The 57,671-nt window shown below is 37.8% G+C and carries 41 protein-coding genes and 2 tRNA genes (1 of these 43 cut by a window edge); 23 read left to right on the top strand and 20 right to left on the bottom strand.

Going from position 1 to position 57,671, the window contains the following annotated elements; translation table 11 throughout:
- Together FW778_RS05135 and FW778_RS05130 are read left to right on the top strand one after the other, a co-directional pair.
- Positions 1-75: the final stretch of a S66 peptidase family protein gene (locus FW778_RS05135; RefSeq protein ID WP_150413530.1), read on the top strand. It extends 834 nt beyond the left edge of the window; 75 of the gene's 909 nt are visible here — the last part of the coding sequence; its start codon lies off the left edge, out of view; it ends in the stop codon at positions 73-75.
- Between the two features lie 16 nt (positions 76-91).
- Complete coding sequence (locus tag FW778_RS05130) at positions 92-805, top strand: class I SAM-dependent methyltransferase (RefSeq protein ID WP_150413529.1); 714 nt, start codon at positions 92-94, stop codon at positions 803-805.
- A 2-nt stretch (positions 806-807) separates the two neighbouring features.
- On the opposite strand, the gene FW778_RS05125 is transcribed toward FW778_RS05130, so the two are convergent.
- From FW778_RS05125 to FW778_RS05110, 4 genes are all read right to left on the bottom strand, one after another.
- Complete coding sequence (locus FW778_RS05125; RefSeq protein WP_150413528.1) at positions 808-1,641, bottom strand: alpha/beta hydrolase; 834 nt, start codon at positions 1,639-1,641, stop codon at positions 808-810.
- A 32-nt stretch (positions 1,642-1,673) separates the two neighbouring features.
- Positions 1,674-2,462, bottom strand: coding sequence for an alpha/beta hydrolase (locus FW778_RS05120; protein ID WP_150413527.1), 789 nt, complete (start codon positions 2,460-2,462; stop codon positions 1,674-1,676).
- Positions 2,463-2,557: 95 nt separating this feature from the next.
- The gene (locus FW778_RS05115) at positions 2,558-4,543 is read right to left on the bottom strand and encodes a KUP/HAK/KT family potassium transporter (RefSeq protein ID WP_150413526.1); all 1,986 of its coding nucleotides are present in this window, start codon (positions 4,541-4,543) and stop codon (positions 2,558-2,560) included.
- 398 nt (positions 4,544-4,941) lie between these two features.
- Complete coding sequence (locus FW778_RS05110; RefSeq protein ID WP_449404184.1) at positions 4,942-5,514, bottom strand: RNA polymerase sigma factor; 573 nt, start codon at positions 5,512-5,514, stop codon at positions 4,942-4,944.
- 256 nt (positions 5,515-5,770) lie between these two features.
- Between FW778_RS05110 and uvrA the strand changes: the two genes are divergently transcribed.
- Positions 5,771-8,614 carry an excinuclease ABC subunit UvrA gene (gene uvrA, locus FW778_RS05105; RefSeq protein WP_150413524.1) on the top strand — a complete coding sequence of 948 codons (2,844 nt, stop codon included), beginning with the start codon at positions 5,771-5,773 and terminating at the stop codon, positions 8,612-8,614.
- A 27-nt stretch (positions 8,615-8,641) separates the two neighbouring features.
- On the opposite strand, the gene FW778_RS05100 is transcribed toward uvrA, so the two are convergent.
- Positions 8,642-9,052: a DUF4293 family protein gene (locus FW778_RS05100; protein ID WP_150413523.1), complete on the bottom strand. Its 411-nt coding sequence runs from the start codon at positions 9,050-9,052 to the stop codon at positions 8,642-8,644.
- 69 nt (positions 9,053-9,121) lie between these two features.
- Entirely contained in the window at positions 9,122-10,402 is a 1,281-nt protein-coding gene (locus FW778_RS05095) for a serine hydroxymethyltransferase (protein ID WP_150413522.1), read from the bottom strand.
- Positions 10,403-10,609: 207 nt separating this feature from the next.
- On the opposite strand from FW778_RS05095, the gene FW778_RS05090 reads away from it, so the two are divergent.
- Genes FW778_RS05090 through FW778_RS05075 form a run of 4 tightly spaced genes read left to right on the top strand, consistent with a single transcriptional unit; the run spans position 10,610 to position 16,092 of the window.
- Entirely contained in the window at positions 10,610-11,605 is a 996-nt protein-coding gene (locus FW778_RS05090) for a sugar nucleotidyltransferase (RefSeq protein WP_150413521.1), read from the top strand.
- A gap of 32 nt (positions 11,606-11,637) precedes the next feature.
- Positions 11,638-12,579, top strand: coding sequence for an NAD(P)H-dependent flavin oxidoreductase (locus FW778_RS05085; RefSeq protein WP_150413520.1), 942 nt, complete (start codon positions 11,638-11,640; stop codon positions 12,577-12,579).
- A gap of 51 nt (positions 12,580-12,630) precedes the next feature.
- Positions 12,631-15,033 (top strand): polysaccharide biosynthesis/export family protein, encoded by a 2,403-nt coding sequence (locus FW778_RS05080; RefSeq protein ID WP_150413519.1) that lies wholly within the window; start codon positions 12,631-12,633, stop codon positions 15,031-15,033.
- A gap of 9 nt (positions 15,034-15,042) precedes the next feature.
- Complete coding sequence (locus FW778_RS05075; protein WP_150413518.1) at positions 15,043-16,092, top strand: Wzz/FepE/Etk N-terminal domain-containing protein; 1,050 nt, start codon at positions 15,043-15,045, stop codon at positions 16,090-16,092.
- Here the strand turns inward: FW778_RS05075 and FW778_RS05070 are convergent.
- From FW778_RS05070 to FW778_RS05055, 4 genes are all read right to left on the bottom strand, one after another.
- Complete coding sequence (locus FW778_RS05070) at positions 16,087-17,403, bottom strand: ABC transporter permease (RefSeq protein WP_150413517.1); 1,317 nt, start codon at positions 17,401-17,403, stop codon at positions 16,087-16,089. The two genes, FW778_RS05075 and FW778_RS05070, sit on opposite strands and share 6 nt — an antisense overlap.
- A 59-nt stretch (positions 17,404-17,462) precedes the next feature.
- Positions 17,463-18,389 carry an ABC transporter ATP-binding protein gene (locus tag FW778_RS05065; RefSeq protein ID WP_150413516.1) on the bottom strand — a complete coding sequence of 309 codons (927 nt, stop codon included), beginning with the start codon at positions 18,387-18,389 and terminating at the stop codon, positions 17,463-17,465.
- 113 nt (positions 18,390-18,502) lie between these two features.
- Entirely contained in the window at positions 18,503-20,122 is a 1,620-nt protein-coding gene (locus FW778_RS05060) for an NAD(P)/FAD-dependent oxidoreductase (protein ID WP_150413515.1), read from the bottom strand.
- Positions 20,123-20,188: 66 nt separating this feature from the next.
- Positions 20,189-20,578, bottom strand: coding sequence for a DUF3127 domain-containing protein (locus FW778_RS05055; RefSeq protein WP_150413514.1), 390 nt, complete (start codon positions 20,576-20,578; stop codon positions 20,189-20,191).
- Positions 20,579-21,003: 425 nt separating this feature from the next.
- Here FW778_RS05055 and dnaA point away from each other — a divergent pair, with 425 nt between their 5' ends.
- From dnaA to FW778_RS05040, 3 genes are all read left to right on the top strand, one after another.
- Positions 21,004-22,437, top strand: a complete 1,434-nt coding sequence (gene dnaA, locus FW778_RS05050; RefSeq protein ID WP_150413513.1) for a chromosomal replication initiator protein DnaA — start codon at positions 21,004-21,006, stop codon at positions 22,435-22,437.
- A gap of 90 nt (positions 22,438-22,527) precedes the next feature.
- Positions 22,528-22,616: transfer RNA gene (locus FW778_RS05045), tRNA-Ser, on the top strand.
- 37 nt (positions 22,617-22,653) lie between these two features.
- Positions 22,654-22,728: transfer RNA gene (locus FW778_RS05040), tRNA-Pro, on the top strand.
- Between the two features lie 374 nt (positions 22,729-23,102).
- Here the strand turns inward: FW778_RS05040 and FW778_RS05035 are convergent.
- The 6 genes from FW778_RS05035 to FW778_RS05010 all read right to left on the bottom strand — a co-directional run bounded on the left by FW778_RS05035 (position 23,103) and on the right by FW778_RS05010 (position 33,233).
- On the bottom strand, positions 23,103-24,191 hold the full coding sequence (locus FW778_RS05035) for a LacI family DNA-binding transcriptional regulator (RefSeq protein ID WP_150413512.1): 1,089 nt from the start codon (positions 24,189-24,191) through the stop codon (positions 23,103-23,105).
- Between the two features lie 492 nt (positions 24,192-24,683).
- Positions 24,684-26,750: a right-handed parallel beta-helix repeat-containing protein gene (locus FW778_RS05030; protein ID WP_150413511.1), complete on the bottom strand. Its 2,067-nt coding sequence runs from the start codon at positions 26,748-26,750 to the stop codon at positions 24,684-24,686.
- Positions 26,751-26,777: 27 nt separating this feature from the next.
- Positions 26,778-27,779, bottom strand: coding sequence for a DUF4466 family protein (locus tag FW778_RS05025; RefSeq protein WP_202552077.1), 1,002 nt, complete (start codon positions 27,777-27,779; stop codon positions 26,778-26,780).
- Positions 27,780-27,808: 29 nt separating this feature from the next.
- Positions 27,809-28,213, bottom strand: coding sequence for a hypothetical protein (locus tag FW778_RS05020; protein ID WP_150413510.1), 405 nt, complete (start codon positions 28,211-28,213; stop codon positions 27,809-27,811).
- 36 nt (positions 28,214-28,249) lie between these two features.
- Positions 28,250-30,112 (bottom strand): RagB/SusD family nutrient uptake outer membrane protein, encoded by a 1,863-nt coding sequence (locus FW778_RS05015; RefSeq protein WP_150413509.1) that lies wholly within the window; start codon positions 30,110-30,112, stop codon positions 28,250-28,252.
- Positions 30,113-30,125: 13 nt separating this feature from the next.
- The gene (locus FW778_RS05010) at positions 30,126-33,233 is read right to left on the bottom strand and encodes a SusC/RagA family TonB-linked outer membrane protein (RefSeq protein ID WP_150413508.1); all 3,108 of its coding nucleotides are present in this window, start codon (positions 33,231-33,233) and stop codon (positions 30,126-30,128) included.
- A 298-nt stretch (positions 33,234-33,531) separates the two neighbouring features.
- Here FW778_RS05010 and FW778_RS05005 point away from each other — a divergent pair, with 298 nt between their 5' ends.
- The 7 genes from FW778_RS05005 (at position 33,532) to FW778_RS04975 (ending at position 45,215) form a co-directional block, all read left to right on the top strand.
- A complete protein-coding gene (locus FW778_RS05005) occupies positions 33,532-34,722 on the top strand; it encodes an alginate lyase family protein (protein ID WP_150413507.1) in 1,191 nt (396 codons plus the stop codon).
- Positions 34,723-35,194: 472 nt separating this feature from the next.
- Positions 35,195-37,150: a heparinase II/III domain-containing protein gene (locus tag FW778_RS05000; protein WP_150413506.1), complete on the top strand. Its 1,956-nt coding sequence runs from the start codon at positions 35,195-35,197 to the stop codon at positions 37,148-37,150.
- Positions 37,151-37,212: 62 nt separating this feature from the next.
- Entirely contained in the window at positions 37,213-39,093 is a 1,881-nt protein-coding gene (locus tag FW778_RS04995) for a heparinase II/III domain-containing protein (RefSeq protein WP_150413505.1), read from the top strand.
- A 313-nt stretch (positions 39,094-39,406) separates the two neighbouring features.
- Entirely contained in the window at positions 39,407-41,566 is a 2,160-nt protein-coding gene (locus FW778_RS04990; RefSeq protein ID WP_150413504.1) for a polysaccharide lyase family 8 super-sandwich domain-containing protein, read from the top strand.
- Positions 41,567-41,668: 102 nt separating this feature from the next.
- Positions 41,669-42,511 carry a 5-dehydro-4-deoxy-D-glucuronate isomerase gene (kduI, locus tag FW778_RS04985; protein WP_150413503.1) on the top strand — a complete coding sequence of 281 codons (843 nt, stop codon included), beginning with the start codon at positions 41,669-41,671 and terminating at the stop codon, positions 42,509-42,511.
- A gap of 22 nt (positions 42,512-42,533) precedes the next feature.
- Positions 42,534-44,720 (top strand): glycoside hydrolase family 88 protein, encoded by a 2,187-nt coding sequence (locus FW778_RS23020; protein WP_202552076.1) that lies wholly within the window; start codon positions 42,534-42,536, stop codon positions 44,718-44,720.
- Between the two features lie 144 nt (positions 44,721-44,864).
- Positions 44,865-45,215 (top strand): cupin domain-containing protein, encoded by a 351-nt coding sequence (locus FW778_RS04975; RefSeq protein WP_150413502.1) that lies wholly within the window; start codon positions 44,865-44,867, stop codon positions 45,213-45,215.
- Between the two features lie 300 nt (positions 45,216-45,515).
- Here the strand turns inward: FW778_RS04975 and FW778_RS04970 are convergent, their stop codons facing one another.
- From FW778_RS04970 to FW778_RS04960, 3 genes are all read right to left on the bottom strand, one after another.
- Positions 45,516-46,772: a homoserine dehydrogenase gene (locus FW778_RS04970; protein WP_150413501.1), complete on the bottom strand. Its 1,257-nt coding sequence runs from the start codon at positions 46,770-46,772 to the stop codon at positions 45,516-45,518.
- Positions 46,773-46,787: 15 nt separating this feature from the next.
- A complete protein-coding gene (locus FW778_RS04965) occupies positions 46,788-47,828 on the bottom strand; it encodes a homoserine O-acetyltransferase family protein (RefSeq protein WP_235906026.1) in 1,041 nt (346 codons plus the stop codon).
- 121 nt (positions 47,829-47,949) lie between these two features.
- Positions 47,950-49,248 carry an O-acetylhomoserine aminocarboxypropyltransferase/cysteine synthase family protein gene (locus tag FW778_RS04960; RefSeq protein ID WP_150413500.1) on the bottom strand — a complete coding sequence of 433 codons (1,299 nt, stop codon included), beginning with the start codon at positions 49,246-49,248 and terminating at the stop codon, positions 47,950-47,952.
- Positions 49,249-49,599: 351 nt separating this feature from the next.
- Here FW778_RS04960 and FW778_RS04955 point away from each other — a divergent pair, with 351 nt between their 5' ends.
- The 4 genes from FW778_RS04955 to FW778_RS04940 all read left to right on the top strand — a co-directional run bounded on the left by FW778_RS04955 (position 49,600) and on the right by FW778_RS04940 (position 52,767).
- Entirely contained in the window at positions 49,600-50,796 is a 1,197-nt protein-coding gene (locus FW778_RS04955; protein WP_150413499.1) for a phosphoglycerate kinase, read from the top strand.
- A gap of 99 nt (positions 50,797-50,895) precedes the next feature.
- Positions 50,896-51,486: a LemA family protein gene (locus FW778_RS04950; RefSeq protein WP_150413498.1), complete on the top strand. Its 591-nt coding sequence runs from the start codon at positions 50,896-50,898 to the stop codon at positions 51,484-51,486.
- Between the two features lie 12 nt (positions 51,487-51,498).
- Positions 51,499-51,954, top strand: coding sequence for a TPM domain-containing protein (locus tag FW778_RS04945; protein ID WP_150413497.1), 456 nt, complete (start codon positions 51,499-51,501; stop codon positions 51,952-51,954).
- Between the two features lie 18 nt (positions 51,955-51,972).
- Entirely contained in the window at positions 51,973-52,767 is a 795-nt protein-coding gene (locus tag FW778_RS04940) for a TPM domain-containing protein (RefSeq protein ID WP_150413496.1), read from the top strand.
- A 74-nt stretch (positions 52,768-52,841) separates the two neighbouring features.
- On the opposite strand, the gene FW778_RS04935 is transcribed toward FW778_RS04940, so the two are convergent.
- Positions 52,842-55,295 (bottom strand): M1 family metallopeptidase, encoded by a 2,454-nt coding sequence (locus FW778_RS04935; RefSeq protein WP_150413495.1) that lies wholly within the window; start codon positions 55,293-55,295, stop codon positions 52,842-52,844.
- A gap of 103 nt (positions 55,296-55,398) precedes the next feature.
- Between FW778_RS04935 and FW778_RS04930 the strand changes: the two genes are divergently transcribed.
- Positions 55,399-56,769 carry a DUF4476 domain-containing protein gene (locus FW778_RS04930; protein WP_150413494.1) on the top strand — a complete coding sequence of 457 codons (1,371 nt, stop codon included), beginning with the start codon at positions 55,399-55,401 and terminating at the stop codon, positions 56,767-56,769.
- Positions 56,770-56,782: 13 nt separating this feature from the next.
- Positions 56,783-57,547 carry a tRNA pseudouridine(38-40) synthase TruA gene (gene truA, locus FW778_RS04925; RefSeq protein ID WP_150413493.1) on the top strand — a complete coding sequence of 255 codons (765 nt, stop codon included), beginning with the start codon at positions 56,783-56,785 and terminating at the stop codon, positions 57,545-57,547.
- The last annotated feature ends 124 nt before the right edge of the window (positions 57,548-57,671 follow it).

The raw sequence follows: 57,671 nt of genomic DNA, 5'->3' as shown, positions 1-57,671 counted from the left end.
AATTATGCATTGAAAATTGGTAGCGAATATAAATTGTCGGTATCGGCAACAATGGCGGTACTAAAAGAAATATAGAATTTATATTTGCCGCATGAAGTTTACAATTATCCGCTTTCTAAAAACCACCTTTATCCGGTTAAGGCTTCACGTTTTATTTTCATGGGCTACAGGATTGTGGCAGCAACAGTTATGGATGACAAAGCTTTCCCAATGGGCAAGCGAAAATAAAAAAATTCCATTCAATGATTTTCCCTGCAAATGGGATTATAACAAGCGATACGAGCTTTATAAATACATTTTCAAAAACGAAATGTTAAGTCTTGACATCAATTATCTTGAATTTGGTGTTGCGGATGGGCATTCTTTCAACTGGTGGATGACAGAAAATAATCATCCCGGTTCCCGTTTTTATGGATTTGATACGTTTACCGGATTGCCGGAAGATTTTGGACCATATAAAAAAGGGACTTTCGCTAATAGCACTAATATACCAACGGTAAAGGATAAACGCGGAAAATTTCACCAGGGTTTATTTCAGCAGACGCTTCCTTCATTTTTGAAAAATTTTGATAATAGTAAGAAGAACGTTATAATGCTTGATGCAGATCTTTACACTGCTACATTATTTGTACTCACCAGCCTGGCGCCGTTTTTAAAGAAAGATGATATTATTTTCTTTGACGAATTTGTAGTTCCGACGCAAGAGTTTATGGCTTATCACCAGTTTATTAATTCTTATTATTTTAACCTTGAATTATTAGGCGCCGCCAATAATTATTATTTCGTAGCTTTTAAAGTGAAATAATTTTAAAGTGAGAAAAGAGAATCAAGTTTTTCATGGAAAAGCGGAAACTCGTTAAGGTCATTATGCGAGCCTTTATGAATTGTGATAAATTCATCTCCCGGTTTTAAAATCTTTTTAAGCTTTGCAGCATACCGGTAAGGGATTATCCAATCATCAGTTCCATGGAAAATTGTAATAGGGATCTTTACATCTTTAAGATACTCACCAGTGGGGAACTTAAATTTCGATAATGATTCAACCGGATAAATTGGAGCATAGTGGCTGAAAAGGTCAGGAATGCTGTAGTAAGGAGTTTCCAGTATAAGTCGCTTACAAGGCTTTCTTGAAGCAAGCCAGGAAGCAATACCTGAACCTAACGACTTGCCATAGACGATGATGCTATCTTTTCCAAATTTTGTATTGGCGAGTTTATAAACTTCCCTCGCCTGCATATACACATTAGGTTCTGTAAACTTTCCCGTGGTTTTTCCATAACCGGGATAATCAGTCATCCACACTTCATAGCCATGTTTTGTAAAATTGATGGCGTATTGGGCATAGTGATTTATATTTTCAAGGTTCCCGTGAAAATAAAGTACAACACCTTTACGTGTTGAATCATTTGGAAGAAATTGAACAAGATTGAGATTGTCCGTTGCGTTTAAAGGAATATTTACTTCTTTAAAGGGAACATTAAATTTAAACTGGTAGTCAAAAGAAAGAGGCGTTGGGTGAAGCAATAATTTTTCCTGAAAATAATACAATGCAATTCCTGTGACCCCATAAATAAAAATGCCGATTTTCGTCCATCGGATAATTTTTTGTTTTCGTGATCTTGTAACCTTATCTTTTTTCATCTTTAATAAATCAATTTAGAAATTTACATAAATCATGGTGCAAGAATATCTCTTATGAAATTATGATATTGAGGAAATGACGGAAGATTATTATGTCCGCCGCCTTCAATTCTTATCAATGTTATTTTATGCGGATTTAATTTTTGAAGTTGTTCACTTTGCTTTATTGGAATGAGCCAGTCTTTTGTGCCATGTAAAATATAAGTATGGCAATTTACTTTTCGTATCCATTTATTGGTTTGAAGTTGAAAGCGCAAAACATATTTCATCGGTAAAATTGGTAAAAAACGCTGTACCGCTCTTTCAAAGCTATAAAACGGTGCATCTAAAATTAAATACCTTGGCGAATTATCACTGGCAAGCTTCGATGCGAAACCACTGCCAAGACTTCTTCCATAAATGATCAACTGATTTTCATGATACAGATTAGAAAGATAATTGTAAACTACCTGCATATCTTTAAACATGGCTTTCTCCCCGCGTTTGCCTGTGCTTTTTCCAAAACCGCGATAATCGACCATCACTACATCATATTTATACCTGTAAAAATCTTTGGCATATTTGGCCCACCCCTTTATACTCCTGGTATTGCCATGAAAATATAGTATGAGACCGAGCGGATCGTTGACAAAAAAATGAAGTCCGTTAATTACTACGCCAGGCTCAACATCAATAAATAGTTCTTTAAACGGAACATCATATTTATAAAGAAAATCTTGCTTTAATTTTTCCGGCTTAAAAATAAATTTTTCCTGAACTAAATAAATGATGATTAAAACAATAGAATAACCGGCAATTATATAAACTAAAGTTGGAGACAAAATAAATTATTAGCAATGAATAATACACTTGGCAATGTACAGGAAAAATTAAAAAAGTTGAATAATACGAAGTGGATTAAAATATTGTCTATTGATTATTTTTCACTTTCATCACTAAAAATCCTGTTTAGTTTTACTTTATTTACGGGAGCTACAATGAGAGGAAATTTTTCCACCGTAACATTACTTTGTTCAAGCCCAAAACCCCTTTCTTCACTAAGGCTTATCCTTTTTAACCAGAAATATAATTTCATAATTATTTTTTCGAAGAACGGTAATTCATTGTCTTGCGAAAGGAATTTTTCCATTACAATAAACTGGAAATCGCCCACTACATTGTTACGCTGCAGGCTTTCATAGCGGCTGGTAATATTTACTTCTTTGTTAGAAACCATATCTTCCACAACTTTTCTGAACATTAAATTTATTCTTGGCTCCATGCGAAATCCAAGGCGGAATTCAACTCTTATTATTTCATTAGGAATGATGGTTTCCACGGTATATTCGCTGGTGTAAGGGTCATCCTGCGTATCAACGTGCACAAACCAATAGATATCTGCACGTTTTGGTTTCCTGTTGAGAATGGAATAGACGATTTTATGTTCAATTTCTTTTGGATTATTAGCGCTTGTTAAATAAACAAGGTGAGTGGCATACTTAGGAATAGTAAGATCATTACTAAGTTCCTGGATGGTTGGAAGGTATTGCTCAAGCCTTACAAATTCAACATAACGGTTTTTAATTTTTCGTGCCCTAAACCATACATACATTATTGAAAAAAGAGCACCGCCAACTATTAAAGTTACAAAGCCACCATGTGGAAATTTATTAAGATTGGCAAATAGAAAACCCAACTCAATGGTAAGGTAGACGATAAGATACAGGTAGATAAAAGGCTTGGAAGTTCTTCGTGAAACAAGAAAATTTGCAAATAACATAGAAGTTGCAAGCATACACAAAGTAATGGCCAACCCATAGGCGGCTTCCATATTGGAAGAAGTTCTAAAGTACAGCGTGATGCCAATACAACCAATAAGTAGCACGGTATTTATTCCGGGAATAAATAACTGACCTCTTTCTTCCGTAGGATAATTAATCTTCATTTTTGGCCAAAGATTCAGCCGCATGCTTTCGCTTATGAGCGTGAAAGAACCGCTTATTAACGCCTGGCTGGCAATAATTGCTGCAACGGTTGCGATAACAAGACCTATTATTTTAAAGTTTTCGGGCATAATTCCATAAAAAGGATTAAACCCATTATCAATTATTTCTTTAGTAAATATTTTACCGGAATGATTTGATAAAAGCCATGCGCCCTGCCCCAGGTAATTAATAATTAATGCTGATTTTACATAGATCCACGAAAAACGAATATTACCTCTTCCACAATGTCCAAGATCGCTATATAAAGCCTCGGCACCCGTTGTACATAGAAAGACCGCTCCTAAAATCCAGAAACCCCCGGGATATAAAGTCAATAATTTAATTGCATAAAATGGGTTAAATGCCTTGAAAATATAGAGGTCATCAAAAATGTGTACGGACCCTAAAACTGCTAACATTAAAAACCAGGTAAACATGATAGGACCAAACATTTTTCCTATGGAAGCAGTTCCAAATTGCTGGGCAAAAAACAATACCAGCAAAATTGCCAGCACTATATAAACGATTGTTGAATCGCCAATGTCGCTAAAAAACTGTATTTGTTTTAATCCTTCAATTGCAGCAGTAACAGATATCGGAGGGGTGATCATTCCATCTGCCAGTAATGAAGCGCCGCCAATAATGGCCGGAAACACTAACCATTTTCTTTGTCTTCTTACCAAGGCATATAAAGAGAAAATACCACCCTCACCTTTGTTGTCAGCTTTTAAAGTAAGTATAACATACTTAACAGTAGTTTGCAAAGTAAGCGTCCAGATAATACAGGACAATCCTCCTAAAATAAGTTCCTGGGAAATAATTCTATCACGAATGATTGCATTTAAAACGTAGAGTGGTGAAGTACCGATGTCGCCGTAAATAATTCCTAAAGCAATAAGTAACCCAGCTGCGGATACTTTATTGAGATTTTTGCTCACTACACAAATTTAAGTTCTTAATCAAATTCCCTTCAAACACAATGTTACTTCTTTTCAAAATATCTGCAAATGTAGCAGAATTGTAATATTGGCAATAATTTCTTATTAATATGTACTTTGTCAAATAAGATGAAAAAACTGCAACAGCTTGCATTAAAATTATGCCACAGAAAATGAATATTTTTTAAAGAAGTTAATTATGATTTGTTATTCAACATAAAGCTTTATTTAAATATTGGACATATGAGAAATTTCTCTCGCGATACCATGCTAAAAATTTAATTGAATATTATAATAGGGCCGCATAAATTTCAGGGTTGCTTTATCCATGTCATAAAAAAATCCCCTTCAATATTTGAAAGGGATTTGACTTCGTAATTTGGGGGTTACAAATATTATTATAAAGCAATTTGCTTTTCTGTCATCATTTTTCTTAAATTAATAAGACCATAACGCATGCGGCCAAGAGCAGTGTTAATGCTGCAGTTGGTTAATTTAGCAATTTCCTTAAAGCTAAGGTCTGCGTAGTGTCTCATTACAATTACTTCTCTTTGATCTTCTGGTAACATCTCTAATAATTTTCTTACTCTTTCATGGCTTTGACCCTGCATCATTTTTTCATCAGCACCTGCTTCAGAAAAATTGATTACTTCAAAAATGTCACGGTCGTCACTGGTTTTAATGGACGGACTGCGTTTAACTTTTCTGAAATGATCTACACATAAATTATGAGCTATACGCATTGCCCAGGGTAAAAATTTTCCCTCGTCGGTATAGCGGCCACCATTAATAGTATCAATCACCCTGATAAACGCATCCTGGAAAATATCTTCGGCAAGATATTTGTCCTTTACCAGTAAATAAATTGAAGTGTAGATTTTGTCTTTGTAACGATGTACAAGATTCGTTAGGGCTTCAACATCACCATCAAGGTAAAGGTGGATCAATTGTTGGTCGGATAAAGTGTTCATGGATTTCATAACCTGTTTACAGATTTTTGGTTTAGGATATTGTGTAAGTCTCAACCAATTAAAAGAAAATAATGTGGGAATCTATTGCGAAGCGCAGAAGGTTCTTCATTTGTTTCTGGATAATTGGAAGACCTAAATTAGGACAATAAATAAAACTTCCAAATGAATTGCTAAATTTTTTTCGTAAAACGAAAAATTAGAGCAATAGTACTTTGAATGGCTCGTAAAAGTACGAATCATTATTTTTGCAAGTCACATGAGTATACGTAAAATTACCCGCAACGAGGTAACCACACAGCCAAAGAAATCTTCAAATAATATATTAATTAAGGGAGCACGCGTTCATAACCTTAAAAATATAACGGTTGAAATTCCGCGTAATAAACTTATTGTAGTTACGGGAGTATCAGGCTCTGGCAAATCTTCATTAACTATTGATACGTTATTTGCAGAAGGCCAAAGACGTTATGCAGAAAGCCTTAGCGCCTATGCACGCCAGTTTATGGCCCGCATGAATAAGCCCGATGTTGACTATATAAAAGGACTATGCCCTGCAATTGCCATTGAACAAAAAGTTATTACACGAACGCCAAGATCCACCGTAGGCAGCATGACGGAAATTTATGATTATCTCCGTTTGATGTTTGCAAGAATTGGAAAGACAATTTCGCCGGTTAGTGGGAGAGAAGTAAAAAAAGATGATGTGAATGACGTGGTAAATGCAATAAGCCGGTTTAAAAAGGGTGATAAAATTTTATTGCTTGTTGCGTTCCGGCAACATCATAACAGAGATGCAAAAGAAGAGCTGAATATATTAATGCAAAAAGGTTTTTCAAGAATTTATGCAAACGGTGAAGTTATCAGGATAGAAGATATACAGGAGAAAAAAAATATTTCATCTGTATTTACTCATGTAACTACATACGTTCTAATTGACCGGTTAGTAGTAAAAGATTTTGACGAAGAGGACAAACATCGTATATCCGACTCCGTTACTACCGCTTTTTATGAAGGCGAGGGAGAAGTTACTCTTGAAATAAATGGTTCGCAAACGTTACATTTCGCCAATAAGTTTGAGCTTGACGGAATAAAATTTGAAGAGCCTGTTCCAAACTTATTTTCATTTAATAATCCTTATGGGGCTTGTCCTGTTTGCGGTGGATTTTCTTTGGTACTTGGTATTGATCCGGATTTGGTAATTCCTGATAAAAGACTAAGCGTATTTGAAAATGCAATTGCTCCGTGGCGTGGGGAGAAATTAGGATTATGGAAAGAGAAATTGATTCGTTCGGCGCGTCATTTCGACTTTCCTATTCATAAACCGATTATTGATCTCACTTCCGCTCAATACAATCTTTTATGGACGGGTAATGCCTATTTTTCCGGGCTTGATGAATTCTTTAAAGAAGTAGAACAAAATTTATATAAGGTTCAATACAGGGTTTTATTAAGCCGTTATCGCGGGAGAACGCTTTGCCCCGAATGTCATGGATATCGTCTCAGGAAGGAAGCATTGTATGTAAAAGTGGACCATAAAAATATTGGTGAGCTCTGCGAAATGCCCGTTAAAGATCTTAAGAAATGGTTTGATGAAATTGAGTTATCTGATTATGATAAAACCGTTGCAAAAAGGATTCTAATTGAAATTAATAACAGGCTTGAAACGCTTCTTGATGTTGGATTAGGATATTTAACTTTAAACAGGCTAGCTAATTCATTAAGCGGCGGAGAAAGTCAGCGAATTCAATTAACGCGAAGCCTTGGAAGTAACCTTACAAATTCATTATATATTTTGGACGAACCTTCCATTGGCCTTCATTCAAGAGATACTGAAAGGCTGATTGTAGTTTTAAAAAATCTTCGTGATCTGGGTAATACAGTTGTAGTTGTAGAACATGATGAGATGATGATGCGTGAAGCCGATCATATAATTGATATGGGCCCTTTGGCCAGTCACCTCGGTGGAGAAGTAATTGCTGAAGGAGATTATGATGATATTATAAATAACCCGGAAAGCCTTACAGGAAAATATTTGAGTGGGAAATTATCTATTGATCCGCCAAAACATATCCGCAAGTGGAACCGGTCTATAACGGTAAGGGGTGCACGACAGAATAATTTGCAGGATATTGACGTGGTGTTTCCATTAAACGTTTTATGCATTGTGAGTGGTGTTAGTGGCAGCGGTAAAACAACACTGGTAAAACAGATTTTATATCCGTCATTAAAAAAATTAAAAGGTGAGTTTGCGGAGAAAGCCGGATTAAGCAAAGGGCTCGATGGAGACCTCGATTATATTTCGCAGGTTGAAATGATAGATCAGAATCCTATTGGCAAGTCTTCGCGAAGCAATCCCGTTACTTACATTAAAGCGTATGATGAAATACGCGAACTTTTCAGCAAACAACCGCTTAGTAAAATGCGTGGATATATGCCTAAGCATTTTTCTTTTAATGTGGATGGCGGCCGTTGCGATGCTTGTAAAGGGGAAGGGGAAAAAGTTGTAGAGATGCAGTTTCTTGCAGATGTGCATTTAGTTTGCGATGTATGCGGAGGCAAAAGATTTAAACAGGAAGTGCTTGAAGTAACTTACCAGGAAAAAAATATTTATGATGTGCTTGAAATGAGTGTTGACGAAGCGATTAAATTTTTCGGTGGTGAGAAAAAAGGAAACAAAAAGAGCGATGCTACGGGTGCAGAAGTAGCAAAAAAAATTCAACCATTAAGCGACGTTGGATTGGGCTATATAAAACTGGGACAATCTTCCGACACATTAAGCGGTGGGGAAGCCCAGCGTGTTAAGCTTGCCTCTTTTTTAGGCAAAGGCAAAGGGCAGGGTAATTTGCTTTTTATTTTTGATGAGCCAACAACCGGCCTTCATTTTCATGATATAAAAAAGTTACTCGGTTCGTTTAATGCGCTTATTGAACAAGGCCATTCTATTATTGTAATTGAGCACAATACTGATGTAATAAAATCTGCTGATTGGGTAATTGATCTTGGCCCTGAAGCAGGCGATGGAGGAGGTAATCTTGTTTATGCCGGGATCCCTTCTGGCTTGAAAAAAATCAAGGAGAGTTATACCGCAAAGTATATTTGAAATGAGCGTTTAAAATATATTTTTAACTTATCTAAGCCTATTGCTATCCCTGATAAGTTTTGAATCTTTATAAACTCCTCTTGCTGCTAAAACCAGGAATATGATTATCAGGATGTGTAAGGCAGACCAAAGACTATAGTCGCCTGTTGAATATTTAGCAGTTTGCTTTATGTATAAAAAAATAATTAAACATTCCAGCAAAATTGAAACAAGAATAATACGTGATTGAATACTCCTGTTTTTGTATAAAAAAATATTAATTACAAGTCCTGTTCCTAAAGCGCTTGTAAGAATGAGAATCAAAAAATTATCTGTTGCTAATAATGGATGATAGGTGTTGTCTGCAATGAGTATGCCGCCATAAAATAGAAACTTTAGTGTAAGGAAAGCTGCTATTGCCGCAAGTAACATCCATAATGTTTGTACACGTTGTATCATGAAAATTAATTTTAGTAAAATTAATCTGTAAGGCTTAATAAACTGTATTTATTTAAATGCCTACCGGTATTAGTTTAGTTCAGGGTACAAAGGAAATTTGTTCATCAAATCAACCACCTCATTTTTTACAGAAGCAATCACTTTTTCATCATCAAGGTTCATCAAAATTCTATCAACAAGATCTACAACATCTTTCATATCATTCTCTTTCATACCTCTTGTTGTAATTGCGGGTACGCCTACCCGTATGCCTGATGTTACAAACGGGCTTTTATCGTCAAACGGAACTGCATTTTTATTCAGTGTAATGCCTGCCTTATCTAAGGTTTCCTGGGCTTTTTTACCGGTAATATTTTTATTGCGAAGGTCAATCAGCATTAAGTGATTGTCGGTTCCATTACTTATTAAATCGTAACCCTTTGCATTAAATTCTTTAGACATCGCCTGCGCATTCACCTGTATTTGTTTTGCATATTCGGTAAATTCATTAGTTAAAATTTCACCGAAGGCAACTGCTTTTGCAGCAATAATATGTTCCAATGGTCCGCCCTGGGTGCCCGGAAAAACTCCCATGTCAATCAGGTTACTCATCATTTTTAAATTTCCTTTATTATCTTTTTGCCCGAAAGGATTTTCAAAATCTTTCTTCATTAGAATGATTCCACCTCTGGGTCCACGTAACGTTTTATGAGTAGTGGATGTTACAAAATGACAATGGTCAAAAGGTGATTTCAATAAATCCTTGGCAATAAGGCCTGCGGGATGCGCCATATCGCAATAAACGAATGCGTTTATTTCATCAGCAACTTTTCTAATGCGTTCATAATCCCAGTCACGGCTATACGCGGATGCCCCGCAAATAATTAGTTTGGGTTTTTCTTTTCTTGCCTTTTGTTCCAGCATTTCATAATCAACCAGGCCGGTTTCTTTTACTACTCCATAAAAATACGCTTCATATAATTTTCCTGAAAAATTTACCGGTGAGCCGTGGGTAAGATGGCCGCCCATACTAAGGTCAAGTCCTAAAATTTTATCGCCGGGTTGCAGAATTGCTAACATAAGAGAAGCATTGGCCTGCGCTCCACTATGAGGCTGCACGTTAGCATATTCGCAATTAAATATTTTTTTAAGGCGATCAATTGCTAATTGCTCGGTTTCATCTACAAATTCGCACCCGCCATAATATCTTTTTCCCGGGTATCCTTCAGCATATTTGTTAGTGAGTACGGTTCCCATTGCCTGGATTACCTGCAGGGAAGCAAAATTTTCCGAAGCTATTAACTCAATTCCCTGGCGCTGCCTGTTTAACTCTTTATTAATAATATCAAAAACCAATGTATCTCTTTGCATTTAATAATTTTGCGCAAACGTACAAAAAATGTACGATGTAAATTGTCTAATGATAATGTAACATCTAAAGAAGCACGCTGCCTCAAACATCGAAAATCACACATCAAACACCGTACATTGTACATCGCAAATTGTATATCAACATCAAAAATAATTTTCACTATATTCACGTTCATTTTGAAGCGATTGGATAACAAATAAAGAAAAATGAAGGCGATAATTCCGGTAGCAGGCGCAGGCACAAAGTTGCGCCCACACACTTACACACAACCAAAGGCATTAATTCCACTTGCTGGAAAAACAATCTTAAGTATCAATGTTGATCAACTCCATGAGGCAGGCATAAACGAATTTGTATTTATTGTCGGATACCTGGGAGAAAAAATTCAGGATTATATTAAAGAAAAATATCCTGATCTGCTGGTTCATTTTATTTTTCAAAATGAACGAAAGGGAACAGCTCACGCAGTTGAACTTACCAGGAAAATTGTAGGCGATGATGAGTTATTTATTGCTTTGGGCGATACAATATGTGAATATGATATCAATGCTGTTTTAGCCTCTCCCTGGTCCATGCTTGGCGTTAAAAAAGTAGATGATCCACGCAATTTTGGTGTGGGCGAAATTGACGAGCATGGCTTCATGACCCGGGTTGTTGAGAAGCCAGCTATTCCTAAATCAAATATGGCGCTCGTTGGGCTTTATAAAATAAAAAACTCAAAAATTTTATTTCAATGCCTGGAAAAAATTATTAACAATAATATTAAAACGAATAACGAATTTAATCTAACAGATGCGCTTGAATGCATGATAGAAGGTGGTGAAAAGTTTAAATCTTTTAAAGTTGAAAACTGGTTTGACTGTGGTAAAAAAGAAACCTTGCTTCAATCGAATGCGATCCTGCTAGAAAAGTTTGGCGGGTCTATTTCGGAGTCTAATAAATTTGAAAACACTATTTTTATTCCGCCGGTAAGCATTGCCGAAGGCTGCGATATAAAGAATTCTATCATTGGACCGCATGTTGCCATGGGCGAAAATACTATCGTTAATTATTCTATCGTAACAGGATCCATCATTGGATCTTTCTCCAAACTTTATGATGTTGTTCTCGACGATTCGTTAATAGGAAGTGATACAGAAATAAGAGGCGAAAAAAGATCTCTTAATATTGGCGATAATACCGAAATTGATTTGGGTTCATAATAAACAATGGGCCAATCAACAAATTGCAACTCATGTTTTTCAATCGTGTTACCCGGCTTTTTAATATTGAATATCCAATTGTACAGGCGGGTATGGTTTGGACAAGCGGTTGGCGTTTAGCCAGCGCCGTTAGTAATGCTGGCGGCCTTGGTATCATTGGTGCAGGAAGTATGAATTCTCAGTTGCTTGAAGAGCATATTAGGAAATGTAAGGCCGCAACTAATAAGCCATTCGGAGTAAATCTTCCTTTACTTTATAGTGGTGTTGAAAAACAAATCGATATAATCATTCGCAACAAGGTGCAGATTGTTGTTACTTCCGCAGGCAATCCCGCAACTTTTACCCCGCTTTTAAAACAGCATGGAATAAAAGTAGTGCATGTCGTAAGCAGCAGCCGTTTTGCGAAGAAAGCCGAGGCCGCTGGTTGTGATGCGGTAATTGCAGAAGGCTTTGAGGCAGGCGGCCACAATGGAAGAGAAGAAACTACAACTTTGGTATTGCTGCCACTCGTTTGTACATCTGTAGAAATACCGGTAATAGCTGCAGGTGGTATTGCAACAGGCAGGCAAATGCTGGCTTGTATGGTGTTGGGTGCAGAAGGGGTGCAAATGGGATCCCGCTTTGTTGCGTCGGAAGAAGCTTCATCCCACCCTGATTTCAAAAATGCAGTTATTAATTCAAATGAAGGAGATACCATTGTTACTTTAAAAGAATTAACTCCTGTGCGCCTCATTAAAAATGATTTCTACATGCAGTTAGCGCAGGCGCAAAAAAATTGCGCAACAGCCATTGAACTGCAACAATTGTTAGGAAAAGGAAGGGCCAAAAAAGGAATATTTGAAGGCGATTTAGAAAAAGGCGAATTAGAAATAGGCCAGGTAAGCGCAATTTTAAAAGATATAAAGCCTGTTAAAGAAATTATTGCCGGCACATGGCTGGAGTTCAATGAGGCGTTGCAAAAGCCACTGAAATAAAATCATATATTTGTTCGTTTTAGGAGTATTATTGTCCATTAACCCATTCCAATGAGTTTTTCCAAAGAAACATTTGCCTGTAAAAGGGCTTTCATACTTATATTCTTTTCTGCTTTTTTTATTGTTTTCGGTAATAATTTATATGCCCAGATTCCCACGGAAGTGCCTGATTTGCCCATTGATCCAAATGCTTTAAAAGGCGCTTCCCCATCTGAACTCCAGGATATATTAAGAGACAATAATAACCCGCAGAAAAAGGCCGGTGACGATATTCATAAAAGTTTAATTGATCTTCAGAATAAGAATGTAATAGCAAAGGATAGTACCCAAAAAGATGACTTCAAGAAACAATTATATAGCCCTGACGCTGTGTATGGGTCGGACCTTTTTAAGAGCAACCAGATAACTGAATTATCTGAACTTTCAACACCTCCGCTGGATTACCCAATTGGAGTAGGCGATCATATTGTTGTTTCACTTTGGGGAGGTGCAGACTTTGAACAGGATTATATTGTGGCAAGAGATGGTTCAATTTTCCCGCAGGGATTAGGCAAAATTACCGTGCAGGGGTTAACCTTCGATAATGCCCGAAAAATTATTTTCGACCGCTTCAAAAAGGTAATTCCTCCTTCCACTAATATTTCTGTTACGTTAGGCCAGCCAAGAAGTATAGTGGTACAAACATCCGGAGAAGTGGAAAACCCCGGGCCGCAGGTAGTATCGGCATTTACCAATGCATTAAATGTGGTGGCCCTTTCCGGAGGACTTACAAAATTTGGGAATATGCGCAACATTTTAATATCCCGAAACGGAAGAATTATCGATTCTATCGATGTTTATAAATATTTAACCACCGGCGATTATGGCAAGCATCTTTATCTTGAAAATAATGATTTTGTAATTGTGCCATTTTATGATAAACAAGTACTCGCATCAGGACAGTTTAGAAGACCGATGTTTTATCAGCTCAAGAAAAATGAAGGAATGTCAGCACTCTTAAGATATACAGGTGGTTTTGCTACTGAAGCTTATCAGTCAGGGGGAGTTATTATTAGAAATGTGAATGAAAAACAAACAATAAAAAACGTCAATTTCAACGCTATCGGATTAAAAGCAAATGGAAATGTTATTGATGAGCCATTGTACGATGGAGATGTGATTGTAGTGAATCCGATCAATGCCGGCCTCAATAATAAAGTAATTGTAAAGGGTGAAGTTGCTTACCCGAATGTGTATGAAATAAGAAAGGGCGACCGGTTGTTTGATGTAATTAACAGGGCCGGAGGAATTACGCCTAATTCGTATGTTGACCGGGCTTATGTATATAAAGGGGCAGGCGATTCAACAAATTTAAGATCGGATAAAATTGTTGTTAGCCTGGCAGATTTGAATAAGAATATAAACAGTAGTTATAATATCCCCATTGAACCTAACGATGTTATTGAAGTGTTCAACAGGAATCAGTTTGCCGATAAACAATATGTAACAATAGAAGGGGAAGTTCGCAAACCCGGCAAGTTTCAAAGGTTTGGTGATATGTCGCTCAAAGACCTTTTATATTTTGCAAATGGTTTAAAACCGTCGGCAGAATTTGGGCAGATTGCAGTTTCAAGTATTGTAAACATCGACTCATCGCAGCGAGGAATGAAGCCGACACAAACAGTCATTAAAACGTATTCAATTAAAACAAATCTTGAATTAGATTCTGTTACCGAAAACGTAAAGCTGAAACCGTACGACCAGGTTTTTGTAAGAAAAAACCCCACATTTCATTTACAGGAAAATGTAAAGATTGAAGGCCAGATAAAATATCCCGGCACCTATTCTAAATTAAATAATGATGAACGCCTTTCTTCATTCATAGAAAGGGCGGGCGGCTTGAAAGAAAATTCTAACACAGACGGAGCCGTTTTATATAGGCTGCACGATGACGCAGCAGAAGGAAATCCCCTTGCTAAAAAACCTGCAACTACTTATTTAAAAGATTCTTCAGGTAAAGTTATCGACAGCAATCTTTCTGATGCCACGGAACCTATAAGCATTGATCTTGACAAAGCGCTAAAAAATAAAAACTCAAAGTATGATATGGTTTTGAAGGAAGGTGATATTATATATATTCCTGAAACGAACCCGGTTGTAACTATTAAAGGCGCTGTTCAATCCGAACTAAAAATTTACTTTGATAAAGAACATAATAAGCTGGGATATTATATTGATAAAGCGGGCGGCTTTGGCATAAGGCCATGGCGTAAAAGAATTTTTGTAACCTATGCTAACGGCAGAAGTAAGCGAACTCATAATTTTGGTTTTATTCATTTCTATCCTAGAGTAGACGCAGGCAGCACCGTAACAGTTCCTTTGAAGCCTGAGGGAAAGAACCTGGGTGAAGTAGCTTCGCAGGCGCTGGTAACCACCTTTCCTCTTGTTCTGGTATATTTATTAACAAGGTTATAAATTTTTACTATGACCTCCCACGAATTAACAACATCGATCTATCAACGGCTGAAGAAAGTAAAAGTTATTATTATAACGGTTGCTATCGTTGCAGCACTGGGATTAATTTTATATGCAAAACAAAAGCCCGTTACCTATACTTCGACGGCATCTGTATTTCCATTAACGAGCGCCAATGATAACAGCGCAACTTCGTCTACACTCAGTGCGTTATTAGGCTCGGAAACCCCTAAAAGTTTCAGCGAAGATGCTTCCATAAATATTATTGAACTTGCCCAAAGCCGTACAACCCGCGAAGAAGTTGCTGCCATGCATGATTCCTCATCCGGTAATAAAACTATTGCAGAATTATTATTAAATGATGTCAATAATCATCGCGGATGGTTTGAGGAAAAAATAGAAACGCCGCCCAATCAATATGCGTTAATAACCTGGGCCGGAAAGGTTTTGGAAGACGGGCTCACTGCAACTGTTAATAAAAATAACATGCTCATACTTTCTTACACAGGGCGCAGTCCTGAGTTGGTAAGAACTATCAGTTATGGATTCATTAATAAAATTTCTCTCTTCTATATACAATTAAAACAGGAAAAAGCCAGGCGTGATTTTGAATTTGCAACTGGTAAAGTAGATTCTTTAAGAAACGTAATGAATTCCAAAGACAACCAGTTAATTGAAATTGATAAAAGAACTTTGTTTACAAACACGGATAAGCTTGAATTTAGAGTGCCTGCAGAAAATTTACTCGCCGACAAGCAAATGATCCGGCAACAATATGCCACAGCAGTGGCCAACCAGCAGAATGCTGCGTATAAACTACAAAAAGCAACTCCTGTAATAAAAGTACTCGACAAGCCAGAGCCTCCGTATGATATTGAAAATAAATCAGCAGTTATATATGGGCTTATAGGCCTTATCGGAGGATTCATTTTATTCTCACTATTTTTTGTCAGTGGGATAATTTTAAGATTCTTCAAGGAAGAATTTAATAAAGCGGTGTTTGGATCAAATGTTTCAAAAGACGCAGATCATAAAAGTAAGCCAGCTTCTGCTTTATGATTTTCTAAACAACCATTTTCCCATTTCTTTAAAGGTTACTTTCTTGCCGTATAATAAAATACCCGTGCGGTAAATTTTTGCGGCCAGCATAGTGGTTAATATAAAACCGGCAACTAAAGAAATCATAGATACCGCAATTTGCCAGGCTGGTACGCTGCCCGATGGAATGCGTGCCATCATAACAATGGGAGAAGAAAGTGGTATCATGCTGCCCCAGACAGAAATGGGTGCATCCGGTTTTCCGGCTGCGGTCGTCATTATAACAAATGATAAAATGATCGGCATTGTTATAGGAAGCATCAATGATTGTGCTTCCTGCGGATCTTCGTTTACAACACTGCCAACTGCCGCGAATAATGCAGCATAAAATAGATAACCCCCAATAAAATAAAACAGGAAACATGGAATTATAAGGCTCCATGGGGCTGCTTCCAGAAATGTATTTTTTGCATTCATAAAATTTGCAGCCGCTGAGTTAGCTCCTGCTTGCCCCATTGCCGGGCTCATGTTTTGAGCATGTTGCAGCATATCGTGCGATATAAATGAAGAAGCTACGGAAGACAATCCTACAATTAAGATCATCCATATTAATAATTGGGTAAGGCCTACGGCAGCAATACCGATAATTTTACCGGCCATCAGTTGAAATGGTTTTACAGAGCTTATAATAACCTCTGCAATGCGATTCATTTTTTCCTCCATAACACCACGCATTACTGCTGCTCCATAAATAAACAGCGTCATATAAATTAATATCCCGCTGCCAAAGCCTATTGCCGATGATAAACCTGAATTGGATTGTTGTGTTTTATCTCCCTGTTTTATAACGGTGCTGAATTTATACAATTCATCTTCATCAATATTATTGATGGAATCCAATACCTTTTTATTAATATTATTTTCAAGAAAGGCTTTATTTCTGATTGCTGTGTTTATCTGGTCTTTTACTTTTTGTTCTGCGTCTACCCCTAACTGTTTATTTGCAATAAGTGAAACAGAATCATTGGGTGAATTGAAGTGTTCGGGAATATATAAAAAGGCCGAATATCCCCTTTCTTTAAAGTTATCTGCATTTACGTTCGCGGGAAATTCGTACGTAATTACTTTATCACTTTGGAAACTTGTTTTAAAAATACCATTATTATCTTCTACCGCAATTTTTTGTTTATCTATACTTTTTATAGAAAAGTAAGCAGATGCCACAATAAATCCAATAAAAAACAAGGGAAGTAAAATGGTGGAGAGTATAAAAGTCTTGTTCCTTACTCTTGTAAAATATTCTCTTTTGATAACCAGCCATATTTTATGCATAAAGAAAATTGGTTTATTGATTAATTAGTTTATTGGTTCAGCTTTCGTTCAAATATTAATCATACTTCTTCAAATTGCCTGGCAAGTTTTGTGTCTTCTACTTTCTTTATAAAAATATCATTAAGCGATGGTAAAATTTCATTGAATGATATGATGCTGGATTTATTAATTAAGAATTGTTCCAACACATCCGCAGGCGTATAGCGTTCATTAATTTTTACAGTTAAAAAAGTATCCTTTGAATTTACTATTTCAAATACGTTATTCTCGAAAGGTTTTGGCAATTCGTTAAAGCCAACTTTAAAAATATTTTCTTTGCAGTCGAATTTTATCTGTTTTACACTACCGTCTAATATTTTTTTTCCTTTATTAACCAGAACAATCCTATCGCAAATTTCTTCTACCTGTTCCATGCGGTGCGTACTGAAAATAATGGTAGCTCCTTTTTGAGAAAGTTTATAAATTTCATCTTTAATTAAATTGCTGTTTACCGGGTCAAGACCGCTAAAAGGCTCATCAAGAATCAGCAATTTTGGCTCATGCAAAACAGTAATAACAAACTGTAATTTTTGACTCATTCCTTTACTTAAATCATCTACCTTTTTATTCCACCAGCTTTGCATTTCAAATTTCACAAACCAATCTTTAATTTTTTTCATTGCTTCGTGACGATCCATTCCCTTAAGCATAGCGAGATAGAGCGCCTGCTCACCGATTTTCATTTTTTTATATAAACCTCTTTCTTCGGGCATGTAACCAATGAAGGGAATGTCTTTAACAGGTTCAAACTTTTTACCTTCAAAGAAAATGTTACCGCTGTCGGGGTAGAATATCCCTGTAATCATTCGTAACAGAGTTGTTTTTCCTGCGCCGTTAGGTCCTAACAAACCGAAAATACTTCCCTGCGGAATTGCAAAACTTATGTCATCAACTGCTTTTTGTGTAGCATAATATTTCTTGATATTTCGAAGTTCCAGTATATTCATTATAAAAAATTAAGGTAACTTTTTGATATATTCTGAGATGCAGTAATTCGGCAACGTAAATGTATAAAGAACATCTTTGTATCAGAAAAATTTCTTGATGAAAAGTATTTCAATCAGGCATGCAAGAAAATTTTTATCGCCATGGCAATTCTTTCACCGTCCATCGCAGCACTAACAATTCCACCGGCATAACCTGCGCCTTCGCCACAAGGGAAAAGATTTTTTACCTGGGGATGATTTAAATATTCATGGTCACGGGGGATGCGAACCGGCGAAGATGTGCGGCTTTCTGTTGCTACTAAAACGGCTTCATTGGTAAAATACCCGCTGTGCCCGTGCTTTCCCGGCATCTTTTTGCCAAACGACTTCAATGCCTTTTGTAAACGGCTATAAATAAAATGGGGTAAAATATCATTTAATTGAGCCGATTGGATGCCCGGTAAATAGGAGCATTTCGGCAGTGTTGAAGAATATTTATTTTCAGTAAAATCCACCAATCTTTGAGCGGGTCCAACAAAATTTCCGCCGCCTGCGGCAAAAGCTTTTTGTTCAATTAGCCGTTGAAATTCCATCATTAGCAATGGCGAATCTTTGTCTGTTGCTAATTGCAAATTGCCCATTGTATTTATTACATCTTCAATTTCTACCTGCACTACAAGGCCGCTGTTCGCATAAGGATTATTTCTTTTTGAAGGGCTCCATCCGTTTACAACTAATTCACCGTCGTTAGTGGCGGCGGGCGCAATGATTCCTCCCGGACACATGCAAAATGAAAACACTCCGCGGCCATCCGCTTGTTCCACGAGGCTGTACGATGCAGGAGGAAGAGCCTTTCCACCCTCATTCATCAAAACATTATAATTCCCATATTGAATATTATTAATTAATTCCTGTGGGTGTTCTACTCTTACACCTAATGCAAAAGGCTTGGCAACGATTAAAAGTTTTCTCGCATTTAGTAAAGTAAAAATATCCCGTGCCGAGTGACCAGTTGCAAGAATAAATGCATCGCCTTGGTACGAATTTCCGTCTTCAGTTTGCACCGACTTTAACGCCTTGTTTTCTATTTTAAAATCTATGATTTTCTTATTAAAATAAAATTCTCCTCCGCAATCTAAAATGCGTTTACGCATAGCGGTTATAATCTGCGGAAGTTTATTGGTTCCTATGTGAGGATGAGCTTCATATAAAATATTTTCGCCAGCACCAAAGTGAACAAATAAATTTAATATGCGGTCGATATTTCCGCGCTTTGTGCTTCTTGTATATAGCTTTCCATCGCTGTAGGTGCCTGCACCTCCTTCACCAAAACAATAATTACTTTCAGGATTAATAATTCCCTTTTTATTTAATAAAGCGAGATCTCTTCTTCGCTCTTTTACATCCTTTCCCCTTTCAATTATTACCGGTTTAATTCCAAGTTCTATTAATTGCAAAGCAGCAAACAGCCCCGCAGGTCCGGCGCCCACAATCACAATTTTTTTTGGTGAGCAACTTACGTCTTTAAAATTAAATTCAGCAATGGCTCTTTGTACAAAAGGTTCTTTAATAAAAGCGTTTGCAGTGATATTTATCCATACTGTTTTCCCTCTTGCGTCAATAGATTTTTTTAGAATATTATAACCGGTAACATCGTTAATTGGTATGCCGGAAGATTTTGCAATAGCACGTAATATCGCCAGTGGATCAAGTGCTTCTCCGGGTAATAATTTTAGTAGTATTTTTTGTTGCATAAAAAGATCAGGTATTCATCCTGAAAACTTTAAAATCCCTGTAAACACTGAGTTCTGTTGGGTTTGCTAAAATGGAAGATCATCAATTGCATCCTGCGATGAAGAGGTGAAGGTATCCAGGGGCTCCAGGTGATCATCATCTGATGAGGCTTCTTTTCCTGCCTGCAAAATTTGTTCAATTCGCCATGCATCAAGATTGCTGAAATAAGAAGTGCGCCCGTCTTTATCCCATTTGGTTCCTTTAATATTAAAATACACTTTTATTTCATCTCCTTTGTTTACCCTGTCAACAATATTGGTGCGGTCCTGCACGCATTGAAACTTTATATAGTTTGTAATCGTTTTGCCATTTATATCATCAGATTTTTCAACAACAAATTCACGCACTTTAAATGTTTCGGAGCGTTGTATTGTGTCAAATTTTTCCAACAGCTTTCCTGTTAATTCATAACTCATTTTTCAAATATTTAGTTTTTAAAGATATAGTCATTTAATTGAAAAAGTTGTTCATTTATATTAAAGCGCAAAAAATCTTTTGCACATTTATTTTTTTAAGTTGCATTGTAAATATTGAAAATAAAAAAAATAAAAAAAGATTTAAGTTGATGATAAAAAATGAGGCTTTTTTAATGTAAGTCAATGTGGGCTTATCTATAAAAAAATATGCCAAAGATTATAAAAAAACTTCCTGCTTTTATTTGAAAGGCACACTGTTTTTAAGATGATAAAAACAAAGAATAAAAAATTTTTTTTTCAACAAATTATTTTGATATTCGCTGTCTGCTCTGAAATATTTATAGAAATTTTTTTTGTATAAATATTCTTAGTGATCCCCGGAAAAACAAGGTTATTACTAAATCAAATAAACGGCTTACGGTAAAATGGATAAGGCTTGCGAAACAGTTTGGAATAATTGTCTCAATATTATAAAGGATATAGTGGAGTGGCAACATTACAAAACCTGGTTCGAACCAATTACACCTGTTTTGTTAAAAAGTAATGTATTAACTATCCAGGTGCCAAGCCAGTTTTTTTATGAGTATATTGAAGAGCATTATGTAAATCTTCTTGCTAAAACTTTAAAGCGTGAATTGGGAAAAGATGCGAGACTGGAGTATCGCATAATGGTAGATAGTGGAAATGGAAAGAATTTGCCTTTGATGATGGACGTGCCGGGGCAAGGTTACAAATCATATTCAAATAACGAAATGGATTTTCCTTTAGTTATAAATAACCCTGTTAAGAATCCCTTTGTAATTCCGGGACTCAAAAAGATGCAGATAGATCCGCAGTTAAATCCTGTGTATGTATTTGATGCGTTTATTGAAGGTGATTGCAACCGCGTAGCAAGACGTGCAGGAAAAACCGTTGCAGAAAAGCCCGGTTCAACTTCCTTTAACCCATTGGTAATTTATGGTGGGGTAGGATTGGGTAAAACTCACCTTGCCCAGGCTATAGGAAATGAAGTAAAAAGACTAAACAACAATAAAGTTGTTTTGTATGTAAGTTCTGAGAAATTTATTAACCAGTTTGTGGATCACAGCCGCAATAATGCTATAAACGATTTTATACATTTTTACCAGTTAATAGATGTATTGATTATTGATGATGTTCAATTTTTTAACCGGGCAGAAAAATCGCAGGATGCTTTCTTTGCTATTTTTAATCATTTGCATCAAAGCGGTAAACAATTAATTCTCACGTCAGATAAGCCACCCAAAGACCTGGAAGGAGTTCAGGAAAGATTACTAAGCCGTTTTCGCTGGGGGCTTAGCGCCGATCTTCAAATTCCTGATTATGATACCAAGATTGAAATATTGGAAAGGAAGATGAAGAACGATGGGCTGGATATGCCGAAAGAAGTAGTAAAATATATTGCATATAATATACAAAATAATATTCGTGAACTTGAAGGAGCATTAATTTCCCTGTTGGCACAATCTTCGCTAAATAAACGGGAAATCGATCTTGAATTAGCTAAAAAAGTGTTGAGAAATTTTATCAAATCATCATCAAAAGAAATAACAATTGATACCATACAAAAAATGGTATGTGATTATTTTGATGTGCCTTACGAAAAGTTGTTGCAAAAAACACGCAAAAGAGAAATTGTTCAGGCAAGGCAAATTTCAATGTTCCTTGCAAAAGCTTTTACAAAAAATTCATTAAAAACAATAGGGGAACATTTTGGTGGCAGAGATCATACCACAGTTATTCATAGCTGTCAAACGGTTAAAGATCTAATGGATACAGATACCTTATTTAAAGAAAGCGTAATAGAACTTCAGCAAAAAGTGCAACTTGCTGCAATGTAATTTCCAATAAATCTGCGGGGTAATTATCAGCAATTATTTATTTTAAATTTTGAATTGCAAATGTTACTTTTGCAGCCCTTATGATATAAAGGAGAGGTGCCTGAGTGGCCGAAAGGAACGGTTTGCTAAATCGTCGTACGGGTTAAACTGTACCGTGGGTTCGAATCCCACCCTCTCCGCTCAACCGGGCATTGAATATTGTAAGATAAAGTTTTTCGGGGCGTAGCGTAGCCCGGTTATCGCGCCACATTTGGGATGTGGAGGTCGCAAGTTCGAATCTTGCCGCCCCGACTCAGTTGATTTCTTTGAAAATTAAAAGCTCGTAAAACTCAGTGTTTACGGGCTTTTTAAATTTTTAGCCCACCAAATTATATCAAAAAATGTCAATTTTCGTGCGACACAAAAGGTTACACTGAAATTGACACTAGCTTGTGTGACCGAATTTATTTATAAGTCATTGAAGCCAATTTCAATTTTTTTGAAACATGAGAAAATATAGGATTATGACATTTTTGATTGTATATCTTAAGCATATAATCATCAATTTTAAAATTTTATGACTATTAAATTTATAATTATCTCACTACTTACAAACACCTTACCGTTATTTTTCATTTACGAAAATTAATGTTCACTATGTAAAATTACCTGTCTACCAATAACTATCAACAAGAAGCGTATAGAGTTGTCGGTGAAATAGAAGATGAACCCACTTGATTTCTTAATTGCCTTGCACTAGACTCCCTAATTAATAACTTGGTATTCAAGACACGCTTCTCAAATCTTTTAATGGGCCTTCGACTCTCAATAATTTCAATGAGCATATCAGTAGCAACCTTTCCCATCTCAAAAGCAGGCTGCACAATTGAGGTAAGTGAAGGATTGAAAATCTCAGACGACAAGGAATTTGTAAAACCAACAAGAGCAATTTGTTCAGGAATTTTTATATCCATTTTGCGTAATAAACTTAACGTTGAGGTGCTGATCCGGTCTGATGCTGTAAATATGGCATCCGGGCGCTTTTGCAGGGATAACAAATCATTTAATCCATTTTCAATTTCCTCCTTGATCATGCCGCCATGACTGCAATATTTAATATATTCTTCGTCTACTTTCAGGTGGTTATTTTCCAAAGCTTTAATATACCCTTCAAGTCTTTCCAGTGTAATAGACAAATGGTTTGAGCTGGTTATGTGTGCAATATTTCTATATCCATTCTGAATAAGATGTTCTGTGGCATCGTAGGCACCGTTGAAATTATCTGATATGACTTTGTGTGTATTCAGTTCATCAGTTACGCGATCAAAAAATACGATAGGTAACCCCTTATCATGCAGTTCAATAAAGTGATCAACATTATCTGTTTCAGCAGAAAGTGATACAATCAATCCATCCACTGCCCGCGAAAATAGATGCTGTACAGTTAATATCTCGCTTTCCCACGACTCATGCGTCTGCGTGATAATTACTGTATAATTTTTTTTAAGTGCAATGGATTCGATACCATTGATAACCTGTGAAAAAAAATCGTTATCAATATTCGTTACTACTACTCCAATGAGTTTGGTGCGCCCGCTTCGCAAACCCTGTGCAATAGGATTTGGCCGATAGTTATTAAGTGTGGCAAATTCAGCGACTAGTCTTTGTGTATCTAAACTTATTTCATGGCTGCTACGGAGTGCTTTAGAAACTGTTGAAATAGAGAGATTGAGTGCTTTTGCAATATCTTTTAATGTAGTGGGTCCATTGCTCATATGGTTATTTTTTGTTCTGAATAATAATTAATAAAACATTATTTAACAAAGAAACACAGTTATCTAAGTTAATGATATTATCAAAAATTCAGGTGGCCATTATTACTAACAATTTACCCACGAGAAATGTTATTTCAGTTCTGTATTAGTTTTCGGAAAAATGCAGAAATAAAAACGATGGAAAGTTCCAACGAATAGGAGATACACAAAAAAGATAGGTAATTGTTCATCGTGAATATTTTGTAAGGGAACATTGATACCACAAATGATGGAATCATTTAACTATAAAAGGCAAAGGTGGGCACGATTTCATGGCGAAAACAAACTTCCGGCAGCGGAGCTAAAGATAGCTAAATACCGGAGTCTACCAGCGAGATAGGAAACCATTAATTTTATAAATAAAGAAAACTGGTGCGACCGCTAAAAAATAACTTTGAAGACTTTCAAGGCATTCAGTAGAGATGTTGGTTTTGTTAATGATTAGCAATTTTTTTATTCCATGATAATAAATTTTTCACTACCAATTTTCTGCTGGCTCACATTATTCCCATTACCTGAATAAATATTGTTATCTATTTCAAAATTTCTTGTTGCATAAGTCTCAACGCCATACCCATTGTTGAATTGAATTCTGTTATTATTAATCTTCACCCTTTCACAACCACTGTGTAAAAATTCAACCATTACACCGCTTCGATCATTTGCCTCAATTAAGTTATTTTTTACCAAAACATTTTTAGATTCTGAAACTAAAATGCCATAATATCCATTGCGGGCAATTTCGCAATTGGTAATAGAAACATCGTGATTATGATCTATCGTAATTCCACTGCCATAAGGCGAGGTATCTAACCTGCTATCTTTAATATGAACATCAGTGCAATGAGTTAATAAAAGATTATGCTGAAGCTTAGGGCCAGGTACAGCATTGCCACCATTCTCATTAAAATTGCAACCATCAATAGTTATGTTTTCTCCCCCACTTATAAATACGCCATTGTAAGTACAGTTCTGAACCGTAATATTGATAAGTTTTATATTCTTCATTTGGCCTTCACTCAAGGCACGAAATATGATTCCTCCACGATTATAACCGCCCCGATAAGAACGGCTGCTATTTGGATCGCTACCAGGATCAGTTTTATTAGATCCTTCTATAACAAGATTCTGTATCGTTACATCATGTAAATCATTTTCCGCATTTACCATCGCATCTCTTTGTCCGGGGGAAGGATCAAGGAAAAGTATAGTACTTAAACCTTCTCCTGATATTGTTATGCCGCTGGGAATTTTTAAGGTTGCTGGCAGGATATGTATGCCCGCTTTTATCATTATCCAATGGCTTGTAGCTGAAGCAGTATTAAGGGCATCTTGTATTGATTGCCCTTTCCTAACAATAACAGCATTACCCGGAACAGTTACTGAATTGCCTGCGCCAGCTCCTGCTACATACCCGATATGGCTTTTTTGCGGGCTGGTGGTTTTCTTAACTGGTTCCGTAAGAGATGCACGGAATGCTGTTAGCACACTTCGGATAGCTTTGTCTCTTACAGAATCAGCGGCCATTTTGGTGTTGGGCATATCCACGCCTTGTGAAGTATAGTGACGATAAACATATTCGTAATCATCGCGGAGTGTTTTTGCCCGTTGAGATATAATCCCATAACACTGCGTTTCTTTACCCAATAAAAACCCCGCGGTATACTCATAGCCTAATGCAATCCTGTTATTAGCAAGAGAAAAAAGATCAACTCCCTGCGTAAAAGCGATTCTCGCCGCACCTGCAAACTCTCCCAATCCTAATTGCACATGCCCCTGGTCACGCATGCTCTCCTGGCACTGCCCGCTTGGGTAAATGTATTTAAAAATACTTCCGTTCACCGGAGCATGAAGAAAATGATCAATAGCATTGTTAAACATTTTATGGTTATCTGTGAAAACTGCTATTGCCATTATGGAATGAATGATGGCCCCATCCCAATTACCATTAGCTTGCGGATAGTAAAAGCGCATCAGCGGATAATATACCGTCATTAGCATATTGCTGAAACTATTAATATCTCTTCGTTCCCATGCGGAGTTAGTATATCGCAGAATTTCCGCGGCATTGCAGAGAAGGTGGCCGGTCCAGGCGGCAAGCAGTTTAGCATCGTTATAGTCAAAATCCCAAAGGACTTGGGACCATGCATTGAGTATGTTTATTGCCTTGACCGCATAATTTTTATCATTGGTAATATACCACATCAGCGCATAATTATACGCCATGTCAGCGCCTTTTAACAGGTCATCGCCGCCAATGTTTGGCTTCCCATAAGGTCCCCTCAATACATGTGTGTGAGCTTTTACAACAAAGCCAGTGTCCGCCACATTTTTTAATCTGTCGAACGCTCCTTTCCATGGCTGCTTGCCAGCAACGACCATCTTTTTCATAAAAGCCAGGTCCCTTGAAGTCTGATCAATGCCCGGGTGAATAAAAGATTGTGCAAATATTTTAGATGAAGAGCAGGCAACTATTCCTGAGATTAACAGCGGAATAATTAATCGGTGAAATTTTTCCATAAGGTTCGCTGCTTCTGCAACTGCAATTTATTTTAAAGCATATCTTTTCATACTGATAACAGCAGTTCCCGAGCTACTTACAGAATTAAAAAAGATATAAGCCCTGTATTTTCCATCAGCCGTTTCAACCCATACCCCTGCATCCTGTTTTAGATTAATGGCATAGTTCGGAGCTCCTGCCAGGTCAAGTTTTTGAAAATCTATATCGTCTATGAAAATGCCACCATATTGTTCATTTGGAGCAAGGTTATGATCCTGCAGGTTGAATGTTTTAAGTAGCTTGGCGGTACGGTTTACACCCGTTGGCAAAATTATACCAGGAAGATATTGAGTATCTGCAGCCGGTGCGACCAACGCATGGTTAAAAGCACTGTTAGGCCGATTGCGATAGACATAAACAAGGTCGATGTTGGCAGCGTGGGCAGCAGCATCGGTCGCGTTATATACCGTACTATCACCAATCGAAATATACATCATATTGTTGTTGCTCACTTTCATATTTAGCTTCATATCCATTTGAGCAATTGTATAAGGGCCCATGGTTGTTGACACACTTTCTCCATCGCTGCTGGTAGCTGTAAACTTAATGGTTACCGTTTTGCCGCGGGCTTCCTCAGGTATTACATAATAATAACGAAGGGTAGCTGCAGAGGTATCAACAGTATAGGTGACCGTTGTTGTTGTGCCACTTGTTACAGAAGGTGATCCCACTGAGTCACCAACATCTGCTCCGGTTTGGGCAGTATGGAAAGATCTATTTTCCATATAAGTACCAGGCGCTCCGGCAATGGACGCTTCGGCTACACAAGATGTCAACTTCCCTTTGGTAGGAAGAATTGCCATAGCATAAGCAAATTCTATCTGCTGTCCCACGATGTTTGGACCGAGGGTTCTTTTAATAGCCTGGTTCTGCAGCTTATCAGAAGCCACAGGAAGAGCGTATGAATCTTTCTTACATGAGGAAGTAAAAAATGCTAATGAAATCATTAGTAAAAAAGCATAACCAATATATTTAGATCTAGGTTGCATCGTATTTTATTTAATATTAATAATCATTATTATGGTTGAACACTGATAATAACACTATAAGTCTTTTTCACATTACGATCTCCGGAAATTACCGTCCATTTTTTATGGTTAAGTGTATCGGAAAAATCTGTTAACCCGGTGATCTTTGGATCAAGTTTGCAATCCTGGGCAAGCGTGAATTGAGGATATAAATTTTTAAGGTCGGCTCCGAATTGCACAGTTACTTTTACAGTCTGCTCGGTAGTATCAATAACTGGAGCGCCAACACGTACGCTTACAAAATCGGTTCCCAGCAGTTCGAAATTGCTTACATAACAATCTCTGCGTGTTGTAATGAGTAATCCATCTTCATCTACCGGTGCATGTTTCTTACAGGAAGTCCAGGTGACGGTTGCTAACAGAATTGCTAATGCTATCGTTATATTTTTTTTCATCTTTTCTAAATTATTTGTTGGTTATGATAACAAAATTTATCTCCATGGAATATTTTGTGTCAGATTAGGATTCTTATCCCGTTCGCTTGGAGGTATGCGAAAAATGTAATCTTGTTGATATTCAAGTTCAGAAGTGTTCTGAAAATATCGTTGTTGATTGGCTCCCCAAGTATCAATACGCCATACACCAGGGCTCCCCGGAGGTCCCCAAACTCTCTCGAGTGCCCTCCATCGCCGAAGATCAAAAGAACGTTGACCTTCCCCGATAAGTTCTACAATTCTTTCCTGTTCAATAGCATTGAAAAAATCCTGGTAGCCGCCAGTTTTAGATGCGTCCAAAGGCGGCAAATTGCCCCTATGGCGTACTTTGTTTACAAGATCGATGGCGTCAGCTTGCGGCCCGTTTATTTCATTGGTTGCTTCGGCATACATTAGGTAAACGTCTGCCAACCGTATAACAGGCCATGCGAAATCTCCATCGCTACGCCCCTGCCCGGCATAATTCCGTACAAATTTTCTAAACACATATCCAGAATTACATCCGTCCGTATTGTACGTAAGGTAATTAACGCCCCCAATATTCACCCTGCCGGCCCATGTCTTATAAATAAATGGTACAAAACCTGTAGATACTTGTGAGGCGCTCCCAATACTTACTTCATAATCCCATTCTAGGGTTGATTTCATCCGGTAATCGCGATCTGCATAACTATTAGGATTAACCGCTGAACCCGGTGTGGTCCTTGCTACATTTCCAGTGGCCGGAACGGTAGGGTTCATGGGAATCAATGGCGAAACAAAGTCACCTGTAACTGTTGACTGATATCTATCGGCTATCTCATATCGTGGAGATACCCAGCATTGCGAGCCTTCATGGGAACGACCTGCAAAGTCGCGCATCAATTCTTCGCCCTGACCTGTGCCAGTACCACCATGTGTAAACACCATAAGCATTTCAGAATTACCATTAGCCTTGGGCGTAAATAACGTATAGTAGTTGGGTAACACATCGGCCTTGCCCAATGCATCAATCTGTCCCGGATCGCCACCCATATACAGAGTGACGCCATAATTATTTATGACAGAATCAAAATCAGCGGCAGCAGCAGTAAAGGCTGTAGTAGCCTCTGCAGCGCTGGAATTAAATCCCTCTAGCTCGGGCCAACCGTTTTTGTTCCAGGAACCCCAGTATAATTCGAGTTTCCCGCGCAAGGCAAGGGCTGCTACTTTCGAGGCCCTCCCCAATGCCGAAGCAGTGGTCGGAAGTGTATTGAAAGCATAGGTATAATCGGCGAGGATGGAATCTTTAATCTGGGCGATTGGTGTTCGTGGCAAAGAGTTCACATCAGCGTCTTTATTAGGCGAAATGGTGTAATAAGGAACATCACCCCACATGCAAATTAATCTGAAATAAACCAGTCCACGGAGCAAACGTGCTTCTCCCTGGATTGTTTGCAGTACGTTTGAAGTAGCAAGTGAACCACCCGATGCCTGCATTTTTGTAACGTTGTCAATCACATAGTTTGCACGATCAACGGCACCATAAAGATCACGGAACATCTTATCAAATGAAGCACCGTATCCGGTCGGGTTATAGTTGCCTCCATTGTATGCGTCCCCTTTCTGTAGATTGCCGGACGTTGTGCTTGTTCCCCTGCATCTGAAATATTCAGACTGGCCATCGAAATAGTAATCCCGATCGAAACAAGGCCTTACTGCCGCATATAGTCCTAAAAGCCCTGACGTAGCATCTGACTCTGTCTTCCAGAAAGTTGAAGGTGATGGATTGGTTGTAGGTGTTTGATCGAGCAGACCTTTACGGCACGATATCGGCAGGACGGCGCCAACAGCGAATGCCATCATAATGCATATTGGTGAAATGAGTTTTATCTTTTTCATATCTATAGCAATTTTAGAAACTGAGCTGAACAGCGAGTGAATAGGCTTTATTAAGTGGATAAAGATTGTTGTTGTTCCCTGCTTTTTCCGGATCAAGACCACGGTAAGAAGTAATGGTTAACAAATTCTCAGCAGATCCCGCAATGCGGAAATTAGTGACACCTATCTTTTTGAATAACGGTTTAGGAAATGTATACCCAAGTTGCAGATTTTTTAATCGTAGATAACTCATATCATCTAGCCAGAAAGTAGTCTGGGCCGTATTATTGCCACTCCCTCCAATACGTGGCCATTCACCGTCCCGATTTTCAACAGACCAGGGGTTTGTTACATCCTGCTGGTTAACTGCATAACGCGAAGTACTGAAATTTACATTGTTAAACGCGTTTAGCCAGAAATCTTTACGACCACTTGTCCCGGTCCATAACATGCCAATGTCTATACCTTTCCAGGACGCATATGCATTCAACGTATAACTGGTAGTTGGCCTGTTACGCGAAGCCTGCAATGCTTTTTCGTCATTGCCATCAATTCTCCCGTCACCATTTAGGTCTTTGCGAAGCAAATCACCTGGTTGTGCACCCTGTGGCGTATTTTTATAAATATCAGCCCATGTTTGGGCAATGCCATTATCTACATAAGTATATACATAATCATAGGGCATATCGATAAACACGGTATTGCCGCTGTAGGTCGCACCTCGAGTCAGCAGCTGACTCCATTTTTCCAACCTGGTCTTGTTATAAGACCCGTTTACGCTTACCCCATAATTAACAGCGCCTATGCGATCTCTCCATGCCATTGTAAGCTCTGCGCCACGATTGCGCATATTACCGATATTGGTATTGGGAGCGCTGAATGCACCTGTCAAGAGGATTGATAATTGCGAACCTTGTATGATGCCTTTTGTTAAACGATCATAATAATCCATTTCAAAAGTCAACCTGTTGTTGAGAAATCCAAGTTCCAATCCCAGATCAAATACATTAGTAGATTCCCAGGATAAACTTTGGTTGATCAATTTGTTGTTTACAAGGCCAATGACCCCCGTTCCCCCTATCATATAATTATTGGCTGTCAGTGTAGTCTGCTGTTCATATCGGCCTACCCCACTGTTGTTGCCTAAGCCGCCATATGAAGCGCGGAGCTTACCACTCGACAAAAACTTGCTTAGAAAGGGCTTCAAAAATTCTTCTTCGGTGAAACGCCAACCCACAGCACCGGAGCCGAAATATCCATACCGCTGGCCCGGAACAAATTTGGAAGAACCGTCCACACGCATGTCACCTTCCAGTAAATACTTGTTATAAGCAGTATAGTTTACCCGGCCGATGTAAGACCGAAGCCCTTCGGCACTTGAACTACCACTGTTTGAATATACATTAGGAAGCGCTCCATCAATTTCTGTGATACCCGGTGCGAGGCGGTCATTCCTGGAAGCTCCAAGCGAGCGATCGTTCCAGTACTCTTCGCTGTATACGAACACCGCCGAGAGATCGTGATTACTTCCAAATTTGGTATGGTAATTTACGCGTGCATCCATTAAGGTTTTATAGCCATTTAAATTGGTATTGGAGACGGGAGCGTTCGGACCCACATACACACGGCTTCCATATGCATTTGTCTGGAAATTAAATGCCTGGGCCGGTGTAGGCGCACTCCAGTTAAACTGGTTATAATAAATCATATTATAGTCCAAACCAGCGGTGAGTCCTGTAATCGGCGTCCAATCCCAATAGGCAGTTGCGTTAACTTCCTGGCGGGTTTGATGATTGGGACTGTTTATATATTGCGAATAGGGATTATAGGCCTGTGGGTCTTCCCCATAAGCCATTACACCGCCAAATAAACCAGTTGCAGGATCATAAGGTGTAATGCCGGCAATGGCATATTGCATATCAAAACCTGCGGTATTGGTAGAAGCGGGATCTGTAAATCCTTCTTCAAGCGCATACGTGAAATTAGACCAGTTGCCATTAAACTTTACACCTGTATTCATATTACTTCGTAATTTATAGTCGAAGTTGAATCGCGCATTATACTGTTTGTAATCGTTCTTAATCTGAAGACCATTTTCAATTTTTGTACCTACTGAAACGAAGAAATTAGATTTGTCATTGCCGCCCGTAGCAGATACGTTATAATCCTGTAGTCTACCATCCCGCATAATAATATTCCACCAGTCTGTATTGGGATAGCTCAGTGGATCGATCATTCCGAGCGCCATCCATTGATCAATGGTGCCATTTTTATAGAGCTGGTTGGAGGGAAGTGTGTTGGTAGCAGATCGGCGCTGTTCTATAGTTAAAGCGAGCGGGTAATTCGCCAGGAAGTCGATACCCTTTGTAGGTGTTTCAAGTGCGGTATTGGAACTGAAATTCAACACGGTTTTATTCATTCCTTTACCAGATTTTGTAGTAATTAATATTACGCCATTGGCCGCCCTTGAACCATATACCGAAGCAGATGAAGCGTCTTTCAATACTGAGACAGTCTCAATATCATTTACATTTACTCTATTTATATCAACGTCCGGTATTCCGTCAACAACAATCAGCGGGGAACTGTTATTGGGCGTTCCCAAACCACGGATCAGAAGTGATGCTCCATTCCTGCCTGCCATCCCGCTCGATTGAGTAGCTGCCAGGCCTGGTACTAAGCCCGTAAGCCCTTCCGAAATATTTGGCAGAGCCCTGCCGGTAATCTTACTGTCAACATTTACTGTACCTACAGAACCCAGGAGATTTACTTTCTTTTGTGTTCCGTAGCCGACCACAACAACTTCGGCCATACCCCCGTTTTCGGGTTTCATACTGATATTGTAAACACTCTTGTTACCAACAGAAATATTAACCGTTTCATAATTGACAGAAGTAAAAACAAGCGTCGAACCAGTTGAAGCGTTCAACTGGTAGTGGCCTTTTGCATCGGTCGCCGTTCCGCCGGTGCCATTTTTAATAACCACTGAAATGTTTGATAATGGATTCCCCGATTCATCTGTTACAGTTCCTGAAATCGTCTTCGTTTGGGCTAAGGACAATAGCGGTATGAAGATTAACACACAGATCAGTTTCGAAGCAAATAAGGGAATTTTTATTCTTTCAAAATTAGTTAGTAACATAAGCAATCGTTTTGTAGTATAAAAAAGGAGGACAAAACGAACCTACTAAAAAAACCTTAAATCATTTTCATATTGGAAAGAAATATTCACGAAATCGTTGTCGCAATAATAAGTTTTGTATTGATAATTATCGTCAACAAAAAAGCGCAAATTTATATCGGCAAATCTTTGATTACAAAGTTTATACAAGGCATATATTGAATAAAACAACTTTAGATTTTGCTGCCAACTAATAAGGTTCTCGCTTCTATAATTATAAATTATTTTAATAAATTTTAAAAACTTTAAAACCTGTAACATGGCAATTAGATTTTTGATGAACCTCTTTTTTATACTGACATTGATAGATGTAAGTGCACAACCAAACGTGTTTATCTTAAACGGAAGTCATTTGCAAACAATAAAAAATAAATTACAGCAACGCGATCAGGAAACGGTAATATTAGTTGATAAATTAAAAAAGCCGGCTGATGAATTACTTGACATGAAATTAATTTCTGTAACGGATAAAAGTTTCGTTCCTGCAAGCGGTAACAAACATGATTATATGAGCCTCGCCCCATATTTTTGGTATGACAGTACTAAACCTAACGGTTTACCCTACATGAGAAAAGATGGCGAACGCAATCCTGAAATCTATAAAATTACTGATCATAAATATTTATCAGATCTTGATAACGCTACACAGATTTTATCGCTTGCGTATTATTTAACCGGAGAAGAAAAATATGCCGGTAAAGCAGCTTCTTTGTTGAAACACTGGTTCTTTGATAAAGATTTTAAGATGAACCCTAACCTCGACTATGCTCAAGCTATTCCCGGGAAAAATAATGGCCGAGGAATAGGCATTATTGAAACCCGCTCCCTTACCGGTATCGCTGACGCGGCCGGACTTCTTGCTAACTCAAAAGCGTGGACAAATTCAGACACGAAATCATTACAAGATTGGTATGCTCAATTTTTAAACTGGATGCTTACAAGTAAAAATGGCAATGACGAGCACACTGCACAAAACAATCACGGGACATGGTTTCTGGTTCAGGCCATAGATTATGCATTATTCACAGGGAATAAATCGGAAGCACTCAAATTATCGGAGGAGGGAAGAGACGAAATTGATAGGCAAATAACGAGTGAAGGAAAAATGCCATTAGAACTTGAAAGAACAAATGCTCTTGGGTATAGTACTTTCAACCTGGATGCACTATTTACGCTTGCGTCGCTTGCAGAAAAGTCGGGTGTAGATCTTTGGCATTATAAGAATGTGAACGGCACAGGATTACAAACTATTCTCGATTGGATAATACCTTATGCTCTGGATGAAAAAAAATGGGATTACAAGCAAATAGTTAAATACAATAATGTTGAATTATATCCACTGCTGATTACCGCCGCTGATAAATTTAAACAACCGTCGTATCGTACTGAAACAAATAGCATTACACCGCCTGACAACAATGTGCTCATTCATTTGCTTTTTGAAGACTGATCCTACGTAAATTTTTATTCGGATGAGATGATATCGCAGTCATTCGGTAGCCGACCAAACTATTATAAAAGTTTTGGGCATGCGCCATCCGACAACGTTTTCGTAAATAAATATGATTTTACGGAAGTTGTTTTTGAATATTCTCCATATTCTTGTAACAGTTTATGATTGCTGTTTAAATGATTGCTAACGACTAAGCATAGCCGAAATTTGGAAAAACCGAAAGGGTAAATGATTGTATAATGGCTTTAAAAAAGTTTATTTCTTACTGGAATTTTTATTTTCGATTATGCCATAAGTTAGTTCATATAATAAGGCTAATAATATTCATTTTTCTTACGTCTATGTGATGTGAAGTAACTGAATAGGTGCGGATATATTGTGGTACCGATTTTTTGAGTTTGGCGTAAATTTTTTAAACCCATATTACTTTTTAAATCTTCAAGAATAGAGATTATTAACAACAAATTTTATGAGAAATTATTTTCGACGCTTTTATACCTACTTTATTTTTTTAGTTACTATTTCGGGGGCATTAAGCACAAAAGCGCAGATCACTCACCGCGATCTTTTACCAGAGTTTATACAGCCCCTGACTCAATCTCTTATTCCACAGAAAGAATTTAAACCATTTCCTCAAACACCAGGCGGGTGGAAAAGGATATTACCAGATTCCATAATAGCGCATATCATCACGAATGGCGAGAAGGCATTGAAAGAAGATTTTCAAGAGATACCTGCCACAGTAATGCTGGAATTTATACGCAATAATAATCGCACAAATTATGAGAAAATTTCTTTTCAAAAGCGAAATCAACTTTGGGACATGGTGATGGCCGAATCAATGGAAGGAAAAGGAAGATTTATAGATCAGATAGTAAATGGAATATGGTCGATCTGTGAAGAAAGTTTTTGGGGGATAAGCGCTCATGTGGGTATTCAAAAAGCAGGAGCGGGACTTCCCGATGTAGAAGACCCGATAGTGGATCTGTTCTCTGCAGAAACCGGCGCTGTGTTGGCCTGGACCGATTACTTCGTGGGCCCTAAATTAGATGCCGTTTCCAAATTGTTGCGCCCACGAATAAGCTATGAAATTAACAGGAGAATATTAACGCCAATGCTCACTGCAAAATATGGATGGATGGGCGGCGATAATCCCGACGCTAAACTAAATAACTGGGCGCCATGGATTGCATCCAATTATATAACTGCTGATTTGTTAATAGAAAAAGATGAAGCTAAAAGAACCCATGCATTGAACATTGCTGTCAGAATTATTAATCAATATATAAACGGACTGGGTGCTGACGGCGGTTGTGATGAAGGCCCCGGTTATTGGAATGCGGCCGGAGCAAGTGTATATGATGCATTGAATTTACTTTATGATGCCACAGGCCGCAAATACGACATCTATAAGGACCCTTTTATTGAAAAGATGGGAGCATATATTTATAAGACCCACATTGCCGGCAAGTATTTTATTAATGTTGCCGATGCTCATCCTGAGATAGAAGCAAACGGATTGCTGATCTACAGGTTTGGCAAAGATGTGAATAATAAAGATATGATGAACATGGGCTCATGGGCTTTTCATACTTATGGAAATAATGGCCTTGGCCTGGAAGGTTTCCAGCGCCCACGAAGTCTTTATAACCTTAAGGCAATAAAAGAATGTGCAGCTTATCCGTATAAAGAAGATCTTGCAACAGATGTTTGGTACAGCGATGTGCAATTAATGGCAGCCCGTTCCGGCAATAGGGTTTTCGTTGCTTCCCATGCAGGCAACAATGGAGAAAGCCACAACCATAATGATGTTGGAGATTTTATGGTGTATGTAAATGGTTACCCCGTAATTATTGACATAGGATCAGGAACTTATACGGCCAGAACATTCTCAAAACAGAGGTACAAACTTTGGTTCAATACATCGCCTTACCATAATTTACCCACAATTAATAATGTGGAACAAAAAGAGGGACGCCAACATGCAGCTTCGGATGTGAGCTATCAGCAAACAAAAAATACGTCGCAATTAAGCATGAATATTAAAGATGCTTATCCTGCGGATGCAGGTATTATGAGTTGGAAACGCCGCGTAAAAATGGATAAGAAGAAAGGAGTAGTGGAAGTTAATGATAGTTATGCAATGGTTTCGCATCTCAACAATCTTACTCAAACTTTAATGTCTGTATGTGATGCAGATATTACCACGCCAGGAAAAATTGTTTTCAATCTGCCTGATCAAACAAGAGTTTATTTAGACTATAATGCCACTTTCTGGAATATCAGTGAAGAAAAAATGGCCCTTGTAACACCGGAGGATGAGGGTTTAAAGCACTCCTGGGATGGCAGGGATATTTGGCGCATATTATTGACGGCTAAAGATCACAGTCTTAATCATTCAATTACATATAAAATTCATAAATAAAAAATGACATCTGAATCATGTACATTTCATTTCGATATATTCAAAACTAATAATCTTAATAAATGAGAAATAATATTGTTTTCCTGGCTTTCATTAGTTTCATATTTATTTCAAAAATACAAGCCCAGGAACATGTAAAAAGTGGTGATGAAATGGTTAAACTCAACAATCCAATTACGGTTCAGTACATTAAGTCCAAATTAAAAAAATCGTCTCCCCGCCTGATTCTTACGCCGGCTATTGAGATAAATCTTAAAAAGAAAATTAAAATTGATCCCCTGGTAAAAAACTATTATGAGGCTATAAAACTGAATGCGGCGGATATTCTTACGAAGCCGTTGCTTACACGAACATTAATTGGGCGAAGATTACTGGCGACTTCCCGGGAAATGTTATACAGGATGACTATTCTGTCAATGGTTTACCGGATGGAAAAAGACCCTAAAATACTGAAACGAATCAATGATGAGTTAATAGCAGTCTGCAATTTTTCCGACTGGCATCCTGCACACTTTCTAGATGTTGCCGAATTGTCTTTGGCAGTAGCAATCGCCGTAGATTGGACGGGTAATGCATTACCTAAAGCCACCGTTGAACTGGCGAAGAATTCACTTATAGAAAAAGGAATAAAACCAAGCTTTAATGAAAACCAGCAGCCATCATGGGTTACAGCGCCTCATAACTGGAACCAGGTTTGTAATGGCGGCATGATTGCCGCGGCAATTGTTATTGCTGATAAAAATCCTGAGCTGGCAGCTAAAACAATCAGCCGTGCATTGGAAGGAATGCCCAATGCTTTAAAACAATACAGCCCTGATGGCGTTTATCCTGAAGGAGCCACTTACTGGGGATATGGCACCAGCTTTTCTGTTACCACTTCATCTATGTTAGAAAGTGCTTTTGGAACTGATTTTGGAATCGCTAATTATCCTTCCTTTATTGAAAGCGCCAATTTCAGGCTGCTAAGCGTTGCGCCTTCTGGTTGGTATTTCAATTTTTCTGATTGCGGTGATAAACCGGGCAACGATGGAGACGTTACCTTGGCCTGGTTCGCTAAAGAGACCGGCAACCCGATTTACCTCGAGAAAGAAAAATTTATGCAATCACCGCCGGCCATGGGCAAGTTGCCTCGCCTGGCAGGCCCCGGATTGATATGGCTGTCAGAGTTTCAACCTAAAGATTCTACCGATCTCCCTCTAGCCTGGAAAGGCGACGGCCCAAATCCTGTTGTTATATTTCGGGGAAAGAAAGACGATCCGGAAAATTATTATTTTGGAGGTAAGGGAGGAAGCGCTTCCAATAATCATGGAAATATGGATGCCGGGAGTTTTGTTTTTGAACTTAACGGCGTGAGATGGGTGGTTGATCCCGGCACACAAGACTACAACGATTTGGAACACGCAGGATTTAACTTGTGGGACATGTGCCAGAATTGTCAGCGATGGACGCTTTTGACGAAAGGTAATTTCGGGCATAGTACGCTCACAATCGATGATGCCTTGTTCAATGTAAAAGGCTATGCTCCCATTGTTGATTTTAGAGCAGGCAATAATCCTGAAGCTTCAATAGACATGTCGCAAATTTATGAGGGACATTTGAAAGCTGCTCATCGAAAATTTATTAAAGACAGTGATCATTCAATAACAATTGAAGACCAGTTGCAACTGGGTGATTCGACAAAATTGCTTACCTGGGCTATTATGACAACGGCTGAAGTGATTCCCTCCGCGGATGGCGCAATCCTTAAACAGGATGGCAAACAACTGGCTCTTAAAATTCTTTCACCGGATAATGTGAGAGTGTCAACCATCATGATGGATCCGCCACCTTTGAAATTAGATAAGAAGATTGAAAACCTTAAAAGAGTGGAGATTCGAATTCCGGCTTACATTTTCCCGGATAAAAAAGGAACCATCAAGGTGCGGCTGTCATCTTTGGAATGATGAGAGTCGCAAAATGTGTATGGCTAGTTTATTTTTTATTTGAATTTAGAAAGCGTTTAATCGTAGCCGTTATAAATAATCTCCTTCATCCATTAAATTATAATTAAAGAAAGAAATGCCCTCTGGTTGAATAAAATTTTAGGGTGAAAATTATAAAGTAAAATATTTAATTTTTATATAAGCGATAAAAGGTAATAATGAACCCGGTGAAGATAAAGCTTGAAAATACTATGCAGTAATTTTAGTTATGAAGAGAACAACAATAATTATAATAAGTAATATAATTTCAAATTATTAGCCAAAAACCTATATAGTGAAATATATAAAATATTACGTCGTGGTAATTATGGCAGGTATTACCGCTGCTTCTTTTGCACAGGATCAAACATTCTCAACGCTGAAAAGAAACATAGAAGATTATTATCTCATGAAGAAATCCGGGGATAATGATTTAAAAGCCATAGTGGAAAAACTGCACCGCGATACTGCGGCGTCCGACCAGGTAACACTCGAAGTTTATCAAAAGAAAAATGCTGATCAGCATTTGATAGATAAATATATCAACTCCATAAATGCCGACGGTTCATGGCCGGATATCAATTATAAAGACAATAAAAGATCGGGTTGGGATCCGGCAAAGCATGCTGAAAGAATTCTTTTTCTGACAAAACTTTATGAGGATCCTGATTCTAAATTATATAAAGACAAGAATTTAAGCATGGTAGTGCATAAAGCAATGGGGTTCTGGTTCCAGGCTAAATTAATCTGTCCTAACTGGTGGTATAATGAAATAGGCGGTCCCAAAACATTAGGTCCTGCTTTCGTTATGCTTAAAGATGAGCTTTCCGAATCTGAAATTAATGCTGCTGTCAATGTTTTAAACAAGGCGGGTTTCAGAATGACAGGACAAAATAAAGTATGGTTAGCCGGTAATGTTTTCTTTAAAGCGGTATTAACGAACGATACCAGGCTGGCGCAACAGGCTCGTGATACTATTGCTTCTGAAATTAAAATTAGTAATGAAGAAGGCATTCAGCCCGATTTCAGTTTTCATCAACATGGTCCCCAGCAGCAATTTGGCAATTATGGATTGGCTTTTATAACAGGAATGGCTTTTTGGGGCAGAACTTTTGACGGAACACCCTTTGCTTTTGATGAACAACAAAAAACCATTCTGCGGGAATTGTTTTACAATGGCTATAACTGGGTTAACTGGAAAGGCTATTTCGATGTCAATTCTTTAGGCCGCCAGTTTTTTAAAGGTGCTCAGTTAAATAAGGCTCTTGCGACAGGTTATGCCGCCGCGGATTTGATAGTAATTGATCCCGGACATAAGCAAATTTATCTCGATTTCATATCACGGAATTTCTCTCAGTCTGCAGAGCCTTTCTTCAATGGCGACAAGCATTTTTGGCGTTCAGACATGACGGTACATCGGTCGCCCGTTTGGTTTTCATCTATAAAAATGTCATCAGAAAGGGTCAAAGGTGCGGAAGCTCTAAATAGTGAAAACTTAAAAGGTTACTATGCTGCAGATGGGGTCACCTGTATTCTGGTAGATGGAAACGAATACAATAATATATTCCCGGTTTGGAACTGGCGAAAACTTCCGGGAGTTACCTGCTATCAAAGCGATGAACCTCTCAAAGTATTGACTATTGCGGGTTATAGAAATGATAATGACTTTACCGGGGGGCTTTCAAAAGGACCAAATGGCATTACGGCTTTTCACCTGGTAAGAGATTCCTTAACGGCTAAGAAGGCATGGTTTTTTATTGATAATGTAATGGTTTGCCTGGGCGCTGATATAACATCCAATAAGAGTGATTTGGTTTCTACTGCGTTAAATCAAACTTTTTTAAAAGGTGATGTTTATTATTTCGAGGGAAGCGTAAAGAAAATGTTACCGGAGTCGCAAATCAGCAGCAATACAGTACAATGGGTTTATCATAATGAAGTTGCTTATTATCCTTTACAGAAAATGAAGATTACGTTGTCGGACAAAACACAGTATGGTGACTGGAATGATATTGCTAAAATTTATCCCCCCGAAAATTGTTCTGCAGGAATGTTCAGCCTTGAAGCAGAACAGGGCAGGAGACCGCAGCATGAGTCCTACTCTTATATAATATTACCGGCAGTTACCTTAGATGACGTTACACATTACAAACCTTCTTTTACGGTGATGGAAAATAGTAGCGACGCACAAATTATAACTTCCAACGATAAGAAAATAAATATGTTTGTTATTTATAATCCAGCCCGGTTATCAATAGCAGGGCTTGGTGTAATAAGTTTCGACCAGGCAGGTTTATACATGTTTGAAAAAAATGGTAAAACATGGGTTGTGACTACAGCGGATCCTACTCATAAACTTAATGCGGTATCATTTACTCTTAATGGTAAAAAATACACTATTGAATTTCCCAAAAATGGCGATCTGGGAAGAGCTATTACAGAACAATTAAACTAATTGAAAAATAATTATAGGATACAATGGCTTTTTAAATAGATGCTTTGGAGGATTATGAAATTTAATTTTAATTATTAATAAACGAAAAAAACAAGTTTTAAAATGAGCGGAAATATTGAAAGCAGGAATGCATGCAGTCCTGCAGAAGTGTCAAGAATGAACACATCCGAATTGCGTGACAATTTTTTAGTCGAAAAAATTTTTAAAGAAGACACGGTGCAACTGACATTATCTTTTTATGACCGGTTTATCACCGGTGGCATAATGCCCGTTAATGAAGCAGTCGAACTTCCTAATCCTGGTAATCTGAAAGCTGATTATTTTTTAGAAAGGAGAGAACTTGGAATTATCAATGTAGGTGGTAAGGGTACTGTAGAAGCTGACGGCGAATCGTATACGCTGGATCTAAAAGAAGCATTATACATTGGGAAAGAAACCAGGAAGGTTACTTTCTCTTCTTCAGACAAATCAAATCCGGCAAAATTTTATGTTAATTCTGCGCCAGCCCATCAGAAATATCCTACTAAAAAGGTTACAAAAAAAGAAGCCGAAACGGTAACGTTAGGTTCTTTGGAAAACTCGAATCAAAGGACGATCAGCAAGCTATTAGTAGCGTCCGTAATAGGAACCTGTCAATTACAAATGGGTATGACTGAATTGAAAACAGGCAGCGTATGGAACACCATGCCTGCGCATACACATGACCGTAGGATGGAAGTATATTTCTATTTTGAAATTCCGGAAGGACAATCTGTTTGCCATTTTATGGGACAGCCGCAGGAATCAAGACATATCTGGATGCAAAATGAGCAAGCGGTAATATCGCCCCAATGGTCCATTCATGCGGGCGCAGGCACATCTAATTATACTTTTATCTGGGGCATGGCAGGTGAAAATTTGGATTATGGAGACATGGATGTATGCCCAGTAAAGGATTTGAAATGAGTAGGTTTTTAAAATTATATAAATGAAAAAATATCTATTAACTTTTTTATTGATTGCTTTCGTAACAACAATCTTTCATAAAACATCAATCGCACAAAGTAATTTCCGTGCTGATTCTACATTGAAAATAATGGAAAAGGTAGCAGACTGGCAATTGGAAACATGGCAAAAAGAAGGGATGCGCCATCCAATATACGATTGGACTAACGGTGCCGCCTATGCGGGTTTCATGGCGTTGAATGAAATCGCCAACGATTCAAAATACAGCAAGGCTATGTACAATATCGGTGAAGCAATCGACTGGAACCCAGGGCCACGAAGAGCTATGGCGGATGACTATTGTGTGGGCCAAATGTTTTCACAAATGTATTCACTATATCGTGAGCCAAAGATGATCGCTCAGTTTCGTGGATTGGCAGACACAATTGTTGCTTTCCCTCATACTGAATCACTTGAATGGAAAAATAATGTTCATCTCCGGGAATGGGCGTGGTGCGACGCTTTGTTTATGGGCCCTCCGGCTTTGGCATATCTTTCAACGGCCACTGGCAACACGCAATATTTGGATATTGCCTCAAAACTATGGTGGAAAACTACTGACTATCTATTCGATTCTTCCGAGAGCCTCTACTTTCGTGATAGCAGGTATTTCGATAAGAAGGAACCCAATGGCAGAAAAATGTTTTGGTCAAGAGGCAACGGATGGGTGATGGGTGGATTGGTACGAATGCTGGAAAATATGCCTGCAGATTATCCTGATCGTCCCCGTTTTATTTCCTTATACAAAAGGATGGCACAGCAAATTGCTTCGTTGCAAAGTGATGATGGAAGCTGGCATGCTTCATTGCTGGATGCAGCCAGTTACCCGGTAAAAGAAACCAGCGGAACCGGATTTTATTGTTATGCCCTTGCTTATGGAGTTAATCATGGCTTGCTGCCAGGCAAGGAATTCGATCCGGTTATTGAAAAAGCGTGGGCTGCCTTAGTGTCTTCGGTACATAGTGACGGTAAATTGGGGAATGTGCAGCCGATAGGTGCCCAGCCGGATTCCGTTGACAGTAATAGTACAGAAGTGTATGGAACTGGCGCATTCCTTCTGGCCGGTTCTGAGATGATCGATTTGCTTTTAAGGCAATCTCAAAACAGTGCTATTTTATCATTACATAACAAAACAGGTTTACACAGGAAAGAAGAAGTGATAGCAGTACCTTATAATGAATTTATATCAAAAACGAAATCGGATAAAAATAAAAAGTTTAAAATCTTCAATTCGCTGACAGGTGAAGAGATTCCCTTCCAATTAGAATACAGGGGAAATAAGATTCCTGTGAACGTTTTAATACAGGTAAGCCTTTCGCCCGGTTCAAAATTATATGCAGAAACGGCCGCTGAAGATCCGTCGGAATTTAAAATAAAAACATATGCCCGTTTTGTCCCTGAGCGGTATGATGATTTCGCATGGGAGAATGATCGTATTGCTTTCCGGGTGTATGGTGCTGCTTTGGAAAAGACAAATGAGAATGCATATGGACAAGATGTCTGGGCTAAGCGCACTCCCGCGCTTATCATTAACAAGTGGTATAAGACGGCTGATTATCACGTAGATCACGGCGAAGGCCTGGATTTTTATGAAGTAGGTTTTAGTCTGGGGGCAGGCAGCAGTGCCCCTTATGTTAAGGATTCTATTTACTATTCTAAAAACTTCAGGAAATATAAAATACTTGATAATGGCCCTTTAAGAAGCACTTTTCAATTGGATTATAATGATTGGAATGTTGACGGGAAAATAGTAGATGAATATAAAATTATTTCATTGGATGCGGGGTCACAATTAAACAAAATAGAAACAGTTTATTCTTTTAAAGATAAAAGAGAACTGCCAGTTGCGATAGGTATCGTTGAACATGCGGGTAACGGCACGATGTTATTGAATGAGAGAGATGGTATCATGGGATATTGGGAACCGCAGCATGGAAAGGATGGCTCATTGGGAATAGGTTCGGTGATTTTAGAGCCGGTTCTGCAGATGAATGTAAGTCATCACCATTTGCTTACAATAATAAAGACTGAATCAAAAAAACCATTAGTGTATTATACCGGAGCTACCTGGGATAAAGCAGGGATGATCACCAGCTCAAAAGAGTGGTTTGAGTATCTTGAAAATTTTAAGACCGAACTGGAACGCCCGGTATTGATTGATTGGTTGTAATGTTTTCATTCAAGTTGTTAGCAGTTTAGAAAAATTACCAAATTAAAATCGCAGGAACGCCATTTTCTAAATTGACACGTGTGGAATTTGATTTTAACCTTTTCGCATAAACAATATTTATAAATAAAAAAAATTGAAGAATATATGTTAACAGGCGAACTATTCCAGATTGAAAATGCAATACCATGGGAAAACCTAGGGAATGGAATTCAAAGACAACTGTATGGGTACGATAATAAAATTATGATGGTAAAGGTTAAGTTTGAAAAGAATGCGGTAGGCCAGTTGCATCAGCATTTCCATTCGCAAGTTACTTATGTGGAAAGTGGTGTATTTGAAATGACTATTAATAACGAAAAGAAACTAATTAAGAGCGGCGACGGATACTATGTGGCACCCAACATAGTACACGGCGTAATATGTTTGGAACCCGGTATGCTGATCGATGTATTTAGCCCAATGAGAGAGGATTTTTTAACAACCGACTATGATTGATCTTGTGGTTTGAATGCTTTTGCATAAGACAATTATTGGTCGGATATCGAATGAGATTAATCTAGGTAATGGGTATGGATCAATTAAAGATGTGCTTATTGTTGATAAATTATTAATTTTCATATCCGTTACCAGCTAGGTTACACGTTCATTGATATAAGCGTATTTAATCAATAATCAAGTGTTTACGAATTTTTTAATCATCTTGCCGCCCCGACAAAATAAAAATGCCTCTTTTTAAGAGGCATTTTTATCACGATCAAGATATCTATTAGACAAATAGTATAGTTTCAAATCTTATCAACTAATACCTGCGAGTTCCAAACTTTTCTTTTTTAATTTCCTTAATTCCATATCTTCAATAATTGCATCAGGCGTTAAAATAATTGATGTGTTATTTTTCTTCCACCAATCATTTTCTGTAAGATGATTAAAATGTATCACCGCTATTAAATATTTTCTGTCTTCCTGTGCATGCCATTCTTCTATCCATTCAAATTTTTCGCGGGGAATAAAGCTCCATTCATCAAAACTCACATAAATGCGAATATAAAAATCGGTGGTAAGCTGATTAGGTGTATGATGGTACAGCTTTTTGTATTCATATTTATAGTCGTAACGTAGCGCGGAAATATCGCTCAATACTGCGGAAGCCGTTGGAAAACTGCCGGCGCCTTTGCCATAAAAAAATTGTTTATCCGCAAAAGAGCTTTCAATAACAACACCATTATATTCATTTTTTACGAATGAAAGATGATCGTCCTGTTTCACAAATTGCGGCATTACAAATGCGGCAATTTTTCCATTCTCTAATTTTTTTGCCTGGGCCACTAATCTTATTTCGTAATTTTTTTCCCTGCCCACGTTGGCATCATTTTCATTTACATGTTGAATCCCGGTAAATAAAATATTATCGGTGGTGGCAACAATGCCATAAGCGTGGCATAATAAAATAACCCATTTATTAACGGCATCCCAGCCATCCACATCCAATGTTGGATTGGCTTCAGCAAAGCCCAATTGCTGGGCCTGTAGCAATGCGGTTTTAAAATCCAGTTTATCTTCAAACATTTTGGTGAGAATATAATTGGTAGAACCATTTACAATGGCACGCATAGAATGCAACAGGTCATTATCATAATATTCTTCAAGATTTCGTATAACGGGGATGGACGCACACGCAGAAGATTCACAAAGAAATGGCATGCCGGTTTCCTGCTGCAATTGCAATATTTGCGGCAAATGCTCAGCAATCATTTTTTTACTGGCGCTTACTACTGCCTTACCATTGGTTAATGCTTTTGAAACAATTTCAAATGCTGGTTCTGATTCATTGATAACTTCTACAATTACATTTATGGTTTCATCGTTCAATAATTCATCCCGGTCCGTAGTAAATAGTTCTGCCGGCGCATTTCTTTTTTTGTGAGCATCTTTAATGCATATCTTTTTAATAGTTGCATTTAAAGAAGATGTCTGGTGCAATACTTTATATAAGCCTTCACCTACTACACCAAATCCAAATAATCCGATAGTTAATCTGCGGTGTGCTGTCATTTTATAAAAGGTTTATTAATTCAAAATTTTAGTTTGTTTCGTAGCCGCAAGAAAATTGCTGATGATATGTTGGATTTGTTCAGCCTCCAATAAAAAACCATCGTGACCGTATAAAGAATTTATCGCAACAAATTTTCCGTTAGGAATATTTGCAGCGATAAACTTTTGCTCAGCTACCGGGAAAAGAATATCCGTTTCAATTCCTATTGCCAGGGTTTTCGCCTTAATCTCATGTAAGGCAATTTCAACACCTCCTCTGCCTCGGCCAACATTGTGAGAGTCCATTCCTTTACTCAAAACATAGTAACTAAAAGCGTTAAATCTTTTTGCTAATTTTTCTCCCTGGTATTTTTGATAAGACTCGCTTTTAAAATTTTCAATTCTTTCGTTTTCATGGCCGCTCTGGCTTGCATGATATGTTTCGTAATGCCTGTAAGAAATTAATGCAATGCTCCGGGCTGCTTTCATTCCTTTCATGCCGGCATTTTTGTTTCTTTGTTTCCATGTTTCATCTGCGTCTATGCACATACGTTGCGAAGCATTAAAAGCTACTCCCCATGCCGAGTGAATTGCATTGGTTGCTACGGGAAAAATGTATTCAAACAGGCCGGGCTCTTCAATGGCCCATTCCAATAACTGCTGACCACCCATTGAACCTCCAATGCCTATTTTAATTTTATCTATTCCTAAATAATCTTTCAACGGCTGGTAAGAACGAATCATATCCCGTGGCGTAAAAAAGGGAAAATCGTGATAAAAAGTCTTTCCCGTTTCCTTATTTATATCCAGCGGTCCAATGCTTCCATAGCAACTACCTGGCATATTAACGCAAATGATAAAATACTTCTCAGGGTCAAATAATTTTCCATCACCCACAAGTCCTGGCCACCATTCAACGGGCTCGCTGTTAGCAGTAAGCGCATGAAAAATCCAGACTACATTATCTTTTGCAGCATTAAGCGAACCATAGGTAGTATATGCTAAATGATAACCCTGTAAAATATTCCCTGATTCCAGCGCAAAGGGTTGATCGGACTTGTAAATGCTGTACGACAAAATAAAGTATTCAAATATTTTAAAAAAATGCAAATGTACAACATAGCCTGCCAGCAAATATGCCGACAGGAAAATGTTGTAAAATAATTACCAGCTTCAAAAAATTAATTAACTCATTCTTTTAAAAAATCTTATTAAACGCCTGTTCAATATCAGCCTTAATATCATCTATATGTTCAATGCCTACGGAAATGCGAAGACCGCCAGGAGTAACTCCGGCTGCTTTTTGTTCGTCATCACTTAATTGTTGATGTGTTGTTGCTGAGGGTTGAATGATAAGCGTTTTAGTATCTCCAACGTTAGCAAGATGGCTTATTAATTGTAGGTTATCTACAAACTTGATCGCATTTTCTTTACCACCTTTTATTTCAAAAGATAATACTGCGCCAAAACCGTTTTTGAGATATTTTTTTGCGTTTTGATGATAGGGACTGCTTTCTAACCCGGGATAATTTACTGACTCTACCCGTGCGTGTTTCTCAAGCCATCTCGCCAGTTCAAGTGCGTTATCAACATGCCGCTGCACACGAAGAGAAAGAGTTTCCAGCCCTTGTAAAAATAAGAATGAATTAAAAGGAGATAAAGCTGGTCCAAAATCGCGTAACCCTTCCACACGGGCACGTATAATAAATTGGATGTTTCCAAAAGGACCTGCACTTCCAAATACATCATTAAAAACCAAGCCATGATAACCTTCTGATGGTTCTGTAAATTGAGGAAATTTTCCGTTGCCCCAATTATAATTCCCACCATCAACAATAATTCCTCCAATACTGTTACCATGTCCACCGATCCACTTAGTGGCGGCCTGCACAACTATATGTGCACCATGTTCGAGCGGGCGAAATAAATATCCTGCGGTAGCAAAAGTATTATCAACAATTAAGGGAAGATCATGCTTTTGAGCAATTGCTGAAATTTTTTCAAAGTCTGGAATGTTGTAGCCAGGATTGCCTATAGTTTCAACGTAGAGTGCTTTTGTGTTTTCATCAATCAGGTTTTCAAAGCTTGTGGGATCGTCGACATTTGCAAAACGTGCTTCAATACCAAGCCGTTTAAATGATACTTTAAATTGATTATAAGTGCCTCCGTATAGAGATGATGATGTAATAAAATTTTCGCCTGCCTGCAGAATATTATTTAAGGCGATAAATTGAGATGCCTGTCCTGAAGCAACCGCTAAACCAGCCACACCTCCTTCTAATGCAGCCACGCGTTTTTCAAAAACATCGGTTGTTGGATTCATGATACGTGTATAAATATTACCGAATTCCTTTAGTGCAAAAAGATTTGCCCCATGTTCCGAATTTTTAAAAACAAAAGAGGTTGTTTGGTAAATAGGTACAGCACGTGATCCCGTTGTTGGATCTGCTTCCTGGCCTGCATGTACCTGCAAAGTTTCAAAATGTTGATTGCTCATAATTAATATTTATAAATGAAAAATAGATTTTAAGATGTATAAGGCAATGCCCCGAATGGATAATATTGAATATAGAATGCCTTACGGCATACAGCGTCCGCACATAATCATACCTGTGGGTACATAAGGTTGGAGAAATATGATAGTAGAATCTTTCATTATTTACCCCACAAATATAGTAGGGTTTCATCTATATGAACAAATCTTTTTTTTAAACAAAAATTCTTTTAACTATGTTGAAATTCTGGATATTTCATCCTCAAGGTTTTTATATACTTTTGAAATCCATAAATAATTTTTCTACAAGTAAATCTTATTATCAATTAATAAGATTTTTAAAAAAGTATATGCATGTCAAAATTTTCAGAACATAATTTTAAAAATGAAAAGGCCTTAATAAGGGTAGACTTTAATGTTCCACTCGATAAAGACTATCGCATTACTGATGACAACCGAATGCGCGCTGCTGTTCCAACTATAAAAAAGATTCTTAATGATGGTGGAAGTGTTATTTTAATGTCGCACTTGGGCAGGCCAAAAGATGGACCTACGGACAAATATTCATTGAAACATCTTGTACATCATTTGCAGGAACTTTTGGGTGATACAAAAATTTTATTTGCAGATGATTGCATTGGTGCCGACGCTTTAGCAAAATCCAAGGCCCTGCAGCCGGGCGAAGTTTTATTATTGGAAAATCTTCGTTTTTACAAAGAAGAAGAAAAAGGTGATGAAGCTTTTGCAGAAAAACTAAGTAAGCTGGGCGATGTATATGTGAACGATGCTTTTGGTACAGCACACAGGGCTCACGCTTCAACGGCGGTTATTGCAAAATTTTTCCCGGGCGATAAAAAAATGTTTGGATTACTCATGGAAGCAGAAGTTGCAAGTGCAGAAAAAGTGATGCATAAATCTGAGAAGCCATTCCTTGCAATTATAGGTGGTGCTAAGGTTTCAGATAAAATTCTCATTATTGAAAACTTATTGGAAAGAGCAACAGATATAATAATTGGCGGTGGAATGGCTTATACTTTTATGAAGGCTATGGGGGGCAAAATAGGCAATTCTCTTTGTGAAGATGACAGGTTAGACAAAGCAAATGAATTATTAAAAAAGGCTGAAGAAAAAGGCGTTTGTATTCATTTGCCTGCTGATTCTATTATTGCTGATAAGTTTGATGCTGCAGCGAGTGTGTCCGGTGCATTAAGCAATAATATTCCTGATGGATGGATGGGCCTTGATATTGGCGAAATAGCTTGCGAAACATTTCAGAAAGTTATTCATCATTCCAAAACGATTTTATGGAACGGACCAATGGGCGTTTTTGAAATGGAAAAATTTCAGCACGGTACAAAGATTATTGCAGAAGCCGTTGCAGAAGCCACTACTAACGGTGCGTTTAGCCTTGTGGGTGGTGGTGATAGTGTTGCAGCCGTAAATGAATTTAAGCTTGCAGATAAAGTAAGTTATGTATCAACCGGAGGCGGTGCGCTGTTGGAATATTTTGAAGGAAAGATACTTCCCGGAATAGCAGCCATTCAGTCTTAATTATTTTTAATTAAATAACAAATAGACAAATTAGCAGTTCAGGACTCTTTGGTATTCGGTTTGAGAAACTATACTTTTGATAAATTAAATTTTTATAAAATGAAACGTAGTCCTGTTCTCTTAGTTATTCTTGCAATAATTGTTATTCTCTTTTTTTGGGGATGCAACCAGCAACGAGGATTAGCAACAGCCGACCAGAATGTTCAAACTGCCTGGAGTAATGTTGAAACAAACTATCAACGCCGGACCGATTTATATAGCAGTGTTGTAAAAACTATCCAGGGCTCTGCCAATTTCGAAAAATCAACGTTAACAGCCGTTATAGAAGCAAGGTCAAAGGCAACTTCCGTTCACGTCGATATAAACGACTCAACAAGCTTACAGCAATATCAACAGGCGCAGGCTCAGTTGCAGGGTTCATTCAGCCGGTTAATGGCCGTTGCAGAAGCCTATCCGGATCTTAAAACCACAAAGGCATTTCAAGACTTTCAGGCGCAGATTGAAGGAACTGAAAACCGCATAAATGTAGCCCGCAGGGATTATAACACAGCTGTAAATAGCTATAATCTTAAAGTAAGATTATTCCCTAATAATATATTTGCCGGCATCCTGGGTTATCATGTAAGAGCTTATTATAAAGCTGATGTTGGAAGTGAAAAAAATCCTGATATAAATTTTGATATAAAATAAATCGGGAAATAAATGCGCCCATTTTTTAAAAAGAAACCTTTTTTTTCCAAAGAAGAAAATGATTTGATTGTCCAGTCTATTCGTGATGCTGAAAGGGAAACGAGTGGAGAGATGCGGGTATTTATAGAAAATAAATGCCGCTTTATTGATCCCATTGACAGGGCAAAGGAGATCTTTGCTAATCTTAAAATGGAAAATACCAAGCTAAGAAATGGCGTGTTGTTCTATGTTGCTTTGAAGGATAAACAGTTAGCCATATTTGCTGATAGTGGCATCCACGAGGCCGTTGGCGAGCAATTCTGGAAAGATGTGGTGAGTCATATTCTCGTTTTTTTCAATAAAGAAAATTACGCGTTGGGTATTAAAGAATGCGTTCAAAAAATAGGAGAAGCTTTAAAAAATAATTTTCCTTACGATAACAATACTGATAAAAATGAACTGCCGGACGAGATCATTTTTGGTAAATAGTACCCGCAATTATTATTCATGAAAAAAATTATTGTACTTTTTTTTGTTTTGTGCTTTCATGTTGGGATGGCTCAAAATATAGAGCCAAGGCCAAGTCCGCCGAAAGCTGTAAATGATTTTGGCAGTATGCTTGAGCCATTTCAGCGGGATGCATTAGAGCAAAAGCTGGATGCGTACAACGATAGTACTTCCTCAGCAATAGTTATTATAACCGTTCAAAATTTAAATGGTAATGATATTGCAGAGGTGGCTTTGCAATATTTAAGGGGTTGGGGTATTGGAACAAAAGATAAAAATAACGGTGTACTAATACTTGTTTCTAAAGAAGATCATAAAGCAAGGATTGAAACGGGATATGGTATGGAGGGGGTAATTCCCGACGTTACTGCAAAAGAAATTATTGATGATAAAATGATACCTGCTTTTAAGAGCAATGATTATTACCGGGGTTTTGATAATGCTGTAGATGCGGTAATCCAGGCTGCTGCAGGAGAATATAAAGCAACTCCATCTGGTAAAAAAGGCGGCCCGTCATTTAAAACCATTTTTATTCTCGTTATACTTTTCGTTGTCTTGTTATCTTTTTTCAGAGGCGGTGGAGGCGGTGGCTCTTATATGAGCAGGAAGGGTTCAACAGGCCTCGGTGGTTTGCCCTGGTTTCTCATGGGTAATTTGTTAGGTGGAGGATTTGGCGGCGGCGGAAGCGGAAGAGGTGGTGGAGGCTTTGGTGGCGGAGGTTTTGGAGGCGGCGGCGGATTTGGAGGCTTCGGCGGCGGAAGCGGCGGCGGCGGCGGAGCGAGTGGGGGTTGGTAATTAAGTTTTGAAATATAAAATAAAAAAAAGGCAGGATTTATTTTCCCGCCTTTTTATTTAATTAAGATTGTTTTTTATTTCAAAAGCCCATCGATATAATCTGCTAATTGAGTATTTCCTTCTGAGCGTTTTGCTTCACTTATTTTATTGAAAGTTTGTTTAATTCCCGGGTCAACAAAGTGCCTGTATTGTTCAGGTACCTGGTTCCTTACGCTCATAATTTCGTCTACGCCTTTTCTAACATTCTCTGCATTCTTTACACTGGCAAGATAATTACCAAAAGAAATTGTTTCCTGTATTTTGGATTGCGATAAAGGAGAGTTTTTATAATTTTCAAATATGGTATTAAAATCATCTTCGGTTGCATTGGCCATCAAAATTTTTGTTACCGCACTTCCTAATTTTCCTCTTGCATCTGTACTATATTTTTTTGCAAGGGTGTATGCCTGCTCAGGTTCAAGTTTACTAAGTCCATCGAGCGCTGCACCTGAAACAGAATAAGAAGAATCATTTACATATTTTGTAAACAATGCCTCATATTTTTTGTCGTTCAATTTTACGAGAATATCAAGAGCTTTTGCCTGTACTAATTTATCCGGGTCCTTATCAGCAATTTGTTCTATCACATTTAAAACAGCAGGAACTGTATAACCTTTTGCCTGGTCAATCTTTTGTAATGTAAATAATCTTAAACCATGATATTTATCATTCAAACCTATTGCAAGATTGCTTGATTTTTTATCAGCAAAATATTCGAGGGCTTCTTTACGATCCATATAACTGCCTGCATATTTATACTGCTGTTCAAATTCATCAGCAGTTTTATTATCGGTTTTCTTTGCAAGCAGAACTTTATCAGCATCTACATTTATTAAGGATGGTTTTGTATCGCTCGGAAAATAGAATGTATCTATTTTATCATTTACCCAAACGTTATATCTCTTTTTGTTTGCTCCTCCGTTATATACATCAATTGCCAATGGAAGTTTAAAAATTGTTCCTGGCGTTTGAGTTTGTTCGATAATAACACGGGCTGTTTTATTGCTGTAATCATAATTAATAGTAAGATCCGGTTGCCCGCTTCCATAATACCATTCATTCCAGAACCAGTTTAGATCCTGTCCGGTTACTTCTTCAAAAGCAAGCCTCAATTGTTGAGCTTCGGCGCTTTTAAATTTATAGGTATTTAAATAAAGATTTAATGATTTGAAAAATGCACTGTCGCCAACATAAATATGAAGCATGTGTAATATGGCACCACCTTTAGGATAGCTGACCTGGTCAAATACATCTTCTTTGTCTTTGTAATAAAACCTTACAAGAGGTTTTGATTCATCGGCAGGATTGCGGAGATAGGCTTCCCGGTTTTCTTCGATATGCTCATCACCAGCATCTTTACCATGGCGGTAAGTATCCCAAAGTGTTTCACTATAATCAGCAAATGATTCATTTAAAGTGATGTTGCTCCAGCTTTCTGTTGTAACCAAATCTCCAAACCATTGGTGAAAAAGTTCATGGGCAATAACATCTTCCCAAATGTTTCCATCTACTAATTGCCTGCCGTTTTGGTAAGCGCTTTCCTGGTGTAATGTGGCTGTAGTATTTTCCATTGCTCCGCTCACATAGTCTCTTCCCACTATCTGGTCATACTTTGGCCACGCATAGGGAACCCCGGTAATTTTTTCATAAAAGCCAATCATAGCAGGAGTTTCGCCAAATATTTTTTTAGCAAAAGGAGCGTATTCTTTTTCAACATAGTAATCAACCGGCATTTTTTTGTAATGATCTTTTACAATTACATAGTCACCCACGCCCATAAAAAATAAGTAAGGAGCATGGGGAAGATCCATCTTCCAGTAATCTGTTCTTGTGCCGTCGGCATTTTTCTTTTGGCTCTTCAAAACGCCGTTGCTTAACGTTACATATTTCGAAGGAACAGTCATATAAATTTCATCGGTTGTCTTTTGATTTGGCTTATCTATTGTAGGAAACCACGCACTGTTAGATTCAGTTTCGCCCTGTGTCCATATTTGGATGGGCTTGTCTTTATCTTCACCTTTTGGATTAATAAAATACAAACCTTTGGCATCTGTAATAGCAGCGCTGCCTTGTTCTTTCAGTTCGTTTGGCTTTGAAACGTAGTTGATGTAAACAGTATAATTTTCTCCTTTTTTGTATACCTTATCAAGTGTAACTCTTAATTGCAAGCTGTCGTAAGAATATTTCAAGGGAACTTTTGAATTGCCTTTCATCAAAGCAATTTCTTTTATTTCCATTCCTTTCGCGTCTAACGTTAAAGAATCTGTGGCATAAAAATGAGGATGAAGGGTCACCCATTCTTTTCCATACATCCAGGCTTTATCATAGTCGAAGCTAACATCAAGCTTTGTATGAACGAGGTCATTAATGCGGGTAGCTGTTGCCCTATATATATGTTTCCAGGCAGTATCCTGTGGCTGTTCATCATCCTGGGCCATAGCTACCCCAAAAAAACCAGTTAAGACAAGTGCAATGAAAAATTTCTTCATATTAAAATTTTAATGGCGGCAAAAGTAAGCGGATATTGTAAAAAGAAATCAAAATTTGGATAGATGGCAAAATTTATTGTTTTATTAAATAGATTTGCTGAATATGTTTATTGCTACTTTAAAACGTTTGGGTGTCTCTCTTTTTATTATAGGTTCTGCACTTTTTGCCCAGGCGCAGCAGCCTCATTTCATTTATTTGCAAACAGAAAACGGCCAGCCCTTTTATGTTAAACTGAATAATAAAGTGCTGAGCTCATCGTCAACGGGATATTTAATTCTTCCAAAATTAACAGATGGGAATTACAAGTTCAGTGTCGGGTTCCCTAAGAAAGAATTCCCTGAAGAGAATTTTCAAATTGCAATTAACAATAATAATGAGGGCTTTCTTTTAAAAAATTTTGGTGAAAAAGGATGGGGTCTTTTTAATCTGCAGTCTTTTACAGTTCTAATGGGAGCAGGCGAAAATGCTCCTGAGACTGTTTCTAAAAATATTGAAAGCAATCCTTTTTCAAAGATGCTTGCAAATGTTGTGAAAGATTCATCCATCCTTCAAAAAAATGAACCCGTAAACGAAGAACCTGTAAAAGAAGTTGTATCCGCTTCTAAAACAGATTCTGTTATTACAATTGTTCAGCCTAAGCCATTATTGCTAGCTCCTGCAAAAAAGCTGTTCAGTAATAAAAATAAAGATGGAATGGAAATGGTATACATTGACCCAACCGAAATGGGAAATGATACCATAAGAATTTTTATTCCTGCAGAGAAACAAACAAATAATAATAATGATGTTGGTCAGACTGAAAAACATTTAGAGCCCACAAATAAAGATAGCGCTCAAAGTAATGATAATGCAACTTTAAAAAGTGTTGCTTCAGTAAAAGACAATGTCCCAATAGCGGACACAGCTTCATCAAATAATTCTAAACAAGAGGCTAAAATTATAAAGGATACAACTGCGTCTGTCCCACCGTTAGTATCAGAAAATAAAAGCACCTTTGAAAATAAGGATAGTGCCGTTGCAAGCACTAATGATGAAATAAAACAAAAGAAAGAAGAAACAACGCAGCCTGAATTAATTCAACAGGGTTCAAAAATTAAAGAAGATACGAAGCCTGCTGAAACAAAAAAGAATGAGATAGTTGTATTGCCGGAAGTTGTTAAATCAACAACAACAAATTCTGATTGCAAGTCATTCGCAGATAATGCATATTTTTTAAAACTGCGTAAAAAGATGGCTTCGGAAAACTCTGACGAGAATATGATTAACATTGCAAAAAAGGCCTTCCATTCCAAATGCTTTAGTACGGAGCAGATAAAAAATCTATCCTTTTTGTTTCTAACAAATGAAGGAAAATATAGGTTCTTTGATGAAGCATACGCTTTTGTGTCTGATTCTGATCAATACTTCACACTTCAATCTCAACTAACCGACAGTTATTATATTAACAGGTTTAAGGCAATGATTCATAAATAATTCAACGCTTTACATGCCACGATATTTTATTGAGGTTGCATATAAAGGCACAAGGTATTCGGGCTTCCAGGTACAGAATAATGCAATTACTATACAATCAGAAGTTGAGGGCGCTTTAGCCATTAAATTCGGTCAGACCTTTCAACTCACTGGTGCTTCCCGTACAGATGCCGGTGTTCATGCATTACAAAATTTTTTCCATTTTGATACACAGGCTGATTTGTTTTATCAGCAGTATAATAAAGAAAAATATACACAACAGGTGTTGTATTCTTTGAATTCTATTTTGCCTGGCGATATTGTAATTACGGAAATTTTTGAAGTAAGAGAAGATCAACATTGCCGTTTTGATGCTGTAAGCCGGGAATACAAATATTACATCTATCGCAAGAAAAATCCTTTTTATAAAGACACCGCATATTTCTATCCGTATACAATTAATTTTCAAATACTGCAGGAAGCTGCTAGTATTATATTAACGACCAAAGATTTTACTTCCTTCGCAAAAAAAAATACACAGGTAAATAATTTCATTTGTACCATTAATAAAAGCGAATGGGTTCAGGAGAATAATTTCTTAATTTATAACGTAGTTGCCAATCGTTTTTTACGCGGAATGGTAAAAGGTCTTGTTGGCACAATGCTTAAAACAGCGTCAGGAAAAATATCTCTTGAGGAATTTGCCGAAATAGTAAAAAGGAATAATAATAACAATACAGATTTTTCTGCCCCCTCGCATGGGCTTTTTTTAGTCGAAGTAAAGTATCCAACAATTTAATATTTTGTTTCATTTTCTTGTTGTTATTAACTAAAAAAATAACAGGCGAAAAAAAATATTATGCTGTAAGACCCTTTGTATTGCTGTATTCTATAGAATTTAATAAAATTTATTCAAAATAATT

The organism is Ginsengibacter hankyongi (genome assembly GCF_008710285.1).
Classification (GTDB): domain Bacteria; phylum Bacteroidota; class Bacteroidia; order Chitinophagales; family Chitinophagaceae; genus Ginsengibacter; species Ginsengibacter hankyongi.
This window is presented reverse-complemented; position numbering and strand designations above follow the sequence as displayed.

What these genes read in the sequence shown, in the direction of transcription:
- FW778_RS05130 (WP_150413529.1), top strand. Translation starts at nt 92, where the DNA reads ATGAAGTTTACAATTATCCGCTTTCTAAAAACCACCTTTATCCGGTTA.
- FW778_RS05125 (WP_150413528.1), bottom strand. Translation starts at nt 1,641, where the DNA reads ATGAAAAAAGATAAGGTTACAAGATCACGAAAACAAAAAATTATCCGA.
- FW778_RS05110 (WP_449404184.1), bottom strand. Translation starts at nt 5,514, where the DNA reads ATGAACACTTTATCCGACCAACAATTGATCCACCTTTACCTTGATGGT.
- uvrA (WP_150413524.1), top strand. Translation starts at nt 5,771, where the DNA reads ATGAGTATACGTAAAATTACCCGCAACGAGGTAACCACACAGCCAAAG.
- FW778_RS05100 (WP_150413523.1), bottom strand. Translation starts at nt 9,052, where the DNA reads ATGATACAACGTGTACAAACATTATGGATGTTACTTGCGGCAATAGCA.
- FW778_RS05095 (WP_150413522.1), bottom strand. Translation starts at nt 10,402, where the DNA reads ATGCAAAGAGATACATTGGTTTTTGATATTATTAATAAAGAGTTAAAC.
- FW778_RS05090 (WP_150413521.1), top strand. Translation starts at nt 10,610, where the DNA reads ATGAAGGCGATAATTCCGGTAGCAGGCGCAGGCACAAAGTTGCGCCCA.
- FW778_RS05085 (WP_150413520.1), top strand. Translation starts at nt 11,638, where the DNA reads ATGTTTTTCAATCGTGTTACCCGGCTTTTTAATATTGAATATCCAATT.
- FW778_RS05080 (WP_150413519.1), top strand. Translation starts at nt 12,631, where the DNA reads ATGAGTTTTTCCAAAGAAACATTTGCCTGTAAAAGGGCTTTCATACTT.
- FW778_RS05075 (WP_150413518.1), top strand. Translation starts at nt 15,043, where the DNA reads ATGACCTCCCACGAATTAACAACATCGATCTATCAACGGCTGAAGAAA.
- FW778_RS05070 (WP_150413517.1), bottom strand. Translation starts at nt 17,403, where the DNA reads ATGCATAAAATATGGCTGGTTATCAAAAGAGAATATTTTACAAGAGTA.
- FW778_RS05065 (WP_150413516.1), bottom strand. Translation starts at nt 18,389, where the DNA reads ATGAATATACTGGAACTTCGAAATATCAAGAAATATTATGCTACACAA.
- FW778_RS05060 (WP_150413515.1), bottom strand. Translation starts at nt 20,122, where the DNA reads ATGCAACAAAAAATACTACTAAAATTATTACCCGGAGAAGCACTTGAT.
- FW778_RS05055 (WP_150413514.1), bottom strand. Translation starts at nt 20,578, where the DNA reads ATGAGTTATGAATTAACAGGAAAGCTGTTGGAAAAATTTGACACAATA.
- dnaA (WP_150413513.1), top strand. Translation starts at nt 21,004, where the DNA reads ATGGATAAGGCTTGCGAAACAGTTTGGAATAATTGTCTCAATATTATA.
- FW778_RS05035 (WP_150413512.1), bottom strand. Translation starts at nt 24,191, where the DNA reads ATGAGCAATGGACCCACTACATTAAAAGATATTGCAAAAGCACTCAAT.
- FW778_RS05030 (WP_150413511.1), bottom strand. Translation starts at nt 26,750, where the DNA reads ATGGAAAAATTTCACCGATTAATTATTCCGCTGTTAATCTCAGGAATA.
- FW778_RS05025 (WP_202552077.1), bottom strand. Translation starts at nt 27,779, where the DNA reads ATGCAACCTAGATCTAAATATATTGGTTATGCTTTTTTACTAATGATT.
- FW778_RS05020 (WP_150413510.1), bottom strand. Translation starts at nt 28,213, where the DNA reads ATGAAAAAAAATATAACGATAGCATTAGCAATTCTGTTAGCAACCGTC.
- FW778_RS05015 (WP_150413509.1), bottom strand. Translation starts at nt 30,112, where the DNA reads ATGAAAAAGATAAAACTCATTTCACCAATATGCATTATGATGGCATTC.
- FW778_RS05010 (WP_150413508.1), bottom strand. Translation starts at nt 33,233, where the DNA reads ATGTTACTAACTAATTTTGAAAGAATAAAAATTCCCTTATTTGCTTCG.
- FW778_RS05005 (WP_150413507.1), top strand. Translation starts at nt 33,532, where the DNA reads ATGGCAATTAGATTTTTGATGAACCTCTTTTTTATACTGACATTGATA.
- FW778_RS05000 (WP_150413506.1), top strand. Translation starts at nt 35,195, where the DNA reads ATGAGAAATTATTTTCGACGCTTTTATACCTACTTTATTTTTTTAGTT.
- FW778_RS04995 (WP_150413505.1), top strand. Translation starts at nt 37,213, where the DNA reads ATGAGAAATAATATTGTTTTCCTGGCTTTCATTAGTTTCATATTTATT.
- kduI (WP_150413503.1), top strand. Translation starts at nt 41,669, where the DNA reads ATGAGCGGAAATATTGAAAGCAGGAATGCATGCAGTCCTGCAGAAGTG.
- FW778_RS23020 (WP_202552076.1), top strand. Translation starts at nt 42,534, where the DNA reads ATGAAAAAATATCTATTAACTTTTTTATTGATTGCTTTCGTAACAACA.
- FW778_RS04975 (WP_150413502.1), top strand. Translation starts at nt 44,865, where the DNA reads ATGTTAACAGGCGAACTATTCCAGATTGAAAATGCAATACCATGGGAA.
- FW778_RS04970 (WP_150413501.1), bottom strand. Translation starts at nt 46,772, where the DNA reads ATGACAGCACACCGCAGATTAACTATCGGATTATTTGGATTTGGTGTA.
- FW778_RS04960 (WP_150413500.1), bottom strand. Translation starts at nt 49,248, where the DNA reads ATGAGCAATCAACATTTTGAAACTTTGCAGGTACATGCAGGCCAGGAA.
- FW778_RS04955 (WP_150413499.1), top strand. Translation starts at nt 49,600, where the DNA reads ATGTCAAAATTTTCAGAACATAATTTTAAAAATGAAAAGGCCTTAATA.
- FW778_RS04950 (WP_150413498.1), top strand. Translation starts at nt 50,896, where the DNA reads ATGAAACGTAGTCCTGTTCTCTTAGTTATTCTTGCAATAATTGTTATT.
- FW778_RS04945 (WP_150413497.1), top strand. Translation starts at nt 51,499, where the DNA reads ATGCGCCCATTTTTTAAAAAGAAACCTTTTTTTTCCAAAGAAGAAAAT.
- FW778_RS04940 (WP_150413496.1), top strand. Translation starts at nt 51,973, where the DNA reads ATGAAAAAAATTATTGTACTTTTTTTTGTTTTGTGCTTTCATGTTGGG.
- FW778_RS04935 (WP_150413495.1), bottom strand. Translation starts at nt 55,295, where the DNA reads ATGAAGAAATTTTTCATTGCACTTGTCTTAACTGGTTTTTTTGGGGTA.
- FW778_RS04930 (WP_150413494.1), top strand. Translation starts at nt 55,399, where the DNA reads ATGTTTATTGCTACTTTAAAACGTTTGGGTGTCTCTCTTTTTATTATA.
- truA (WP_150413493.1), top strand. Translation starts at nt 56,783, where the DNA reads ATGCCACGATATTTTATTGAGGTTGCATATAAAGGCACAAGGTATTCG.